This is a genomic window from Streptomyces albiflavescens, from assembly GCF_014645835.1.
GTDB classification, from domain to species: Bacteria; Actinomycetota; Actinomycetes; order Streptomycetales; family Streptomycetaceae; genus Streptomyces; species Streptomyces albiflavescens.
Genome location: NZ_BMMM01000010.1, coordinates 170,362 through 228,032 on the forward strand (window position 1 = coordinate 170,362; position 57,671 = coordinate 228,032).

46 protein-coding genes, 1 tRNA gene and 1 pseudogene (2 of these 48 only partly in view) are annotated in these 57,671 nt (G+C 70.5%); 15 read left to right on the forward strand and 33 right to left on the reverse strand.

Annotated elements, in window-relative coordinates; genetic code table 11:
- Positions 1–256, reverse strand: partial view of a nucleotide disphospho-sugar-binding domain-containing protein gene (locus IEY95_RS26395; protein WP_189188619.1) — the start only. 998 nt of this gene lie to the left of the window's left edge; only the first 256 of its 1,254 coding nucleotides appear in the window; it begins with the start codon at positions 254–256; its stop codon lies off the left edge, out of view.
- A gap of 189 nt (positions 257–445) precedes the next feature.
- Here IEY95_RS26395 and IEY95_RS26400 point away from each other — a divergent pair, with 189 nt between their 5' ends.
- A complete protein-coding gene (locus IEY95_RS26400; protein WP_189188620.1) occupies positions 446–1,207 on the forward strand; it encodes an SDR family NAD(P)-dependent oxidoreductase in 762 nt (253 codons plus the stop codon).
- 24 nt (positions 1,208–1,231) lie between these two features.
- Here the strand turns inward: IEY95_RS26400 and IEY95_RS26405 are convergent, their stop codons facing one another.
- The gene (locus tag IEY95_RS26405) at positions 1,232–2,266 is read right to left on the reverse strand and encodes a ketoacyl-ACP synthase III family protein (RefSeq protein ID WP_189188621.1); all 1,035 of its coding nucleotides are present in this window, start codon (positions 2,264–2,266) and stop codon (positions 1,232–1,234) included.
- Positions 2,267–2,424: 158 nt separating this feature from the next.
- Here IEY95_RS26405 and rfbH point away from each other — a divergent pair, with 158 nt between their 5' ends.
- Positions 2,425–3,732, forward strand: coding sequence for a lipopolysaccharide biosynthesis protein RfbH (rfbH, locus tag IEY95_RS26410; RefSeq protein WP_189188622.1), 1,308 nt, complete (start codon positions 2,425–2,427; stop codon positions 3,730–3,732).
- 81 nt (positions 3,733–3,813) lie between these two features.
- On the opposite strand, the gene asnB is transcribed toward rfbH, so the two are convergent.
- The 6 genes from asnB to IEY95_RS50765 form a co-directional block, all read right to left on the reverse strand.
- Positions 3,814–5,652, reverse strand: coding sequence for an asparagine synthase (glutamine-hydrolyzing) (gene asnB, locus IEY95_RS26415; RefSeq protein ID WP_189188623.1), 1,839 nt, complete (start codon positions 5,650–5,652; stop codon positions 3,814–3,816).
- 36 nt (positions 5,653–5,688) lie between these two features.
- Positions 5,689–5,946, reverse strand: coding sequence for an acyl carrier protein (locus IEY95_RS26420; protein WP_189188624.1), 258 nt, complete (start codon positions 5,944–5,946; stop codon positions 5,689–5,691).
- Positions 5,947–6,023: 77 nt separating this feature from the next.
- Positions 6,024–7,241 carry a ketosynthase chain-length factor gene (locus tag IEY95_RS26425; RefSeq protein WP_189188625.1) on the reverse strand — a complete coding sequence of 406 codons (1,218 nt, stop codon included), beginning with the start codon at positions 7,239–7,241 and terminating at the stop codon, positions 6,024–6,026.
- The gene (locus IEY95_RS26430) at positions 7,238–8,488 is read right to left on the reverse strand and encodes a beta-ketoacyl-[acyl-carrier-protein] synthase family protein (RefSeq protein ID WP_308429340.1); all 1,251 of its coding nucleotides are present in this window, start codon (positions 8,486–8,488) and stop codon (positions 7,238–7,240) included. The genes IEY95_RS26425 and IEY95_RS26430 overlap by 4 nt, the downstream gene beginning before the upstream one ends.
- 478 nt (positions 8,489–8,966) lie before the next feature.
- A complete protein-coding gene (locus IEY95_RS26435) occupies positions 8,967–10,004 on the reverse strand; it encodes a hypothetical protein (RefSeq protein WP_189188627.1) in 1,038 nt (345 codons plus the stop codon).
- 169 nt (positions 10,005–10,173) lie between these two features.
- Positions 10,174–10,602 (reverse strand): hypothetical protein, encoded by a 429-nt coding sequence (locus IEY95_RS50765; protein ID WP_373294557.1) that lies wholly within the window; start codon positions 10,600–10,602, stop codon positions 10,174–10,176.
- Between IEY95_RS50765 and IEY95_RS50770 the strand changes: the two are divergent.
- Positions 10,577–10,816 (forward strand): annotated as a pseudogene (locus tag IEY95_RS50770) (tyrosine-type recombinase/integrase); the annotation flags it as partial. The gene IEY95_RS50765 and the pseudogene IEY95_RS50770 overlap by 26 nt on opposite strands.
- 47 nt (positions 10,817–10,863) lie before the next feature.
- Here IEY95_RS50770 and IEY95_RS26450 read toward each other — a convergent pair.
- The 12 genes from IEY95_RS26450 to bldG form a co-directional block, all read right to left on the reverse strand.
- Positions 10,864–10,937 (reverse strand) — tRNA-Thr (locus IEY95_RS26450).
- A gap of 107 nt (positions 10,938–11,044) precedes the next feature.
- Positions 11,045–12,640 carry an alpha/beta hydrolase gene (locus tag IEY95_RS26455; RefSeq protein WP_189188628.1) on the reverse strand — a complete coding sequence of 532 codons (1,596 nt, stop codon included), beginning with the start codon at positions 12,638–12,640 and terminating at the stop codon, positions 11,045–11,047.
- 231 nt (positions 12,641–12,871) lie between these two features.
- Positions 12,872–14,077 (reverse strand): DNA polymerase III subunit delta', encoded by a 1,206-nt coding sequence (locus tag IEY95_RS26460; protein WP_189188629.1) that lies wholly within the window; start codon positions 14,075–14,077, stop codon positions 12,872–12,874.
- Positions 14,078–14,207: 130 nt separating this feature from the next.
- The gene (gene tmk, locus IEY95_RS26465) at positions 14,208–17,582 is read right to left on the reverse strand and encodes a dTMP kinase (RefSeq protein WP_189188630.1); all 3,375 of its coding nucleotides are present in this window, start codon (positions 17,580–17,582) and stop codon (positions 14,208–14,210) included.
- A 159-nt stretch (positions 17,583–17,741) separates the two neighbouring features.
- Entirely contained in the window at positions 17,742–20,543 is a 2,802-nt protein-coding gene (gene topA, locus IEY95_RS26470) for a type I DNA topoisomerase (RefSeq protein ID WP_189188631.1), read from the reverse strand.
- Positions 20,544–20,780: 237 nt separating this feature from the next.
- Positions 20,781–20,978: a hypothetical protein gene (locus IEY95_RS26475; RefSeq protein WP_189188632.1), complete on the reverse strand. Its 198-nt coding sequence runs from the start codon at positions 20,976–20,978 to the stop codon at positions 20,781–20,783.
- A gap of 107 nt (positions 20,979–21,085) precedes the next feature.
- Positions 21,086–23,545, reverse strand: coding sequence for a serine/threonine-protein kinase (locus IEY95_RS26480; RefSeq protein WP_189188633.1), 2,460 nt, complete (start codon positions 23,543–23,545; stop codon positions 21,086–21,088).
- A gap of 193 nt (positions 23,546–23,738) precedes the next feature.
- Positions 23,739–25,268 (reverse strand): DUF7059 domain-containing protein, encoded by a 1,530-nt coding sequence (locus tag IEY95_RS26485; RefSeq protein WP_373294552.1) that lies wholly within the window; start codon positions 25,266–25,268, stop codon positions 23,739–23,741.
- A gap of 394 nt (positions 25,269–25,662) precedes the next feature.
- Entirely contained in the window at positions 25,663–26,256 is a 594-nt protein-coding gene (locus tag IEY95_RS26490) for a small secreted protein (RefSeq protein ID WP_189188635.1), read from the reverse strand.
- Between the two features lie 216 nt (positions 26,257–26,472).
- Entirely contained in the window at positions 26,473–28,878 is a 2,406-nt protein-coding gene (locus tag IEY95_RS26495; protein WP_189188636.1) for a sodium-translocating pyrophosphatase, read from the reverse strand.
- Positions 28,879–29,212: 334 nt separating this feature from the next.
- Positions 29,213–29,650 carry an ATP-binding protein gene (locus tag IEY95_RS26500; RefSeq protein ID WP_189188637.1) on the reverse strand — a complete coding sequence of 146 codons (438 nt, stop codon included), beginning with the start codon at positions 29,648–29,650 and terminating at the stop codon, positions 29,213–29,215.
- Between the two features lie 102 nt (positions 29,651–29,752).
- A complete protein-coding gene (bldG, locus tag IEY95_RS26505; protein WP_099504946.1) occupies positions 29,753–30,106 on the reverse strand; it encodes an anti-sigma factor antagonist BldG in 354 nt (117 codons plus the stop codon).
- An 80-nt stretch (positions 30,107–30,186) separates the two neighbouring features.
- Between bldG and sftH the strand changes: the two genes are divergently transcribed.
- Entirely contained in the window at positions 30,187–32,640 is a 2,454-nt protein-coding gene (sftH, locus tag IEY95_RS26510) for a DEAD/DEAH box helicase (RefSeq protein WP_189188638.1), read from the forward strand.
- On the opposite strand, the gene IEY95_RS26515 is transcribed toward sftH, so the two are convergent.
- A complete protein-coding gene (locus tag IEY95_RS26515; protein ID WP_229703416.1) occupies positions 32,606–33,055 on the reverse strand; it encodes an Rv3654c family TadE-like protein in 450 nt (149 codons plus the stop codon). The genes sftH and IEY95_RS26515 overlap by 35 nt on opposite strands.
- Here IEY95_RS26515 and IEY95_RS50190 point away from each other — a divergent pair.
- Positions 33,015–33,140 (forward strand): hypothetical protein, encoded by a 126-nt coding sequence (locus IEY95_RS50190; protein ID WP_268240521.1) that lies wholly within the window; start codon positions 33,015–33,017, stop codon positions 33,138–33,140. The two genes, IEY95_RS26515 and IEY95_RS50190, sit on opposite strands and share 41 nt — an antisense overlap.
- A gap of 28 nt (positions 33,141–33,168) precedes the next feature.
- Here IEY95_RS50190 and IEY95_RS26520 read toward each other — a convergent pair whose 3' ends face one another.
- From IEY95_RS26520 to ssd, 6 genes are all read right to left on the reverse strand, one after another.
- Positions 33,169–33,501, reverse strand: coding sequence for a TadE family type IV pilus minor pilin (locus tag IEY95_RS26520; protein ID WP_229703391.1), 333 nt, complete (start codon positions 33,499–33,501; stop codon positions 33,169–33,171).
- A gap of 277 nt (positions 33,502–33,778) precedes the next feature.
- Positions 33,779–34,003: a DUF4244 domain-containing protein gene (locus IEY95_RS26525; protein WP_189188640.1), complete on the reverse strand. Its 225-nt coding sequence runs from the start codon at positions 34,001–34,003 to the stop codon at positions 33,779–33,781.
- A gap of 67 nt (positions 34,004–34,070) precedes the next feature.
- On the reverse strand, positions 34,071–34,856 hold the full coding sequence (locus tag IEY95_RS26530) for a type II secretion system F family protein (RefSeq protein ID WP_189188641.1): 786 nt from the start codon (positions 34,854–34,856) through the stop codon (positions 34,071–34,073).
- Entirely contained in the window at positions 34,853–35,704 is an 852-nt protein-coding gene (locus IEY95_RS26535; protein WP_189188642.1) for a type II secretion system F family protein, read from the reverse strand. The genes IEY95_RS26530 and IEY95_RS26535 overlap by 4 nt, the downstream gene beginning before the upstream one ends.
- 54 nt (positions 35,705–35,758) lie before the next feature.
- Positions 35,759–37,015 (reverse strand): TadA family conjugal transfer-associated ATPase, encoded by a 1,257-nt coding sequence (locus tag IEY95_RS26540; protein ID WP_229703393.1) that lies wholly within the window; start codon positions 37,013–37,015, stop codon positions 35,759–35,761.
- Positions 37,012–38,106: a septum site-determining protein Ssd gene (ssd, locus tag IEY95_RS26545; RefSeq protein WP_189188643.1), complete on the reverse strand. Its 1,095-nt coding sequence runs from the start codon at positions 38,104–38,106 to the stop codon at positions 37,012–37,014. The genes IEY95_RS26540 and ssd overlap by 4 nt, the downstream gene beginning before the upstream one ends.
- A 596-nt stretch (positions 38,107–38,702) precedes the next feature.
- On the opposite strand from ssd, the gene IEY95_RS26550 reads away from it, so the two are divergent.
- Positions 38,703–39,536 (forward strand): HAD family hydrolase, encoded by an 834-nt coding sequence (locus IEY95_RS26550; protein ID WP_189188644.1) that lies wholly within the window; start codon positions 38,703–38,705, stop codon positions 39,534–39,536.
- Positions 39,537–39,970: 434 nt separating this feature from the next.
- Here IEY95_RS26550 and IEY95_RS26555 read toward each other — a convergent pair whose 3' ends face one another.
- On the reverse strand, positions 39,971–40,795 hold the full coding sequence (locus tag IEY95_RS26555) for a Fic family protein (protein ID WP_189188645.1): 825 nt from the start codon (positions 40,793–40,795) through the stop codon (positions 39,971–39,973).
- A gap of 101 nt (positions 40,796–40,896) precedes the next feature.
- Between IEY95_RS26555 and IEY95_RS26560 the strand changes: the two genes are divergently transcribed.
- Complete coding sequence (locus tag IEY95_RS26560) at positions 40,897–41,877, forward strand: ATP-binding protein (protein WP_189188646.1); 981 nt, start codon at positions 40,897–40,899, stop codon at positions 41,875–41,877.
- Between the two features lie 54 nt (positions 41,878–41,931).
- On the opposite strand, the gene IEY95_RS26565 is transcribed toward IEY95_RS26560, so the two are convergent.
- Positions 41,932–43,203, reverse strand: coding sequence for a polysaccharide deacetylase family protein (locus IEY95_RS26565; protein WP_189188647.1), 1,272 nt, complete (start codon positions 43,201–43,203; stop codon positions 41,932–41,934).
- Between the two features lie 339 nt (positions 43,204–43,542).
- Here IEY95_RS26565 and IEY95_RS26570 point away from each other — a divergent pair, with 339 nt between their 5' ends.
- The 6 genes from IEY95_RS26570 (at position 43,543) to IEY95_RS49235 (ending at position 51,899) form a co-directional block, all read left to right on the forward strand.
- Positions 43,543–45,903: a SulP family inorganic anion transporter gene (locus IEY95_RS26570; RefSeq protein ID WP_189188648.1), complete on the forward strand. Its 2,361-nt coding sequence runs from the start codon at positions 43,543–43,545 to the stop codon at positions 45,901–45,903.
- A 270-nt stretch (positions 45,904–46,173) separates the two neighbouring features.
- Positions 46,174–48,174 carry an acetate--CoA ligase gene (acs, locus tag IEY95_RS26575; RefSeq protein ID WP_189188649.1) on the forward strand — a complete coding sequence of 667 codons (2,001 nt, stop codon included), beginning with the start codon at positions 46,174–46,176 and terminating at the stop codon, positions 48,172–48,174.
- A 312-nt stretch (positions 48,175–48,486) separates the two neighbouring features.
- The gene (nhaA, locus tag IEY95_RS26580) at positions 48,487–49,884 is read left to right on the forward strand and encodes a Na+/H+ antiporter NhaA (RefSeq protein ID WP_189188650.1); all 1,398 of its coding nucleotides are present in this window, start codon (positions 48,487–48,489) and stop codon (positions 49,882–49,884) included.
- A 189-nt stretch (positions 49,885–50,073) separates the two neighbouring features.
- The gene (locus tag IEY95_RS26585; RefSeq protein WP_189188651.1) at positions 50,074–50,550 is read left to right on the forward strand and encodes a phage holin family protein; all 477 of its coding nucleotides are present in this window, start codon (positions 50,074–50,076) and stop codon (positions 50,548–50,550) included.
- Positions 50,547–51,485, forward strand: coding sequence for an alpha/beta fold hydrolase (locus tag IEY95_RS26590; protein WP_189188652.1), 939 nt, complete (start codon positions 50,547–50,549; stop codon positions 51,483–51,485). Before IEY95_RS26585 ends, IEY95_RS26590 begins: the two co-directional genes overlap by 4 nt.
- A gap of 234 nt (positions 51,486–51,719) precedes the next feature.
- Positions 51,720–51,899 (forward strand): hypothetical protein, encoded by a 180-nt coding sequence (locus IEY95_RS49235; protein WP_229703394.1) that lies wholly within the window; start codon positions 51,720–51,722, stop codon positions 51,897–51,899.
- Positions 51,900–51,929: 30 nt separating this feature from the next.
- Here IEY95_RS49235 and IEY95_RS26595 read toward each other — a convergent pair whose 3' ends face one another.
- The 3 genes from IEY95_RS26595 to nth form a co-directional block, all read right to left on the reverse strand.
- Positions 51,930–53,129: a MarP family serine protease gene (locus IEY95_RS26595; RefSeq protein WP_189188653.1), complete on the reverse strand. Its 1,200-nt coding sequence runs from the start codon at positions 53,127–53,129 to the stop codon at positions 51,930–51,932.
- Between the two features lie 96 nt (positions 53,130–53,225).
- Positions 53,226–53,921, reverse strand: coding sequence for an NUDIX hydrolase (locus tag IEY95_RS26600; RefSeq protein WP_189188654.1), 696 nt, complete (start codon positions 53,919–53,921; stop codon positions 53,226–53,228).
- A 52-nt stretch (positions 53,922–53,973) separates the two neighbouring features.
- Positions 53,974–55,065, reverse strand: coding sequence for an endonuclease III (nth, locus tag IEY95_RS26605; RefSeq protein WP_189188797.1), 1,092 nt, complete (start codon positions 55,063–55,065; stop codon positions 53,974–53,976).
- 374 nt (positions 55,066–55,439) lie between these two features.
- Here nth and IEY95_RS26610 point away from each other — a divergent pair, with 374 nt between their 5' ends.
- Both IEY95_RS26610 and IEY95_RS26615 read left to right on the forward strand, forming a co-directional pair.
- Positions 55,440–56,114, forward strand: coding sequence for a Crp/Fnr family transcriptional regulator (locus IEY95_RS26610; RefSeq protein ID WP_006382668.1), 675 nt, complete (start codon positions 55,440–55,442; stop codon positions 56,112–56,114).
- 158 nt (positions 56,115–56,272) lie between these two features.
- Entirely contained in the window at positions 56,273–57,091 is an 819-nt protein-coding gene (locus IEY95_RS26615) for a nucleotidyltransferase domain-containing protein (protein WP_189188655.1), read from the forward strand.
- A 53-nt stretch (positions 57,092–57,144) separates the two neighbouring features.
- Here IEY95_RS26615 and IEY95_RS26620 read toward each other — a convergent pair whose 3' ends face one another.
- Positions 57,145–57,671, reverse strand: partial view of an MBL fold metallo-hydrolase gene (locus IEY95_RS26620; RefSeq protein WP_189188656.1) — the 3' portion only. 304 nt of this gene lie beyond the right edge of the window; 527 of the gene's 831 nt are visible here — the last part of the coding sequence; the start codon falls outside the window, past its right edge; it ends in the stop codon at positions 57,145–57,147.

Sequence of the window (57,671 nt, forward strand, 5' to 3'; positions counted from 1 at the left end):
CGGGCCTGTCGTACCAGTCGGACGTCCAGCGCCGCTGGTGATGCCAGGAGTTCAGAGCGGGTGCGGTGGACATTCCCACGAGATCGGCGTCGTCGCGGACGGTCACCGGGCACAGACCCGCCCGGCTCACGGCGTCGGTCAGACCGGGGCCGACGGCGACTCGGACCTCGTGACCTGCGGCCTGCAGGGCCCAGCCGAGCGGCACCATGGGGAACAGATGTGACGGCCATGCCCACGTGGTGAGCAGTACGCGCAAGATCATCACCTCGGAGTGAGGGGTCGGAGTCGGCTGTCGCGATGTTCCCCGCAGGGCCTCGACGTCCGGCCGAGGAACGGTCGAGGGCCCCGTTCCTCTTCGAACCAGGTTCGAGACGCGGTCGGCATGCTGCGGACGCCGCCGTGCCTGTGTGGCCGGCAGGGCGTGACGACTCAGGAGGGTCTACGGATGGACATGGGACTGCGCGACCGGACCGTGCTGGTGACCGGTGGGAGCAAGGGGATCGGGCTTGCGGTGGCTCGGGCGTACTCGGCCGAGGGCGCGCGGGTCGCGCTCACCTACCGGTCGGACGAGAAGGCGGGGGCACTCGCCGCGGCCGAGCTGGGCGCGGCCGACGACCGCGCCTGCCATCTGCGCTACGCGCTGGACGAGCCGGGCTCGCCGGAGGCCGTCGTGGACGACGTGTGTGCCCGGTGGGGCGGAATCGACGTCCTGGTGGCCAACGCCCTGGTACGCCCGCGACGCCGGACCCCGGACGAGCGGTTCGAGGACCTGCCGCCGGCCGAGTGGGAGCCGCTGCTGCGCGGAAACGTCGCTGGGACCGTGCGCACGACCCAGCTGGCCCTCGCCCACATGCGCAAGCGGGGTTGGGGGCGCATCGTCTTCGTGTCCTCCCATGTCGCGGTGGACGGCAAACCGCGCCAGGAGATCTACGGCGCCGCGAAGATGGCGCTGCACGGGCTGATGCGCAGCATGGCGTGGGACGCGGGCCGCGACGGCGTACTGGTCAACGTGGTGAGCCCCGGGCTGACCCTGACGGAGGGCGTCCGTACCGTGCTGCCCGGCGAGGTACGGGAGGAGGAGCGCGGAATGACGCCGACGGGCCGACTGAGCCGTCCCGAGGAGATCGCGGCCGCGGTGACATTCCTGGGCTCCGCCGCCAACGGCAACATCTCGGGCGAGGTGCTCACCGTGGCGGGCGGCCGCTGACCCACGGCCCGTCGGCGCCCTGGTTCAGCGTGCGGGCAACCGGAGGATCTCCACGACCGCGGCCGTGCAGGTGTAGCCCGCTCCACCGCCGAACAACAGGACCCGGTCGCCGGGCGAGACGAGTGCGTTCTCGACGAGATGGGCGAGCCCCGCGTACTGGTCGCCCGCGCCGACATGGCCGGTGGTACGCCCGTACGCCCAGGACGTACGCTCGTCCGGCAGACCGAGCAGGTCGTGCAGTTCATGGCCTGTGCCGCGCCGGGAGACCGGGATGATCGCATGGGCGATGTCGTCCATGGCCGTGTCGGCGTCCTGAAGAGCCTGCGTCTTCGCCGCCACCAGCAGGTCGATGTAGCGGTGGGTGAGGTCGGGCATGGCCGCCAGTGCCGCGCCGCGGACCGTCCGCGCGCCCAGGTCGACCACCGGTGACGGCTCGACCGGGTGTGGGGCGAACGGCTCGTCACCCCGGGCGAGTATCTCCAGCGAGTTGTCCACGCCGGTGGCCGTGGACAGCACCCGGGCGAAGCCGTCACGGGTGGACAGCACGAGCGCGGCGGCGCCGTCGCCGTACATCGTCACATCGACGCTGTTCCAGCGATCGATCCGCGGGCCGGCGAAGCGGTCACCGGTGGTGAGGAGGGCGGCGTGTCCACCACCGATGCCCGCCCCGAGGTACGCCGCGGCCAACTCGATGGCCCCCATGCCACCGTTGCAGCGCTGGGCCAGGCCGAAGGCGGGCACCTGGCGACCGACGGCCTCGTGGGCGATGTAACTGGCCGCCGGCCAGAGATCGATGCCCTGGAACCACAGCGAACTGTGCAGCACCAGAGAGACATCGGCGGGGTCGACGTTCCCGCGGCCGAGCGCCTCCCGGGCCGCGCGCACCGCCATGCGCGGCGGGGCGTCCTCCTCGGCGTCGGACGCCACCGTGACCGACTCGATCCCGCGCAGCTTGCTCCGCTCCGGATCCAGCAGACCGGCGGAGACCGCGTCCTCCGCGGCCACGAGGGGCGGCAGCCAGGCTGCCACGCCGGACACGAACAGGTTTTCCCAACGCATGGAGACCTCTCCCGGTTCTGGTGGGGTGACGTGCCGGCCACCCTGACACCGTCGCCTTGAGCACCCGTCGAGAAAGAGCCGTCCCCTTCCACCGCGGCTTGAACCGGTGTCGAAGCGCATCGGTGAGGCTGGCCCCAACCGCGACGTGGAGGTGGACGATGGCCCGCGAGGCCAAACGGCTCATTCTTGAATCGGTGGCGAAATACCACCAGGAGACCGCCGGGGACACGGAGTTCATACCGGGAGTGACTCCGGTGCTGCCGTCCGGAGCGGTCCTCACCGCCGAGGACCGGGTGGCGCTGGTCGAGGCAGCGCTGGACATGCGTATCGCCGCGGGTGTCAGCTCCCGCAGGTTCGAGCGGCAGTTCGCCAAAGCTCTGGGCCTGCGCAAGGCGCATCTGACCAACTCCGGCTCCTCGGCGAACCTGTTGGCTCTGTCGTCCCTCACCTCGCCCCAGCTCGGGGACCGCAGGATGAAGCCGGGCGACGAGGTGATCACCGTCGCTGCGGGCTTCCCCACCACGGTCAACCCGATCTTCCAGAACGGGATGACACCGGTCTTCGTCGATGTCGAGCTCGGCACCTACAACGCCACGGCGGAGCGCGTCGCGGCCGCGATCGGTCCCAAGACCAGGGCCATCATGATCGCCCACGCTCTCGGCAACCCGTACGAGGTGGACGAGATCGCCCGGCTCGCCGACGAGCACGACCTGTTCCTCATCGAGGACAACTGCGATGCGGTGGGGTCCCTGCACCGGGGCAGATTCACCGGCACGTTCGGCGACCTCGCCACGACGAGCTTCTATCCGGCGCACCACATCACCACGGGTGAGGGCGGCTGTGTGCTCACCGACAACCTGGTGCTGGCCAGGATCGTCGAGTCGATGCGCGACTGGGGCCGGGACTGCTGGTGCGAACCCGGCGAGGACGACACCTGCCACAAGCGGTTCCGGTACCAGCTCGGCGACCTGCCACCGCAGTACGACCACAAGTACACGTTCTCCCACGTCGGTTACAACCTGAAGGGCACCGACATCCAGGCGGCTCTGGGCGTCACCCAGCTCACCCGGCTCGAGGAGTTCGGTGCCGCCCGTCGGCGCAACTGGCAGCGGCTGCGCGACGGTCTCGAGGGCACGCCGGGCTTCCTGCTGCCCCTCGCCACGCCGGGCAGCGACCCCAGCTGGTTCGGGTTCGCGATCACACTGACCGACGACGCCGGGTACGACCGCTACGAGCTGCTGCGTTTCCTCGGCGACCGCAAGATCGGCACACGGCTGCTGTTCGCGGGCAACCTGACGCGCCACCCCGGCTATCTCGACCGGGAGTTCCGGGTGGTCGGCGACCTCACCAACAGCGACGTCATTCTCGAACGGACCTTCTGGGTGGGTGTCTATCCCGGGCTGACGAGCGAGATGATCGACTATGTGGCCGCGTCGCTGAGGGAGTTCGCCCGCGGCGCACGCTGACCGCGCACCTCCCACGTGCGGACGCCGTGTGGGGCCGCCCCCTCGGAAGGGGCGGCCCCACACGGCGTAGTGGCACGAAGCTCAGATGTCGAGGGTGACGCCGTACGCGCCGAGCCAGGCGTTGAGCCACAGGGCCATCTCGATCCCTCCACGGGCGTAGGGCCGGCTGACGTCGCCCGGCGCCCGGTCCAGGGTCCTGCGCACCCGGTCGAGGTCCAGCAACGGGCGTACCGGTGCGCCCGGATCGCTCATCACCTCGGCCAATCGGCCGCGCAGAGCCCGCTCGTAGTGGGGGTCCTGGGTCGCGGGATACGGCGTCTTCTCCCGCCGGAGGATCGACGCCGGCAGGAGGTCGGCGGTCGCGGCCCGCAGCAGGCTCTTCTCCCTGCCGTCGAAGGTCTTCATCGCCCAGGGAACGTTGAAGACGTACTCCACCAGCCGGTGATCGCAGAACGGCACCCGGACCTCGAGTCCGACGGCCATGCTCATCCTGTCCTTGCGGTCGAGGAGCGTCTGCACGAACCGGGTGAGGTTGAGATACGTGATCTCCCGCATCCGGCGCTCGGTGGCGTCCTCGCCGGGCAAGACCGGTACCTCCGCCAGGCCCTCCCGGTAGCGGGCCGCACGGTAGCCGGGGATGTCCAGCTTCTCCAACAGGCCGGGGTCGAGCAGACCGAGACCGCCGAAGTAGCGGGCCGATCCCGAGGTGAGCCAGGGAAAGGTGTCGGCGGCTATCGCACGCGGGTTGCGGAACCAGAGGTAGCCGCCGAACAGTTCGTCCGCGGACTCGCCGGACAGCGCCACCATCGACCGCTGTCGGACGGCGCGGAACAACAGATACATGGAGGGCCACATGTCGCCCCAGAACGCCGGGGGCAGGTCGGTGGCCCTGAGGACCGCGGCCCGGACCTCCGGGGCGACCAGATCCGCGCTGTCCAGCAGCACCTCGGTGTGCTCGGCGCCGACGTACGCGGCCAGCTCGTGGGCGAACGGCGCGTCGGGGGAAGATCGCACCGCGTCCGGCGCGAACTCCCGCCCGGTCGGGGCGAAGTCGACGGAGAACGACCGCACCGCGGACTCGCTGTGCGCCGCCGCCAGCGCGGTCACCGCGGAGGAGTCGAGCCCTCCCGACAGCAGGGTGCACAGCGGGACGTCGGAGATGAGCTGGCGCGAGACGATGTCCTCGAGCAGACCGCGGACGGTACCGATGGTGGTCTGCAGGTCGTCCGTGTGCTCCGTCGCCTCCAGAGTCCAGTAGCGGCGCCGCAGCGTGCCCTGTCTGCGCACTCGCAGCAATTGGCCGGGCCGTACCTCCCGCAGCGCGGAGAAGACCGCGTGCTCCGGGGTCTTCACCATGTCCAGGGCCTCGCACAGTCCTTCGGCGTCCACGGTGCGCGGGACGGCCGGGTTGGCGAAGAGGGCCTTGGGCTCGGAGCCGAAGAGGATGCCGTGTTCGGTCTCGTGGTAGTAGAGCGGCTTGACGCCCATGCGGTCGCGCACGAGGAGCAGTTCCTCGGTTCTGGCGTCCCAGATACCGAAGGCGTACATGCCGTTGAGTCGGTCGGCCAGTGACTCGCCCCACTCAAGATAGGCGTGCAGGACGACTTCGGTGTCGCTCCGGGTTCGGAAGACGTGCCCCTTGGCGGCGAGTTCCGCGCGCAGCTCCCGGAAGTTGTAGACCTCCCCGCAGAAGCTCAGCGCGACCACCGTGCTGCCGTCCGCGTCGTACGTCATGGGCTGGGCTCCGCCCGCCCGGTCGATGATGGACAGCCTGCGGTGGCCGAGCATGACCCGACGGGCCGAGAAGATCCCCTCGTCGTCGGGGCCCCGGCACGCCAGGACGTCCGTCATGGCCCGTGCGACGGACGGGTCTGTGGAGGGATCACGCTCGTAGTCGACCCACCCGACGATGCCACACATCTGCTGTGCCCTTTCCCCAGTTCTCCGGCATGGGTGTCAAACCGACTGCGTGGACGCCTTGTTGATCTCGTCCAGCAGCGCGCGCGGCGTTCCCTCGACATCGATGGCCTCGTCCGACAGGGTGATGCCGAGATCACGCTCGATCCACCGGACCGTGTTGAAGAGAGCGAGCGAGTCGTAGCCGAGCGACTCGAAGTCGACATCGAGGATGTCTCCTTCGAGGCTCACGTCCTCGTCCTCACCGGCGCTCTCGCGCAGCACGTCCACCAGTTCCTTGACGCCGAAGGCAGCCATGTTCCGTATTCCTCTCATCAGTTGTTCCGGTACGTGTGCACCGGTTGCGGCGGCACCCGTGCGGCGGGCTGCCGGGGTCAGGCCTCGCGCCGGACGACCATGGCCGAGTTGAAGCCGCCGTAACCTCGCGCAAGAACAAGAGCGTTGGTGAGCCGGGCCTCCCGCGGCTCTCCCGCGACCAGGTCGATGAGCTCGCCGTGGGCCGGCCGGCTGATGTTCACCGTGGGCGGGACCACCTGGTCGCGCAGGGACAGCAGAGCGGTCGCGAGGTCGAGCGACGCCCCTCCGGCCAGCAGCCGTCCCGTCATCGTCTTGGGTGCGGTCACGGGCACGCCCCGGGGGCCGAACACGCCGGCCAGCACCTCGGCCTCCAGCCGGTCCAGTTCGGGGACACCGCAGGCATCGGCGTACACCACGTCGACGTCCGCCGCCGTGATCCGCGCCTCTTCCAGGGCCATCTCGAGGGCGCGCCTCAAGCCGGGCTCCTGCCCGGTTCCGGGGCGGGGGTCGAAGGTCGACGCATAGCCGGCCACGGCTCCGTACGGCTTGTCCACACCGCGCCGAACGGCCGCCTCCACGTCCTCCAGGACCAGCAGCGCGCCACCCTCACCCGGAACGTAGCCCGACGCCTCGATGTCGAACGGCACGTACGCCCGGGAGGGATTCTCGACCGCGGACACCCGCCCGGAGCGGGACATGCACAGCCACCCCCAGGGGCACAAGGCGCTGTCCACGCCGCCCGCGAGCATCTGCGGGGTGCCCTGCCGGATGTGCCGCCGGGCCTTGGCGACGGCATCGAGTCCGCCCGCCTGTTCGGTGACGACCGCCGAGCTCGCGCCACGCAAGCCGTGCCGGATCGAGATCTGGCCGGTGTTCACCGGGTAGAACCAGGCGAACGCCTGGTAGGAGCTCACGTAGGCGCCCCCCTTGCTCCAGAGCGCTTCCATCTCCCGCTGGCCGAACTCCATTCCGCCGGCGGACGCGGCGGTCACCACACCCATCGCGAAGTCCGGAAGCTCTTCTGGGTCGATGCCCGCGTCGGCCAGGGCTTCCTCGGCGGCGACGAGCGCAAGACGGGTCATGTGGTCCGTCTGCGGAAGCAGTCGGCTGGGCAGATGCTCCTTCGGGTTGAAGTCCTTGACCTCGCCACCCGTTCGGCCCGGATACCCGTCCGGTTCGAACCGGGTGATCGGGCCGATGCCGCTCTCGCCGCGCAGGGCCGCCGCCCAGTAGGCCTCCGTGCCCAGCCCGTTCGGCGAGACCGTGCCCAATCCGGTGATCAGGGGGGTCTTCATCTGGCGGTCCAATCCGGTGTGGTCAGCACGATCGCGCTCTGGAAGCCGCCGAATCCGCTGGCCACGCTGAGCACCACGTCGGACGCCTGCTCGCGGGCCGCCAACGGGACGTAGTCGAGGTCGCATTCGGGGTCGCGCTCGTGCAAGTTGGCCGTCGGCGGGATCACCGCGTGCTCTATGGCGAGAACGGAGGCGGCCACCTCCAGCGCACAGATCGCTCCGAGGGAGTGGCCGATCATGGACTTGATCGAACTGATGGGGGTGCGGTAGGCGTGCTCGCCGAGACTGCGCTTGTACGCCATGGTCTCGTGCAGGTCGTTCTGCTTCGTCGACGAGCCGTGCGCGTTGACGTATCCGACATCGGCCGGATTCGCCTCGGCGCGGTCGAGGGCCACGGTGATGGCTTCGGCCAGTTCCCTGCCGTCCGGGCGCAGTCCGGTCATGCTGAAGGCGTTCGCGCGGGTCGCGTGCCCCGCGATCTCGGCGTAGACGCGGGCGCCCCGGCGACGTGCGTGCTGGTACTCCTCCAGTACGAGGATCGCGGAGCCCTCGCCGAGCGCGAACCCGTTGCGGGTCCTGTCGAAGGGGCGCGACGCGGTCGCCGGATCGTCGTTGCGCGGTGTGGTCGCCCGGATCGCGTCGAAGCACGCCACAGTGATCGGCGAAATGGCCGCGTCGGAGGCGCCGCTGATCATGACGTCCGCCGCGCCGTCGATGATCAGGTCGGCGGCGTGGCCGAGCACATCGATGCCCGAAGTGCAGCCGGTCGAGATGACACCGACGGGGCCCTGCGCCTCCGCGAGCCAGGCGAGCTCGGCGGCCATGGACGACGGCGCGAAGTAGTCGTACAGGTAAGGCGATCCGTGCGCCTCGTCCACGTGCCACTTCTTGCCGTTGTCACTGACGATCGCGTACTCACGGTCCAGGCTCTGCGTCATCCCACAGGCTGTGCCGACCATGACGCCCGTGCGGTACGGGTCCATCTCGCCGAGCACACCGCTGTCCTCCAGCGCCTCCTTGGCCGCGACCACGGCGAACTGCGTGGTGCGGTCCCATCTGCGGATCTCCCGCTGACTCAGCCCCGAGGCCCCGGGATCGAAGTCACATTCCGCGGCCACCCTCGAACGGAACTCGCTCGCGTCGAACAGGGAAATGGTCCGTGTTGCCGTGCGCCCCTCGCAGAGCAGTTCCCAGAACTGCTTCGTACCGATTCCCCCGGGCGCGATCACGCCGATCCCTGTCACCACGACGCGCCGAGCATCGTGTCGTCCTGACACTGCCTCTCCCCACTCCGCGCCGGCCGGCCTCTTACGTTCGGACCGGGAGATCACAGTCTCGTTCGGGGCGTTCGAGCTTGTCTGGAGGAACAGCCGAAGGATTCCGCCGCCCACGAAACGGGCATTTCGGCAGCTCACTGCGCTCGCGAGTCCCACCGCGGGGGCATCGATGCGCTCACCCGGATGCTTGGGTCGACACGACCAGGACCAGGACCAGAACTCACGATTCCATGGTCAAGAAAAGAGAAGAACCGCAGATCAAAAGCTTGATCTGCGGCTTCCCACTGAGCCGCCCTCGGGATTCGAACCCGCAAGCTCACACCGCCAGTAGGCAACTGATCTCCGACCGGCAGCCCTGGAAGGCGGCGCTCCCTGCGACGGGGGTGTCGCCTTCGTCGTGTCATCCATGAGTGAGCACACAGGTGCCGGTCAACAGAACGTGTGCGGGTCAAAGGCACTCGTTGGGGTCCTCGGGCGGCACGGCCTCCTCGAACCACTTGCCGTACGGGGCGGCACCGTGCGGGGCGCCGTCCTCATGGCCGACGAACTCCCACCCGGGCGCCAGCCGGTCGCCCTTGGCGGGGCAGGATTGGTCCACGAGGATCAGCCGTACGGATCGCACGGTCACGTGGCGGGTCTCCCACCCGGGCATTTCCGGGGGGACTCCGGGGCCGGCGATCTGCGCCCCGTTCCGTGTCAGCGCCGTCAAGGCACTCGTCACCGGCAGCTCGCCGATGCGGCGGGGCAGCCCCACGTGGCCGGAGCCGGTCACCCTGCCGTCGCCATCGACGGAGAGTGTGGTGGTCCAGCCGAAGGTGGGCAGCCCGTCGATCACCGGGTCGGCGGTGACCCTCTGCCTTTTGTCCGGTGTCGGGGCTGTGGTCAGGATGGCGCCGGTCTGCCCCAGCGCCGCCAGGACGGGGAGCGCGGTGGCTTTCGCGCGGCTCTCGTCGATCAGCCGCGTGCTCTTGCTCGGGCCGATGCCGACGGCCCAGGCGCCCCACTGGTCCTTCTGTACGGTGAGCTGATCCCGCGCGGGGTTGGACCAGAAGTCCCCCTGATCCCGCATCCCCGTCACGCCGAGCGCGCGGGCGAGGCGGGCCATCTGCGCCTCGGTGACCTTGCGGTCGGCGCGGTACACCGGGGCGGTCTGCGGGCCTTGCGGCAACGGCTTCTTCACGTGATAGACGACCCGGACGGAGGGTGGTGTGGGCGGCGAGGGCGTACCCGGACCCGGCTCCCCGGCGCCCGCCTTGCGCGTGTCCCGCGTGGCGGACGCGCTGGCTCCGGACCCACCGGCCGTGCTCGTGCCACCGCCGTCGGACGTCCGGACCAGCTCGTAGGCAGCGCCGGTCAGGAGCAGCAGTCCCGCCACGGCGGCGGAGACGGCCACCCGCGGGGAGCGCCGCCCGACTCGCTTGTCCAGCCCGCCGGTTCCCGCTCCTGGAGCCTCGTCCACCGGAACCGTCTCGTCGTCCGCGCCCATCGTGTCGCTCCCCGCCCCTGAGATCCCGCCCCTTGAGCGCGACATCCCACAGACCCCGTGAAGCGGGCGTCAAGTCAACGGACAAAGCACCCTGTTGGGCGCGACCGACCGACCGGGCCGTGCCGCAACTGCAACTGCGACTGCGACTGCGGCTGCGGCTGCGACGACTTCACCTCGGCGCCGGGCTCCCTCCCCTCCGGGATCTCCTTCCCTCCGGGATCTCCTTGCCGTCCGAGCCCACGACCTTGCGGTCGCCGAGCGGCTCGTCCAGGGACACGGTCTTGCGGAAGGCCTCGGTGATCATGATGCAGACCTTGCCCTTCCAGGGCTTCTCGGTCACCTTGACGGTCACCTGGTCGGCGCTCTCCCCGCCGTCGCCTCGTAGTCGGCGCACACCCCGCCCGTGAAGCTCACGGCCGGGCACGCGCCTTCCCGCGTGGTGAAGGTGCACCGCATCCTGTCGCGCGCGTTGAAGATCGCTCACCGCCGCCGCATCGTCGGTGAGAACGCCGCCACGCTCGTTGACCCGCCGAGCATCGACGAGACCGAAGCCAACCCCTTCGCCAAGCATCATCCTGAACGAGCTGGGCGTGGACATGCCCACCATCATGGAGATCCTGCGGCACACCCAGATCAGCCACACCCGGCGGTACGTGAAGGGCAGATCACACCTGTCGAAGGACGCGATGCGGCGCATGGGCGAGTTCTTCGTGCCCGCTCCCCCGGCGCCCGATCCAGGCCCCGCTGAGACCAAAACTGAGACCCTCGACAGCCGCGCGGCCCGCTCCCGCCGCCGTCGCCGCGTCCGCTGAACGAGAAAGCCCCAGGTCAGAGTGGATCCGACCTGGGGTTTTAGGTGAGCCGCCTTCGGGATTCGAACCCGAGACCTACGCATTACGAGTGCGTTGCTCTGGCCATCTGAGCTAAGGCGGCGCGCTGTCCGCACTATGGTGCGATCAGCAACGTCGGTAAGTCTACACAGTTTCCGGGGGTGCTCCGCACACGCCCCGGGGCGTCCGGTGCCGGGGTGTGCGGACGGGCTATGAGCAGCGCTTTCCCTTGGGGGGCGGGGTGCCCTGGAGGAGGTAGCGGTCGATCGCGGAGTCGATGCAGGCGTTGCCGCGGCCGTACGCGGTGTGGCCGTCGCCGACGTAAGTGAGGAGCGTGCCGGAGGAGAGCTGGGAGGCGAGGGACTGGGCCCAGGGGTACGGGGTCGCCGGGTCGCGGGTGGTGCCGACCACGAGGATCGGGGCGGCGCCCTTCGCCGGGATGTGATGCGGCTCACCCGTCGGCTTCACCGGCCAGTACGCGCAGTTCAGGGACGCCCAGGCCAGGCCTTCGCCGAAGACGGGGGACGCTTTCTCGAAGGCGGGAAGGGCCTTCTCCACCTGGTCGGGGGTGGCGAAGGCGGCCGGGAGGTCGAGGCAGTTCACCGCCGCGTTGGCGAACATCAGGTTCGCGTACTTTCCGTCGGCGTCGCGCTCGTAGTAGCTGTCGGACAGGGCGAGCAGCCCCGCGCCGTCCTTCTCCTTCATCGCCGCGGTGAGGGCCTCGCGCAACTGTGGCCAGGCCGCCTCGTCGTACATCGCCGCGATCACACCCGTCGTCGCGAGCGCCTCGCCGAGCTTGCGGCCGTCCGCGTCGCCGGCCGGGATGGGCGCCTTGTCCAGCTGCTGGAAGAACGCCTTCAGGTTCTTGCCCACCTGCTCCGGGCTCGTGCCCGCGCCGCCCAGCGGGCAGCCGCTGTGGCGCACACAGTCCTTCGCGAACGACTGGAAGGCCGTCTCGAAGCCCGCCGTCTGGTCCTCATTGAGTTTGCGCGCGGTGAGCTGCGGGTCCATCGCACCGTCCAGGACCATCCGACCCACCCGCTGCGGGAAGAGGCCCGCATACGTCGCCCCGAGGAACGTTCCGTACGACGCTCCGACATACGTCAGCTTCTGGTCGCCCAGCACGGCGCGCAGGATGTCCATGTCACGGGCCGCCTCCACCGTGGAGACGTGCCGGAGCAGAACGGGCGAGTGCCGACCGCAGCCGTCGGCGAACTTCTTGTACGCGTCGACCAGTTGCCCCGTCTCCTTCTTGTCGTCCGGCGTCGTGTCCGTCTGCGTAAACGTGTCCATCTGACGACCGGTGAGGCATTCGACCGGCTCGCTGCGGGCCACGCCGCGCGGGTCGACCGCGACCATGTCGTAGCGGGCGCGGACCTCCGCCGGGTAGCCGATCCCGGCGTACTGCTGCAGATAGCCGACCGCCGAGCCGCCCGGCCCTCCCGGGTTGACCATGAGCGAGCCGAGGCGCTTGCCCGGTCCCGTGGCCTTCTTGCGCGCGACCGCCAGCCTGACGTCACCCGTGGCCGGTTTCGCGTAGTCCAGGGGCGCCTTCATCGTGGCGCACTCGAAGCCGGAAACCCCGCAGGGGCGCCAGTTCAGCTTCTGCCCGTAGTACCGCGCCAGTGTCGACGGCGTGGAGCTCGGCAGGGCGGCCAGCACCGCGTCCGCCGTCGACGTCGATGTCGCCGTCGCCGTCGTCGAACTCCCGGAGGAGCAGCCCGAGATGAGCAGCGCCGCGGCGGCCAGCAGCACGCCACTCGTACGGAGGGGCCTGGACGGCCGATGGGTGCGCCTGATGTACATCCAGCGAGCGTAACCTTGCGCGATCAATTGATCACCTTCAGTTGCGGATGCGCCTCGTACGAGTGACTTGGTCAACTCGTCGTGCGTCCCGTCATGCATCCCATCGTGCTCCCAGTGGCGCACTTGCACGACCTGACGCAGGACGTCGCGTGCACGTCAGTGCGCTACGGCGTGCCGGTGCGGCCCGAACGTTCCGAGCACTGCGGGCGGTTCGCAGCGCTCCGGATGCACTCAGCCCGCCCGCAGCGCCATCGTCATCGCCTCCACCGCGAGCAGCGGGGCAACATTGCGGTCGAGGGCCTCGCGACACGCGGCGATCGCGTCGATGCGGCGCAGGGTCGCCTCCGGCGAGCTGCCGCGGGCCAGGCGTTCCAGGGTGTCCTCGGCCTCCGCATTGGCGATGGCCACACGGGAACCGAGCTGGAGGGCGAGGACATCGCGGTAGAACCCGGTGAGGTCGATCAGGGCCAGGTCCAGGCTGTCGCGCTGCGTACGCGTTCTTCGGCGCTTCTGCCGGTCCTCCAGCTCCTTCATGACGCCCGCGGTGCCGCGCGGCATACGGCCGCCCTGGGCCGCGCCGAGGGCCGCCTTCAGGTCCTCGGTCTCCTTCACGTCGACTTCCTCGGCGAGCTGCTTGGCGTCCTCGGATGCCGTGTCGATCAGCTCCTGGGCCGCCTTGAGGCAGCCGCCGATGTCGTCGACCCGGAGTGGGAGCTTGAGGACGGCGGCCCTGCGCGCGCGGGCGTTCGGGTCCGTGGCGAGGCGGCGGGCCCGTCCGATGTGACCCTGCGTCGCGCGCGCGGCGGCCGCCGCGACGTCGGGCTCGATGCCGTCACGGCGTACGAGGATGTCGGCGACCGCGTGCACCGGCGGGGTGCGGAGGGTGAGCAGGCGGCAGCGGGAGCGGATGGTGGGCAGGACGTCCTCGATCGACGGGGCGCACAGCAGCCAGACCGTGCGAGGGGCGGGCTCCTCGACGGCCTTCAGGAGCACATTGCCCGCGCCCTCCGTGAGGCGGTCCGCGTCCTCCAGGACGATGACCTGCCAGCGGCCGGTCGCCGGGGACATCTGGGCGCGGCGGACCAGGTCGCGGGTCTCCTTCACGCCGATGGAGAGGAGGTCGGTGCGGACGATCTCCACATCGGCGTGGGTGCCCACCAGGCTCGTATGGCAGCCGTCGCAGAAGCCGCAGCCGGGGACTCCGCCGAGCGCGCGGTCGGGGCTCACGCACTGGAGCGCCGCCGCGAACGCCCGCGCCGCGGTGGAGCGGCCCGAACCGGGCGGACCCGTGAACAGCCACGCGTGCGTCATCTTGGACGCCTCGGGGAGCGGGGTGTCCGCGGCGATCGCCGTGACAAGGGCGTCGGCGTCCCGGGCAGCGGCGGCGAGCTGCTCGCTCACCTTCTCCTGGCCCACCAGGTCGTCCCACACGGGCATGGGGCACCGCCCTTTCGTCGCACTTTGCCTTGCCGCGTCCATTGTGCGGGTCGCCACTGACAATCGGCCCCGGCCGCCGTGAGCCGGGCCCACCCCTTACCGGTGCGCCCGCAGCGCCGACCGCCAGGACTCAGCGGCGGCGCCCGCCCCGCCCCTCGTCCCAGTCGTCGTCGCCCTCGTCCTCGTGCGGACCCAGGAGTTCGTCGGCCAGGGTCGGAAGGTCGTCCAGCGGGGTCTCCTCGGCCCAGTCGGCGCGAGGACGGCTGCGCGGGGCGCCCGCGTCGTCGACCTGAGGCAGCTCGCGCGTACGGTCACCTGAACCGTCGTGCTGCGGCGCCGGCCGCTCGTCCCGGAAGAAGCCGGGCGGCACCCGGTCCGACGGATCACCGGCCGCGGTACTGGCCGCGGTACCGGGCGTGGAAGAACCCGTGGAGGCACCCGCGCGCCCGTCCCGTACCGGAGGAAGCACCGCCGTCTCATCGGCCGCACCCGAAGCCACGGGCGGCAGCACGGCGGTCTCGTCCGCCGCGCCCGAAGCCACCGGCGGCAGCACCGCCGTCTCGTCCGCCGCGCCCTCGGGCACCGGCGGCTTCGGCAGCTTCGCCGTCTCCTCCCCGTCGGGGCGGGAGCCGGACCGAGAACCGGCGGTGTCCTTACCGGCGCGCGACCGAGAACTGGCATATCCCTCACCCGTGCCGGGCCGGGATTCAGCAGGGCTCTCGCCCGCCCGCACCGGCCGCAGCACCGCCGTCTCGTCCACCGGCCCACCCGACGCGTGCGACGGGGCCACAACGGGCGTGGGCACCGTCGTCTCGTTGTCAGGCACGGGAGCTGCGGCGGGAGAACCGGCGGGAGCCCCGGTCACGTGCGATACCGCTGTCGACGCCGCGGCCTCGGCCGAAGCCGCCGCAGCCGCCGACGCGGCCGCGGCCTCCGCCGCCACCCGCCGGGCCTCCTCGGCGCGCAGCAAGGCCTCCTCGGCCTTGCGCTGCTTCTCCAGGCGGCGCTCCTCGGCCTCGGCCCGCAGCCGCGCCTCCTCCTCGGCCTGCTTGCGCCGACGCTCCTCCTCGGCAGCCCGCGCCTGCTCCTCGGCGAGTCGCCTGACCCGCTCCTCCTCGGCACGGCGGCGGGCCTCCTCGGCACGCTGCCGGGCCTCCTCCGCCTGGCGCTCGGCCTCGCGCCGCTGGGCCTCCTCCAGCTCGCGCTGCTTGCGCTCCTCCTCCTCGGCACGGAGCCTGGCGAGCTGCTCCTGGCGCTCACGCTCCAGCCGTTCCTCCTCGGCCTTGCGCGCCGCTTCTTCCTCCGCCTTGCGCCGGGCTTCCTCCTCGGCCGCTTTACGCGCCTCCTCCTGGGCCTTCACCTCGGCCTCGGAGAGGGGCAGCATCACGTCGAGCCGGTGCCGGATGACCGTGGTGACCGCCTCGGGCTCCTGCCCCGCGTCGACGACCAGGTACCGGCCCGGGTCGGCGGCGGAGAGGGTCAGGAAACCGGACCGCACGCGCGTGTGGAACTCGACGGGCTCGGACTCCAGCCGGTCCGGCGCCTCCGTGAACCGCTCGCGGGCCGCCTCCGGCGAGACATCCAGCAGGACCGTCAGATGCGGTACGAGTCCATTCGTCGCCCACCGGTTGATGCGGGCGATCTCCGTCGGCGACAGGTCACGGCCCGCACCCTGGTAGGCCACGGACGAGTCGATGTACCGGTCGGAGATGACGACGGCACCCCGCTCCAGCGCGGGCCGCACCACCGTGTCGACGTGCTCCGCGCGGTCGGCGGCGTACAGCAGCGCCTCCGCGCGGTGCGAAAGCCCCGCCGAGGACACGTCCAGCAGGATCGACCGCAGCCGCTTGCCGACCGGCGTGGCGCCCGGTTCCCGGGTCAGCACGACCTCGTGGCCCTTGGCGCGGATCCACTCGGCGAGCGCCGTCGCCTGGGTGGACTTGCCGGCCCCGTCGCCGCCCTCCAGGGCGATGAAGAAGCCGTTCGTGGCGGGCACCTGCGCCGGGTCGTCGCCGCCGCGCAGCGCGTCCAGCAGGTCGTGCCGCAGCGGCACTCCGGAGCGGTCGTCGACCTTGGCGAGCACCAGCGCCGCGACGGGCAGCAGCAGCGCGCCCACCAGCATGAGCGTGAAGGCGGCGCCCCCGTGCGCGAACACGAACTTGCCGTTCTCCAGCCGGTGCGGGCCGATCGCGGCGGCCACCAGGGGTGCCACCAGCGCGCCGAGCGCCACGAAGACCCGTACGACCGCGTGCAGATGTTCGGTCGTCCGGGCCCGCCGGTACTCCTCGGCCTCCTGGTCGAGGAGCGCGTGCCCGGTGTTCGCGGCGACGCCGGCGCCGATGCCCGCGAAGGCGACGATCAGCACCACGGTGGCGACGTCCGGGACCAGCCCGGCGGCCAGCAGCGCGACCCCGGTGAAGGCGATCGCCAGGGAAAGCAGCCTGCGCCGCGACAGCGACGGCAGCACCGAAGGGGCCGTACGGATGCCGATGACGACACCCCCGGTCAGGGCCAGCACCAGCAGCCCGTACGTCACCGGTCCGCCGCCCAGATCCTTGGCGTGCAGCACGGAGACGGAGACGGCGGCCGAGATGGCCCCGGCGACCGCGGCGCAGGCCAGGACCAGCAGCGGAATCGCGCCGGTACGGCCCTTGTCGACGCCGGTGCCCGTCTTGGGACGGCGCAGTCCCTCGAGGGGCGACCGCGCGCGGGGGGTGCGTGCGTCGGGCAGTTCGAGGAACGTGAGCACCGAGAGCGAGGCGGCGAACAGTCCGGCCGCCACATACGAGGCGAGCGCCACCTGGTGCTGGTCGAACCAGGCGATCCCGGCGCCCAGCAGGTTGTTGACGAGCGACACCACGACGAGCGCGGCGGCCGCGAGCGGCACCGCCATGAACGCCGTACGCAGCGACAGGCGCCGCAGCGCGTCCATGTGGTCCGGCAGCGGGCGCACCGTGGCACCCTCCAGCGGGGGCGCGGGCAGCAGCGCGGGCGCCGCGCTCTCCCGGCACACCGTCCAGAACCGCTCGGCGACACCGGTCACGAACGCGGTGACCAGGAGGACGGCGAGCGCGTCGTCCGGGGTCCAGTCGATCCACAGGGGCGCGACGATGAGGAGCGCGGCCCGCAGGCCGTCGGCTCCGACCATGGTCCAGCGCCGGTCGAGGGGCCCCTCCGGTGATGTCAGAGAGGTGAGCGGCCCAAGAAGCACGGCTCCGAAGAGCAGCGTCGCGAGCACGCGTGCCCCGAAGACGGCCGCCACGGCGAGGGCCACTCCGCGGTAGCCACCGCCGAACGATCCCTCGAAGATCGCCGCCTGGAGGGCCAGGACGACCAGCACAAGCAGGGCCAGGGCGTCGGCGACACCTCCTACGAGCTGTGCGCTCCACAGCCGCTTCAACTGCGGCTGGCGCAGCAGCGCGCGAACGGCGCGCTCGCGGGAATCTGCGACCAGGGCGTCGTCGGGGGCCGGGTTGTGGGCCGTTGGCTGCTCGGCTCGCGTCATCCTGCAAGCCTATCCGGACCCACTGACTCCCCGAAGGGGTGGCCGAACATACGGACGCCCCCACACCAGAAGGTGTAGGGGCGTATACGTGCCAAGCACCTCAGGCACACGGAAACCGACGCTCGGAAGCGGTCGTCATCCCCGTGGGCCCCTGGTGCCTCAGCCCTCCGAAGCCGCCGTCTTCTTGGCGGCGGTCTTCTTGGCAGGCGCCTTCTTGGCGGCCGTCTTCGAAGTCGTCGTCTTCTTCGCGGCCGTCTTCTTGGCAGGGGCCTTCTTGGCGGGTGCCTTCTTCGCGGCCGTCTTCTTCGCCGGGCCCTTGGCGCGCTTCTCGGCGAGCAGCTCGTAGCCGCGCTCCGGGGTGATGTCCTCGACGCTGTCGCCGGACCGCAGGGTCGCGTTGGTCTCGCCGTCGGTCACGTACGGCCCGAAACGGCCGTCCTTGACGACGACGGGCTTCCCGCTGACCGGGTCCTCGCCCAGCTCCTTCAGCGGCGGCTTGGCGGCCGCACGGCCACGCTGCTTGGGCTGCGAGTAGATCTCCAGCGCCTCTTCGAGCGTGATGGTGAAGAGCTGGTCCTCGGACTGCAGCGAGCGCGAGTCCGTGCCCTTCTTCAGGTACGGCCCGTAGCGCCCGTTCTGCGCGGTGATCTCCACGCCCTCGGCGTCCTTGCCGACGACGCGCGGCAGGGACATCAGCTTGAGGGCGTCCTCGAGCGTCACCGTGTCGAGCGACATCGACTTGAACAGCGAGGCCGTACGCGGCTTGACCGCGTTCTTGCCCGTCTTCGGGGTGCCCTCGGGCAGCACCTCGGTGACGTACGGGCCGTAGCGGCCGTCCCTGGCGATGATCTGGTGGCCGGTCTCCGGGTCGGCGCCCAGCTCGAAGTCACCGCTCGGCTTGGCGAGCAGCTCCTCCGCGAGCTCGACCGTCAGCTCGTCGGGGGCCAGGTCCTCGGGCACATCGGCACGCTGGTGGTTCTCGGAGTCCTTCTCGCCGCGCTCGATGTACGGGCCGTAGCGCCCGACGCGCAGCACGATGTCGTTGCCGACCGGGAAGGACGACACCTCGCGGGCGTCGATGGCACCCAGGTCGGTGACGAGCTCCTTGAGGCCCCCGAGGTGGTCACCGTCGCCGTTGCCCGCCTCGGCGGCACCGGTCGCCTCGCCCTCGCCGAAGTAGAACCGCTTCAGCCACGGCACGGCCTGCGCCTCGCCGCGTGCGATGCGGTCGAGGTCGTCCTCCATCTTGGCGGTGAAGTCGTAGTCGACGAGCCGCCCGAAGTGCTTCTCCAGGAGGTTGACCACGGCGAACGACAGGAAGGACGGCACGAGCGCCGTGCCCTTCTTGAACACGTATCCGCGATCGAGGATGGTTCCGATGATCGACGCGTACGTCGACGGGCGGCCGATCTCGCGCTCTTCGAGCTCCTTGACCAGGCTGGCCTCGGTGTACCGGGCCGGGGGCTTGGTGGCGTGCCCGTCGACCGTGATCTCCTCGGCGGACAGCGGGTCGCCCTGGCTGACCTGCGGGAGGCGGCGCTCGCGGTCGTCGAGTTCGGCGTTCGGGTCGTCCGCGCCCTCGACGTACGCCTTCAGGAAGCCGTGGAAGGTGATCGTCTTGCCGGACGCGCTGAACTCGGCGTCGCGGCCGTCGGAAGCGGTGCCCGCGATCTTCACGGTGACGGAGTTTCCGACCGCGTCCTTCATCTGGGAGGCGACGGTCCGCTTCCAGATCAGCTCGTACAGCTTGAACTGGTCGCCGGTCAGACCCGTCTCGGCCGGGGTGCGGAAACGATCACCCGAGGGCCGGATCGCCTCGTGCGCCTCCTGCGCGTTCTTGACCTTTCCGGCGTACGTCCGCGGCTGGGGCGGCAGGTAGTCGGCGCCGTAAAGGTGCGTGACCTGGGCGCGGGCGGCGGCGACCGCCGTGTCCGACAGGGTCGTGGAGTCCGTACGCATGTAGGTGATGAAGCCGTTCTCGTACAGCTTCTGCGCCACCTGCATGGTCGCCTTCGCGCCGAAGCCGAGCTTGCGCGAGGCCTCCTGCTGGAGCGTCGTCGTGCGGAACGGCGCGTACGGCGAGCGGCGGTACGGCTTGGACTCGACCGAGCGGACCGAGAAGTTCGTGTTCTCCAGGGCGGCGGCGAGCGCGCGGGCGTTCGCCTCGTCCAGGTGGAGCGTGTTCGCGCTCTTCAGCCGGCCGAGCGAGTCGAAGTCGCGGCCCTGGGCGACGCGCTTCCCGTCGACCGTCGTCAGGCGGGCGACCAGGGACGACGGGTCGCTGGGGTCGCCGGCGCGGCCGGTGCCGAAGGTGCCGGTCAGGTCCCAGTACTCGGCGGAACGGAAGGCGATGCGCTCGCGCTCCCGCTCGACGACGAGGCGGGTCGCCACGGACTGGACACGGCCCGCCGACAGGCGCGGCATGACCTTCTTCCACAGGACCGGCGAGACCTCGTAGCCGTAGAGACGGTCGAGGATGCGGCGGGTCTCCTGGGCGTCGACCATGCGCTGGTTGAGGTCGCGCGGGTTGGCGACGGCTTCGCGGATCGCGTCCTTGGTGATCTCGTGGAAGACCATCCGCTTGACCGGGACCTTGGGCTTCAGGACCTCCAGGAGGTGCCACGCGATGGCTTCGCCCTCGCGGTCCTCATCGGTGGCGAGGAAGAGTTCGTCGGAGTCCTTCAGCAGGTCCTTGAGCTTCTTGACCTGGGCCCTCTTGTCAGCGTTGACCACGTAGATCGGCTGGAAGTCGTGCTCGACGTCCACGCCGAGGCGGCGCACCTCGCCGGTGTACTTCTCCGGCACCTCCGCGGCGCCGTTCGGGAGGTCGCGGATGTGCCCGACGCTCGCTTCGACGACATAGCCGGGGCCGAGATAGCCCTTGATCGTCTTCGCCTTGGCAGGCGACTCGACGATGACGAGTCGGCGGCCGCTGTGTGCGGTGTCGCTGGTCGGGGACAACTTCGCTCTTCTCTCCGGTCGACGCGGGGGGTCCTCCCCAGGTCTTGCTCCCGGGGGTCGGGTCGTGCTGACGCTGCGGAGTGTGACGGTACATCCCGCCCCCGTGTCAAACGGGAAAAGCCCGCAACGGCCACTCGAACGGTAACCCGACTACCGCCATTCCTGCCGCCCGGAGTGTCCACCAGCACTTTCGGGCCTATCCGGAGCGTGACCTCCCAGTTACCGGAGCCCCTGTCCTCACGCGCGCGTGAAACACCACATCCCGAGTGCCAGCGCAACGGTTCCGGCGACGCTTGCGAGCGTCGCCGATGCGACGCGGTTCACACCGTGGGCGACGGGCTCGCCCTGCCGCAGCCGAACCGCGGTCCAGGCCAGCAGTCCCCCTCCGAACAGGGCGAACATCACCCCCACGAAGATCGCCGGTCCGCTTTCCATGGTGTGTCCTTTCGCCCCGAGTCCTCAGGCTCGGGAGGCTGACACGCCCCGGAAGCGGATGCGCGAACCTGCGGTGAACGCCGGGCGACCAGAACCCCATGGGGCGCTCAGACCGTGCCGGGCGTGGGTATCTTCCCGGTCGTCTTCGTGTTGTCGGCGTGGCCCACCGTGCACACGACTGTGGTGAATCCGTCGTTCCAGTCCTCCTTGTCGCCCAGCCAGCCGTAGGTCTTCAGCTCCGATCCGGGCGCCCAACTCGACTCGAACTTGTTGCTGCAGAGCTTTCCTCCGTTGTCGACTCCCTTCTTGTAGTCCATGTCCTTCGGCGCGGCGGCGAACCCGACGACCTGGTCGGTGTGCGGCTTGGCACAGTCGGTCAGCAGGGACTGGAACGAGTCGCCACCCTTGTCGACGTACGTCCAGCAGTCCCCGATGGCCATTTGCGCGGCGTACAAGTCCATGTTCTTGTCGCGGAACCGAGCGACTTCGCCCCCGATGGGGACATGCCGTCCGAGTACGAGACATGCCGTAGCCCCGTCGGCCGCCGTGAACCCCGCCTTCGTCGGGACGAGGGCGTAGGCGCCCGCGTCGGGCAGGGCGGTGGCCACCGGCTCGGCCTGCCCCGCGCAGCGTGTCGTGCCCTGGGCGCGGGCGTCGGCGTAGTCGGTCGCCGTGTCGACGGCCACGACCTGGCCGTCCGGCCAGTCGTCGGCGCAGTCCACGACGCCGAGGTTCGGCACCGACTTGAACGGCGTGCCTGACCAGACCGCCTTCACACAGTCGCCCGCCTGCAACGGGTCGGTGAGCCCGGCCTGTTCGCCGTACGGGTAGACCGGCCCCGTCGGCTCCGGCGCCGATGTGCTCGCCGAAGCCGACGGGGCCTTCTTCGCCTCGCTGCCCTTCCTGTCGCCGTCGCCGCCCGTCAGCGAGACGGCTGCCCAGGCGCCGCCTGCGATCACGAGGACGACGCCCACGACGAGGGCGATGAGGGCGGCGGGCTTCTTGTGCCCCGCGTGCGGCGGAGGCGGCCCGGACGGACCGCCCGCATAGGGCCCCGGCCCGGAGCGGCTGCCTACGTACGTGTGGGGGGTCGGCAGGGGCGGGCCGCCCTCGTGGGGCGGGGGTGCGCCGGTCCCCGCGTACGGCGAGTCCGGGCCGCTCGCGTAGGGGTTGTTGCGCAAGTCGTACGCACCCCGCGGGGCCACCGAACTCCAAGGGCCGTACGGCGAGGGGGTGCCGGAGGTCGGTGCGGACGGGCCGCCCGGCGTGGCGGAACCACCGGCTCCGGGGGTGTCACCCACGCCCGGGCCGACCGGACCACCGGGCGTCTGCGGGGTGTTCGGCGTGGGTGGCGCGCCCGGCGTCCGGGGGCTGTGCGGGGTCGATGGGGTGCCCGGCGTCGATCCCCCGGCCCGGTCCCCGTACTGGCCGCTGCCGTACGGCCCCTGCGCCGAAGCTCCCGACTGCCCCGGGGGCGAGCCCACGACATACCCAGGAGGCGCCCCCGCGACATACCCGGGAGGCGCCCCCGCGACATACCCGGGAGGCGCCCCCGCGACCTCGTCCGAGGGCACGCTCGCGGACGGGCTGCCGGGCACGGCCCCGAAGCCGCCGGGCGGTGGCGCGAATCCGCCGGGCGCAGGCTCCGGCAGGGGCGTCGCTCCCCACCCGGGCGGGGGCCCGAACCCCGCGCCCGCCGCTCCCCGCAGCACGCGCTCCAGCCCCCGCGCGACCGCCTCCGGCGACGACCTCCGTACCGGGTCCTTGACGAGCAACCCGTGCAGCACGGGTGTCAGTTCACCGGCGCGGGTCGGCGGCGTGGGCTCCTCGCCGAGCAGGGCCGTCAGTGTCGCGTAGTCGCCGCGGCGGTCGAAGGGGCCGCGGCCTTCGACGGCGGCGTACAGCGTGGCGCCCAGGGAGAAGAGATCGGCGGCGGGGGTGGGCGGCTCGCCGCGGGCGCGCTCGGGGGCGAGGTAGCCGGGCGTGCCCAGAATGCCGGCGGTGGCGGTGAGCCGTGGCTCACGGGACTCCGGCTGAAGCGCGATCCCGTAGTCGGTGAGCAGCACGCGCGCGTAGGGATCGCCCGAAGCGTCCGGCGCCAGAAGGATGTTGGCCGGTTTCACATCCCTGCGGAGGATGCCGATCCGGTGTCCCGCGGTGAGCGCGTCGAGGACGGCGAGCCCGATCCGAGCGGTCACCGCGGGCGACAACGGCCCCGACCGCCGTACCACCGCCTGGAGATCGATCGCGTCCGGCACGTACTCCATGACGATCCACGGCAGCCCCTCGTGCACCACCACGTCGTGCACGGTGGCCACATGGGGATGCCCACGCAACCGCGCCGCATGCCGGGCCTCGCTGCGCGCCCGCGCGATGCGCTGTGCGGGCTCGCTCGCGTCCATCGGCACGTCCGGCAGCGCGACCTCCTTCATGGAGACCTCGCAGGCCAACTCCTCGTCGTACGCGAGCCATACGCGCCCCATGCCGCCCGCGCCGAGCGTCCGCAGCAGCCGATACCGGCCACTGATGACCCTGCCCTCGCCCTGATCCGGCGTCTCCCCCGCCATCACGCCTCCCCCGAGACAGCGCGCCTCCCCCGAGGACGCGCGGAACTTGTCTCTCGAAGGTAGCTTCGCACGCACCACTGACAGGAGCCCTTTTGCGGGCCAATACCATCCAATCCCGCCAGAACGGGCACATGTGACTCAGCGGTGCGGGCACGCCTCAGGGGCTACGCACCCGGCACGTCCGCGCCCCTCTTCACACGGCGGGTTCGAGGAACCCCTGCTCCACCAGCAGCCGAATCTGCGCGGGTGTCCGGTCGCGCAGCAACACCGGGTCCTCGCCGACCAATTGCGCGATGGCGTCAAGAATCCGGCCCGCGCTGAGCGTGCCGTCGCACACGCCCGCGAAGCCGGCGCCGACCGTGTCCACCTTGGTGGCGCGGCACATTCCGCGGTGCTGACGCAGCACCACGTGCTCCGGGTCCTCGGCACCGGGCAGCCCCACCTGCTCCTGGACGACCTCTTCGACGAGCTTGAAGTGCCCGGCGAGCAGGGCCGCGTCGTCGTGCGCCCGCAGATAGTCGACGCGGTCGAAGTGCGCGCGTACGGTCTCGCCGAGCGGCTGCTCCACCGGATGCGGCCACTCCTCCACCGTGATCGAGGGCTCGGCGGCCGTCGCCCTGCGCAGCGTGATCCATCCGAAGCCGACGGCCTTCACCTTGCGTGCCTCGAACTCGTCCAGCCACGCGTCGTACCGCGCCTGGTACTCGGCCGGGTCGTCGCGGTGGTCGCCCGCGTCCCGCAGCCACAACTCCGCGTACTGCGTGACGTCCTGGACCTCACGCTGCACGATCCACGCGTCGCAGCCGCGCGGCACCCAGGAGCGCAGCCGGTCCTGCCAGTCCTCGCCCTCCACGTGCTGCCAGTTGGCCAGGAACTGTGCATACCCCCCTTCGTTCAGGCGATCGCCTGCCTGTTGAACGAGCGTGCGGCACAGATCGTCCCCGCCCATCCCGCCGTCGCGGTAGGTCAGCCGGGCGCCGGGCGAGATCACGAAGGGCGGGTTCGAGACAATCAGGTCGTACGTCTCGTCGTCCGCGATCGGCTCGAAGAGGGAGCCCTCACGCAGGTCGGCGGCCGGGGCGCCGGAAAGCGCGAGAGTGAGCGCGGTGATGTGCAGCGCACGAGGGTTGAGGTCGGTCGCGGTCACGCGCGTGGCGTGCTGCGCGGCGTGCAGGGCCTGGATCCCGGAGCCGGTGCCGAGGTCGAGCGCCGCGGCGACGGGCGTACGGACGGTGATGCCGGCCAGGGTCGTGGAGGCCCCGCCCACCCCGAGGACGACGCCTTCCTCGCGGCTGCCGATACCGCCCGCGCCGCCGACGGCGCATCCGAGGTCGGACACGATGAACCAGTCCTCGCCGTCGGACCCGCCGTACGGCCGGATGTCCACAGTCGCGGCGACCTCGTCCCCACCCACCCCGGTCAGCCAGCCGCTGTCCAGACAGTCCTCGACCGGCAGCACGTCCGCCACCCGCGCCTGCGGCACCGGCTGCTGCAGCAGGAAGAGCCGTACGAGCGCCTCCAGCGGCGTGTCCCCGCGGGTCGCCCGGAGGGCGGGCACGGTCTCACTGCGCGCCAACGCCGCGTACGCGGGGGCGCCGAGCAGATCGAGCAGTCCGTCGGCGGTGAAGGAGGCGCCTAGCAGGGCGTCCCGCAGCCGAGCGGCGACGTCTACGCGGTCGGACGAGGGCAACGGTGACAGGCTGGAATGACTCACGCCCCCCATTGTGTCCGCTCCCGACGAAAGGGACGTACACCTGTGGACGGCCCCGCGCCGACACCTGTGGACGGCCCCGCGCCGACACCTGTGGACAGCCGCGCGCCTATGCCAGGAGACCGCCGCGCGCCGCTCTCTGCGGGTGGCCCGTGCCGCTCGCGGCGGACAGTCCGTGCCATGGGCCGCGCAGCCCACTCGGACGCCCCGAGACGCGCGCACCCCGCCCGTGGACCGGCACGCCCGCCCGTGGACCGGCAACCCGCCTGTGGAGGCAAGCCCGCCCGTGGACCGGCAACCCGCACCCGGCCCCGAGGCCCGGCACACCCGCGGCGCATGCCGAGGACCCGGCACGCACGCGTACCGGGCCCTCCTTCGGTTGACCGAACGAGCGCTCTCCCAGGGATCAGCCCTTGGTCGCCGAAGGCGCGGCGGACGCGGCCTTGCAGCTCGCCTGCGTGGCCATCGCCTTGCCGACGTCACCCTCTTCGAGCTTCTTCAGGGCGTCGGTCCCGCTCTGGCTCAGCTTGCCGAGCTGCTCGGCAACCCCGCTGAGTCCGTCGGCGAACTTCGCCTGGTCCTTCGTGTCCAGGGCGTCGGACTGCTTCCCCAGGTCGGCGTAGGAGGCGGAGAGGTCGTTGAGCTCCTTGACCGCGTCCTTCTGCTTCTTCTTGCCGTCGTCGACGTCCGGCGGGCCGGCCTTCTCGATGGCGGTCGCCATCACCTTGTAGGCATCCGAGATGTCCTTGAATCCCTTGGTGTCGGCCTTCTGGACGTCCTCCGGCGCACTGTCGTCCGAGGCCTCCTTCTGGATCGCGACGTTGGCGGTCGCGATCTTCTTGATCTGCGGCTGCACCGCGTCACAGACCTGCTTGGCCCAGGAGTTCAGCTTGTCGTTGTTGCCGCTGCTGCTACTGCATCCCGACAGCGCCAGTACCAGTACCGCACCGCCAGACAGTGCGGCCGCGAGCTTCTTGTTCACCGGATTGGTCCCTTCCATGGCTCTCGGCCCCGGAACATACACGCCATGCGGGCGACACTCGTATGCGGAATGTCCGCCTGATCAGCTTTTGCAGCCATTTGCACCAAGGGAGAGAAGGCTCACGAAGAAGGTGTGAACACGCACAAGGCGGGCGGAGGCGCGTGAGTACGCGCCGTCCGCCCGCCCAGTGCGCGGAACCCTGACCAGGTGCGAGGCCAGGAACCGTCCGGTTGCCTACGAAACCACCGCGGGATCGGCCGGCTTCGACACCCGCTCGGCGTTGCCTTCGTCACCCACGGCGATTCCGCGCCGCTTGGAGATGTACACCGCGCCCACGATCACGAGGAGCGCGAGAACGGCGATGAGAACCCGTACGCCGACGTTCTTGTCGTCACCGTACGAGAACTTGATGACCGCCGGCGCGATCAACAGGGACACCAGGTTCATCACCTTGAGCAGCGGGTTGATCGCGGGCCCCGCCGTGTCCTTGAAGGGGTCGCCGACCGTGTCGCCGATCACCGTCGCGGCGTGGGCCTCGCTGCCCTTGCCGCCGTGGTGACCGTCCTCGACGAGCTTCTTCGCGTTGTCCCACGCACCACCGGAGTTGGCGAGGAAGACCGCCATCAGCGTGCCGGTGCCGATCGCGCCCGCGAGGAACGAGCCGAGAGCGCCGACCCCGAGCGTGAACCCGATCGCGATCGGGGTGAGGACGGCGAGCAGCCCGGGCGTGGCGAGTTCGCGCAACGCGTCCTTGGTGCAGATGTCGACGACGCGGCCGTACTCGGGCTTCTCGGTGTAGTCCATGATCCCGGGGTGCTCGCGGAACTGCCGCCGTACCTCGTAGACCACGGCCCCGGCGGACCGCGAGACCGCGTTGATCGCGAGCCCCGAGAAGAGGAAGACGACCGCGGCGCCCGCGACGAGACCCACCAGGTTGTTGGGCTGCGAGATGTCCATCATCAGGTTCATCGGCGCACCCGCACCTGAGACCTTCTCGCCCACCTCGCTCGCGGCCGTGGTGATCGCGTCCCGGTACGAGCCGAACAGCGCGGAGGCCGCGAGGACGGCCGTGGCGATGGCGATGCCCTTGGTGATGGCCTTGGTGGTGTTGCCCACGGCGTCCAGGTCGGTGAGGACCTGGGCGCCCGCGCCCGTGACGTCGCCGGACATCTCGGCGATGCCCTGCGCGTTGTCGGAGACCGGACCGAAGGTGTCCATGGCGACGATGACGCCGACAGTGGTGAGCAGACCGGTACCGGCCAGCGCCACCGCGAAGAGCGCCAGCATGATCGACGTACCGCCGAGCAGGAACGCCCCGTACACGCCGAGGCCGATCAACAGAGCGGTGTAGACGGCCGATTCGAGACCCACGGAGATACCGGCGAGGACGACGGTGGCCGCGCCGGTGAGCGAGGTCTTGCCGATGTCCCGTACGGGACGGCGGGTGGTCTCGGTGAAGTACCCGGTCAGCTGCTGGATCAGCGCGGCCAGCACGATTCCGATCGCCACGGCGACGACCGCGAGGACCCGCGGGTCGCCGTCCTTGGCCTTGATCGCGACGTCCGTGACGCCGTCCAGATCGGCGTACTTCGCCGGGAGGTAGACGTAGACGGCCGTGGCCACCAGCGCCAGTGAGATCACCGCGGAGATGAAGAAGCCGCGGTTGATCGCGGACATGCCACTGCGGTCGGAGCGCCGGGGCGCCACCGCGAAGATGCCGACCATCGCGGTGAGTACGCCGATCGCGGGCACGATCAGCGGGAACGCCAGCCCGAAGTCGCCGAATGCCGCCTTGCCCAGGATGAGCGCGGCGACCAGCGTGACGGCGTACGACTCGAAGAGGTCGGCCGCCATGCCCGCGCAGTCGCCGACGTTGTCGCCCACGTTGTCGGCGATGGTCGCGGCATTGCGCGGATCGTCCTCCGGAATGCCCTGCTCGACCTTGCCGACCAGGTCGGCGCCGACGTCGGCGGCCTTGGTGAAGATGCCGCCGCCGACACGCATGAACATGGCGATCAGCGCGGCGCCGAGACCGAAGCCCTCCAGGACCTTCGGCGCGTCGGCCGCGTACACCAGCACCACACAAGAGGCGCCCAGCAGACCGAGCCCCACCGTGAACATGCCGACGACGCCGCCCGTGCGGAAAGCGATCTTCATGGCTTTGTGCGAGACGGTGGTGAGATCCTTTTCGGGCTCACCCTTCGCCGGGGTCGCTTCCCGTGCCGCGGCGGCCACGCGGACATTGCTCCGTACGGCGAGCCACATACCGATATAACCGGTGGTCGCCGAGAACGCCGCGCCGATCAAGAAGAAGATCGATCGGCCCGCACGCTGATTCCAGTCGTCCGCGGGCAGCAGCATGAGCAGGAAGAACACCACCACGGCGAATGCCGCGAGGGTGCGCAGCTGCCGCCCCAGGTAGGCATTCGCGCCCTCCTGGACCGCTGCCGCGATCTTCTTCATGCTGTCGGTGCCCTCGCCCGCCGCGAGCACCTGGCGCACCAGGACCCCGGCGACCACGAGCGCCGCCAGCGCGACGGCCCCGATGACCATCACGATGAGACGGTTGTCGTCGGTCAGTACTGCGGCTGCGAAGGTTGTGGGTTGGTCAAACTGATGAGGGGTAGAAAGCCCCGCCATTCGTCCTCCTTGACGCCTGTGCTGAGCTCAAGATGTGGACGGATTGTAGGTACCGGAACCTGATCAAAACAGTGCGCGGTAAGCGGAATTAGCCTTCACATGCTCTTCAGCAAATGATCGACGCCTGTCCACGGAACCCGAAAGAGGTAATGCCCTAAAAGCGTTGACCCTTGATCAAATAATCGCGTGATTGATCGTGAAAGAATTCACGAAAAGGCGGGCGGCCGGGCAGGGCATGCAAAAAGGGCCCTGCTGAGCAGGGCCCTTCGGGTGTGCCACGAGGATGTGGCCGTGGCTGCGATCGGGATGCGATCCAGCCGTGGTCGGGATGCGGTCAGGAAGCGAGCGTGGCCGGCGGCGTGGTAGGCCAGCTCATCCTGATCAGCCCGCCGTTCTCCCCGGCGGTGACTTCCACGTCGTCGACGAGGCCGCTGATGACCGCAAGGCCCATCTCGTCCTCCTCGGCGTCCGCGTCCGAGTCACCGGGGGCGGCGCCCGACACCGTCTCACCAGGAGCCGTACGCGGCGCTTCGTCGCCGACCTCGATGGAGAACTGCTTCTCGTCCTCGATCAAGCTCACCCGAACCGGCGCCGAGATACCGCCGCTCTGGTGAAGTCCGACGGCACGACTGCAGGCCTCGCCGACAGCGAGCCTGACCTCGTCGAGTACGGCCTCGTCCACTCCGGCCCTGCGCGCCACCGCTGCCGCCACCAGTCGGGCGGTCCTGACGTGCTCGGGCAGCGCGCTGAAGCGGAGTTCAACGGTGGCCATGCATCCCCCTCAGACTTCGGGCGTGCTGTCGGGGGGACGGGGCTGTGGCCCAGTCCCCCCACTTCTGGCGGGTCCGGGCCGGCGGCCCGGGAAGACCGGTGGTCAGTCGGTGGCGTTGACCGCCTCCTCCACCGAGGTGTGAATCGGGAACACCTTGGTGAGACCGGTAATACGGAAGATCTTGAGAATGCGCTCCTGGTTGCAGACCAGTCGCAGTGAGCCCTCATGGGCCCTTACACGCTTCAGGCCGCCCACCAGCACGCCGAGCCCGGTGGAGTCGAGGAAGTCCACGCCCTCCATGTCGACGACAAGGTGGAAACTGCCGTCGTTCACCAGCTCGACCAGCTGCTCGCGCAGCTTGGGCGCGGTATATACATCGATTTCGCCGCCGACCTCGACGACCGTACGGTCGCCGTTAGGGCCGGGCACATTGCGAGTCGACAGGGACAGGTCCACGGATCCTCCAGCACCTTGCTATCGAGCGGTCGCCCCATGGGACACCTCGGCAGAGCCCCCGGGACGGTTCGCCAGCCGCAATGGCATTCAATCACTTACCGGCAGGCGTGCACGACGCCTTGGCTCCATTGTCCGTCACGCCAGTGACACACTCGATGCCGATGGCCAAGAATCACCGATCCGATCGACCCTCGTCGGACACCGCTTCCCGCCCCTCTCCGGGCACGATCCTGGACCGGCTCGCCTCGGGACCGAGCCGGGCTGCGCGCATCACTCATACGGAGCACTTGCCCCCGCGCGAGGGCCGTCATGCCGTCTGGCCCGACCGGATCCGCTCGGAGGTCATCGCCGCGGTGCAGACCGCGGGCATCGAGCACCCCTGGGCCCACCAGGCACGGGCCGCCGAGCACGCCCTGGACGGCGAGTCGGTGATCGTCGCCACGGGCACGGCCTCCGGCAAGTCCCTGGCGTACCTCGCCCCGGTCCTGACGGCCCTGCTGGACGGCTCCGAGGCGCCGAACGGCCGCGGCGCCACCGCGCTGTACCTGGCCCCGACGAAGGCCCTCGCGGCCGACCAGCGCCGCTCCGTGAAGGAACTTTCACAATCTTTGGGCAATGCCGTACGCCCAGCCGTGTACGACGGCGACACCCCGTTCGAGGAACGCGAATGGGTACGCCAGTACGCCAACTACGTCCTGACCAACCCCGACATGCTGCACCGCGGGATATTGCCCTCCCACCCCCGCTGGTCCTCCTTCCTCCGCTCCCTGCGCTACGTCGTCATCGACGAGTGCCACACCTACCGCGGAGTCTTCGGCTCCCACGTCGCCCAGGTGCTGCGCCGCCTGCGCCGCCTGTGCGCCCGCTACGGCGCCTCTCCCGTCTTCCTGCTGGCCTCCGCGACCGCCGCCGAGCCGTCGGTGGCCGCGCGCCGCCTGACCGGCCTCCCGGTAGTCGAGGTCGCGGACGACGCCTCCCCACGAGGGGAACTGGTGTTCGCCCTGTGGGAGCCCCCGCTCACCGAGCTGCACGGCGAGAAAGGCGCACCCGTTCGGCGTACCGCCACCGCCGAGACGGCCGATCTGCTGACCGACCTCACCGTCCAGGGCATGCGCTCGATCGCCTTCGTACGGTCCCGGCGCGGCGCCGAGCTGATCTCGGTGATCGCCCAGGAACGCCTCGCCGAGGTCGACCGCTCGCTGGCCCGGCGCGTCGCCGCCTACCGCGGCGGCTACCTCCCCGAGGAACGCCGCGCCCTCGAACGCGCCCTGCACTCCGGCGAACTCCTCGGCCTCGCCGCCACCACCGCCCTCGAACTCGGCGTCGACGTCTCCGGCCTGGACGCCGTCGTCATCGCCGGCTACCCGGGCACCCGCGCGTCCTTGTGGCAGCAGGCCGGCCGCGCGGGACGCTCGGGGCAGGGCGCGCTGGCGATCCTGGTCGCCCGCGACGACCCACTGGACACCTTCCTCGTCCACCACCCCGAGGCGCTGTTCGACCAGCCCGTGGAATCCACCGTCCTCGACCCCGACAACCCGTACGTCCTCGCCCCGCATCTGTGCGCCGCCGCCTCCGAGATCCCGCTCACGGAGGACGACCTGGAGCTCTTCGGCCCGGCCACCGCCGGCCTGCTGCCACAGCTGGAGGCCGCGAAGCTGCTGCGCCGACGAACGAAGGCCTGGCACTGGACGCGCCGGGAGCGGGCCGCCGACCTGACCGACATCCGCGGGGAGGGCGGCAGCCCCGTGCAGGTCGTCGAGGCCGGGACCGGGCGGCTGCTCGGCACGGTCGACGCCGGCGCCGCGCACACGACGGTCCACGAGGGCGCGATCCATCTGCACCAGGGCCGTACGTACCTGGTGCACAAGCTGGACCTGGAGGACTCCGTCGCACTCGTCGAGGAGGCCAACCCGCCGTATTCGACGGTCGCCCGCGACACGACGTCCATCTCCGTCCTGGAGACCGACGTCGAAGTCCCCTGGGGCAAGGGCCGGTTGTGCTACGGCTCCGTCGAAGTCACCAACCAAGTCGTCTCCTTCCTGCGTCGACGTGTCATCACCGGCGAAGTGCTGGGTGAGACGAAACTCGACCTCCCTCCTCGTACGCTCCGCACGCGCGCGGTCTGGTGGACGGTCACGGAGGACCAGCTCGACGCCGCCCGGATCAACCCCGAGATCCTCGGCGGCGCCCTGCACGCCGCCGAGCACGCGTCGATCGGCATGCTGCCGCTCTTCGCCACCTGCGACCGCTGGGACATCGGCGGCGTGTCCGTCCCGCTGCATCCGGACACCCTGCTGCCCACCGTCTTCGTGTACGACGGTCACCCCGGCGGCGCGGGCTTCGCGGAGCGCGCCTTCCACACCGCCCGAACCTGGCTCACCGCCACCCGCCAGGCGATCGCCTCCTGCGAGTGCGACGCCGGCTGCCCGTCCTGCATCCAGTCCCCCAAATGCGGCAACGGGAACGATCCCTTGCACAAGCGGGGAGCCGTACGGCTGCTCACCGAGTTGCTGCGGGCGGCGCCGGAGGACTGAGCACGGGACGATTGAGCGCTGCCGGCGGCTCCGGGTCCGCCCCGGGTGGGCCGACGGCCGGGCCAGGGGCGCCCGGTCCTGCAGGTCCCGCCGGATCAGGTTCAGCCGGTCCCACCGGATCAAGTTCAATCGGCCCAGCCGGTCCCGCCCTCGATCTGACCTCCGCGGCGAACGGTCCTCTGCCCGATGCTGCCGTCACGTCCGAGGTCTCGCCCTCGACCCCGCACCGGACGAGTCGCGCCCGCTGCGCCCGTGTCACCCGCTCCGCCCGGGCGCAGGCCGCCGCGCCACCGTCCATCCAGTGGTCAGCCGCGGCGAGTGCCGCCAGGTCGGCCGCCCCCGCCGCACGGTGCCGAACCACGACGACCTGCCCCATGGCCAGGACCGCCCCGAACACGACACACAGCACGGCGATCGCCCCGACGGTCCAGACGGTCGCCGACCCTCGGTCCGAGGAAGTCGCCGCCCCTGTGTCCGAGGAATGGGTACGCGTGTCGTGAAAGGTCCACGTGGCCCAACCGCCTCCCCTCATCCGCCAACCACCCCCACCGTCTCCTCCGCCAGAGCGACGGCCTCGTCGCTCAGCTCCAGGGACAGCGCGTCGGGCCCCGGCGCACTCGCGGTGACCGTCACCCGGACCAGGTCGTTCTCCCGGCTCACGGTGACCTTCGCGCCGCGCGGTGCCGCGCGGCGTGTCGTCGCGAGGACCGTGTCGGGCGGGTCCTGGCGCGCCGCCGCCCGGGCTCCCGCCCTCGCCGCGTCCACGCACTGGATCTGCGCGGACGCGGCGAGCAGGGCCCAGACCAGCGCCATTCCGACGAGCACCAGCGAGGGCAGCACCACGGCGGCCTCGGCGGTCACGAATCCACGGTCCCGACACCGGGCCGGGCCGCTCCCACCCCGTTCGCTCCCCGACGCGACGACCGGACCATCCGCCCACCGATCACGCCCAAACGAAGCGGCCAGACCATCCGCCCACCGATCACGCCCAAACGAAGCGGCCAGACCATCCGCCCACCGATCACGCCCAAACGAAGCGGCCAGACCATCCGCCCACCGATCACGCCCAGACGAAGGGGCCAGACCATGCGTCCACCGTTCGCCCCCGGACGGAGCTGCCGGGCCCCAGGGCACCCGCTCACATCTGGACATTGAGCGCCCGCCCCACGATGCTCTGCAGTTCCTCACTGACCTGCCCGCTCGTCACCACCTTGTAGAGCACGGCCGCGAAAGCCACCGCAGCGATGATTCCCACCGCGTACTCGGAGGTGACCATTCCCGCGTCCCTCCGCGCCGCCAGACCGAGCATCCGTGCCCGCGCCCACGCACGTCCCCGAACAAGCCCTCGTACCGTCCTGCGCATCTCAACCCCCGTAAGGTTCGACCCTGTTGATCACTTGCCGTTCACCGCATGCCGTCGCCGCCGCCCGTCACCCACCACCTCCTCCCAGCAACCCCTCGGCCAGCCCGATCACCACGGGCAGTACGCCGATCGCGATGAAGGCGGGCAGAAAACACAGCCCCACGGGCACGGTGACCATGACGGCCGCCCGGCGTGCCCGGGTCGTCGCGGTGCGCCCCCACTCGGCGCGGGCCTCCGCGGCGAGCCGCCCGACCGGCACGGCGGCCGGTGCGCCCGACTCGCCCGCCCGCTCCAGCAGCCGCGCCAAGGCCCGGGCACCGGGTATCGACGCCAACCTCCGCCAGGCCTCGGCCGGTTCACCGCCGAGCCGCACCTCGGCAGCGCCCCGTGCCAGCCGCTCCCCGACGGGCCCGCCCAGGGCCTCACCCACGGCCTGGGCCGCTACGACGGGGCCCGCCCCGGCCGCGATGCAAGCCGCCACCAGGTCCGCCGCGAGCGGGAGTTGCCGGGCGGCACGCGCCGCGTCGTACTCCTCCGCGGGCACAAGTCGCCGCCGTCGGAGCCATCGCCAGACCCCGAACCCGGCCGCCAGACCCACCAGAACCCCGACAGGACCGCCGACCAGCACCCAGCCCGCGCACACCGCACCCGCCACGGGCAGCCCACGCCGCGCCACCTCCCGGACCTCGAAGCGTGGCCGCTCCGCACGCGCCTTCTCCGACGCCAGCAATTCCGCCAGCCTTCTATGCGCCCGCCGCTCACGCCGCGCCACCCCGAGCCACTGGACCAGCCACCCGAGCGCCAGCACCCCGCACGCAGCCACCCCCAGCCTGTGGACAACCTCCGCGCTCATGCCGCCTCCGCTCCCCGCACGATGCGCAGCGCCCACCACAGCCCCACTCCCTCCAACACCCCGCCGATCAGCAGGCAGCCCAGGCCGGGACCGGTGTGCAGCAGCACGTGGAGCGGATCGGCGCCCAGCGCGGTACCGAGCAGGAGTCCCAGCACCGGCAGCCCCGCGAGCATCACCGCGGTCGACCGCGACCCCGCCAACTGGGCCCGCAGGTCGGCTCGTTGGTCCCGCTCCGCGCGCAGCGCCCCCTCCAGGCGGTCGAGACCCGCCGCCAGGCCCGCGCCCCGGTCCACCGCCACGCGCCAGCACGCGGCGAGTCCCACCAGCCCGTCGGCCCCTGACTGCCGCGCCGCATCGGTGAGCGCGCCGGGCACATCCCCGCCGAACTTCGCCGCTGCCAGCACCACCGCCTGCGCCTCGCCCAGCCCGCCCGAATCGCGCGCGGCCCTGAGCAACGCCTCGCCCGGCTGTCGCCCGGCCCGCACCTCCCCCGCGAGGGCCCCGCACAGGGCGATCACCGCATCGCCCCGGCGCTCCCGCTCGTGTCGCGCCTGAGCGACCCGTCGTACCCGCCGGAGCAGCGGTACTCCCGCTGCTCCGAGAAGCAGCGGCAGCACGGACGCGCCCAGCAGCGCGATCACCAACCCGGCGACCACCGACCACCCTTCGCCCCGCATCCGCCCACGCACCCGCCGCCATCCGACGAGCGCCCTCTCCCACGAAGGCGGACCGGTCGCCACCACCCCGCCGCCCGCGCACAGCAACCGGGCCCTCCGCGCACTGGAATCCCAGCCGCCCGTCAACCAGGCCGCCGCCCCGGCGCACGCCATGGCCGTCCCCACCGACATCTCACCAACTCCCGTCACAACGACCACTCCCCTCACTCCCGTCACTGAACTTCGTCACGACAGCCCACTCCCCTCGCTCCCGTCCCGGAGCAGCCCCCGCAGCCGCTCCCATCCCCGCTCGTACACGAAGGCCTCCGTGCCCCACCGCAGCGCCGGCACCGTCACCACCAGCCCCGACGAGGCGCGCTCCAGCACATGCACCTCGGCGATCCGCCGCCGCCCGGCCCGGTCGCGTACGAGATGCAGGACCACGGACAACGCCGCCGCCAACTGGCTGTGCAGGGCCGCCCGGTCGAGCCCGGCCGCGGTGCCCAGTGCCTCCAGGCGGGCCGGAACCTGCGCCGCCGCGTTCGCGTGCACCGTGCCGCAGCCGCCCTCATGCCCGGTGTTCAGCGCGCCCAGCAGGGAGACCACCTCAGGCCCGCGCACCTCGCCGACGACCAGCCGGTCCGGCCTCATGCGCAGGGCCTGACGGACCAAGTCCTGGAGCGCGACGAGCCCGACGCCCTCCTGGTTGGCCGGCCGCCCCTCCAGGCGCACCACATGGGGGTGGTCCGGGCGCAGCTCCGCCGAGTCCTCGGCGAGCACGATCCGTTCCCCTGGACCGACCAGCCCCAGCAACGCACTCAGCAGCGTCGTCTTGCCGGAGCCCGTGCCTCCGCTGATCAGGAAGGAGAGCCGGGCGTCCAGCAGCGCTCTCAGCACCCGGTCCCCGCCGGGCGGCACCGTGCCCGCCGCCACCAACTCGTCGAGCGTGAACGCGCGCGGCCGTACGACCCGCAGGGACAGACAGGTGGAGCCGACTGCGACCGGCGGTAGCACCGCATGCAGGCGGGTGCCGTCCGGAAGCCGCGCGTCCACCCAGGGACGCGCGTCGTCGAGCCGCCGTCCGGCTACGGCCGCGAGGCGCTGCGCGAGGCGTCGTACCGCCGCCGCGTCCGGGAAGGAGACGCCCGTCAGCTCCAGTCCTGCATCCCGGTCGACCCACACCCGGTCCGGCGCGGACACCAGTACATCGGTCACCGACGGGTCGGCCAGCAGTGGTTCCAACGGGCCGCTTCCGACCAGTTCCGAGCGCAACCGCTCGGCCGCGCCGAGGACTTCGGCATCTCCGAGCACGCGCCCCTGCTCGCGCAGCGCCTGCGCCACGCGCGCGGGCGTCGGCTCGGAGCCGCTCTCTGCGAGCCACTGCCGTACGCCGTCCAGCAGACCCGTACGCCCCTCCAGGGGGCCCACATGCCCGTCCCGCGAGCCCGTACGCCCGTCCAGTCCCACGCCGCAGTCCATTCCCGTGGCGCCATCCCAGCTCATACGCCCCCGCCCTCCACCGGAACCCGCTCCCAGAAGGCGGCGCAGAACCGGGCGAGCGGCCCCCGCGCCGCTCCTCCGGGTGGCGGGCCACCGTCCAACGGCGCGGGTTCGGCAGGTACCTCGCCCACCAGGGGCAGTCCGAGCAGCCGCGCCACCTCTCGGTCGTCCAGGCCCGGCGCGTAGGGGCCGCGCACCGCGACCCTCAGATCGCGCAGAACCATGCCGACCGCGGACGCCACCCGGCCCGCAGCCGCGATCGAGCGCAGGTCGGCGGGGACCACCAGGAGTCCCAGGTCGAGCTGGGCGAGGGCCTCGGCAGCGCCTTCGTCGATGCGGCGGGGCAGGTCGACGACCACCGCGCCACCGCGCCGTCTGGCGGCGGCCAGGACCGCTCGTACGGCTTGCGGCGGAATCGTGACGGTGTCACCGCGATCCCAGCTCAAGACCCGCAGCGCGTGCAGTTCGGGCAAGGACTCCTCCAGGGCGCCACCGCCGACCCGGCCGCGGGACGCGGCGAACGCCGGCCAGCGCAGACCTTCGGCCGCCTCTCCGCCCAGGAGTACGTCGAGTCCGCCGCCCAGCGGATCCGCGTCCACGAGCAGGGTGCGACGTCCCTCACGCGCAGAGGTGACGGCGAGCGCGCACGCCAGCGTGGAGGCTCCGGCGCCGCCTCGGCCGCCGAGCACGCCGACGGTGAGGGCCGGCCTGCCGACCCCTTCGGCCACGTCGGCGATGCGGTCGACCAGCCATTGCTCGCCATCGGGCAGCATCAGGACATGGTCGGCACCGATCTCGACAGCCCGCCGCCAGACGCCGGAGTCGTCCTGATCCCGCCCAACGAGCACCACCCCGCTTCTGCGCGCGGCCCCGCGTACGCGCCGGGCGGCATCGTCGCCGACCAGGACGAGAGGCGCTGCCTCCCAGCCGCCCCTGCGCTCAGGCACTCCGTGGTGGACCTCCGGCCTGGCGCCCGCCGCCGCGCACAGGCGCAGCAGGTCGTCCAGCAGTTCGGCGTCCTCCGTGACGATCAACGGTCCGCCCTGCCGCCCCTCGGCGGCGGCCTGCCGGTCATTCGTGATGGCTCCCGCCACGATCTCCAGCCCCCTTCGCTGCTTCTTGCGCGGGGCCCGCAGGGTCCTCTGCGGACCCGCGATTCCCGCTCGTGTGAAGAACCGGCAACCGGCCTCCATATGAACGGCCGATACGAACCGGCCAAACGCGCCCGACAAACGGAACCGGCCATGAACTCGCCGCGAGGAACTTGCCGCGAGCGGAGCGCGCTGGAATCACGGTGCAGCGATCCCGGAAATCGTGTGGATCTTGGTCGATAACTGTGGACAACTCAGTGGTTGTGAATATCGCCTTCACCCATACCGGTGAGTCGTGTGCGACTTCCCGAGAGCAGTCTCACGACTACGTACAGTGACGGATCACGGGTGCGCCAAGAGGACGGCCAGATCGGTGGCAACAGGGCCCCGAGGCCGCGTAAGAGAGGGGAAAAACGCATCCGGACATGCGACGACCCCCGCCGGGGGGGAGAGCGGGGGTCGTCCCCACGGCCGACTCGGGGGGGGAGGAGTCGGACCGGGTTAGCACGGTCGCGAACGATCCGTGACTTCCATGGTGTACCCGAGAGCCCTCTCAGGCAAACCCACGCGCCTCACCTTACGCCGAATGGTGGGCGCCTATGCTCAGGCTCGTGGAAAACCACTCCTTGCCTCGCACAGCAGCCTTCTTTGACCTGGACAAGACGGTCATTGCGAAGTCGAGCACGCTCACGTTCAGCAAGTCGTTCTACCAAGGCGGGCTGATCAACCGCAGGGCCGCGTTGCGTACCGCATATGCCCAGTTCGTGTTCCTCGCCGGCGGCGCCGACCACGACCAGATGGAGCGGATGCGCAAGTACCTGTCCGCGATGTGCCGCGGCTGGAACGTCCAGCAGGTCAAGGAGATCGTCGCCGAGACGCTGCACGACCTGATCGACCCGATCATCTACGACGAGGCCGCGTCCCTCATCGAGGAGCACCACACCGCGGGGCGCGACGTCGTGATCGTGTCCACGTCCGGAACGGAGGTGGTCGAGCCGATCGGTGAACTGCTGGGCGCGGACCGGGTGGTGGCGACCCGCATGGTTGTGGGCGAGGACGGCTGCTTCACCGGCGAGGTGGAGTACTACGCCTACGGGCCGACGAAGGCCGAGGCGATCAAGGAGCTGGCCGTGTCCGAGGGGTACGACCTCGAGGGCTGCTACGCCTACAGCGACTCGGCGACGGACCTGCCGATGCTGGAGTCCGTCGGCCACCCGCACGCGGTCAATCCGGGCCGCGCGCTTCGCCGCGAGGCACTCGCCCGGTCATGGCCGATTCTGGACTTCCACCGCCCGGTCCGGTTGAAGCAGCGGCTGCCCACCCTGTCCGTACCGCCCCGTCCGGCGCTCGTCGCGGCGGCCGCCATAGGCGCGGCGGCGGCCACGGCAGGGCTCGTCTGGTACGCCAGTCGACGCCGCGCGACCGCGATGTGATCACGTCACCATGGGGCGGACAGCGCATTCAGGTGCGGTTCACACCCGTTTGAACCTAAAAGTAAAGAAGTGCAGTCAGGGCTTCCGCTTCCTCGGGACCTGGAGTACAAAGGGGTTAACGGCCCGCGAGACCAAGGACATCCGAGAGGATCACCTTTAAACGCAACCAAGGCCCCACGGACCGAGCATGAACGCCGAGCACCCACGCGACGTCGACCCGTCGATTACGGGCCAGCCGCACCAGGCCACGGGCCACAGTTCCCGACCTGATGGGCAACATATCGAGGACGCTTGGTAACCCGGTGAGCATGCCAGCGGCGGTACGAGAACTCGTACCGCCGCAACCCTGTTCAGGGAGTCTTCCGCCCTCCAGAGGGAGCTTTCGCCCTCCTAGTGGAGGGCGATTCTCTTGTGGACGGCGATTTTCGAGCTTCTCACGCCGCCCCGCGCTGAAGCGCCTCGCAGACGGCCGTCGACTCCCTCACGCCCAGTTCAACCGCCTTGCCGCAGTGGGCGATCCAGGCCGCCATGCCTTCCGGGGTACCGGAGGCGTAGCCGTCCAGGGCCGCCGCATAGGCCGCGCGGCCGAGTTCGGCGTGACCGACCTCCGCAGGACAGATCGACTTCGGGTCCAGGCCGCTGCCGACCAGGACGATCCGTTCGGCCGCGCGCGCGACGAGGCCGTTGTGGGAGGTGAAGGGACGCAGCGCCAGCAGTTCACCGTGGACGACGGCCGCAGTCACCAGTGCGGGGGCCGAACCACCCGCGATGATCAGCTGCGAGAGGCCTTCGAGACGCCCGGCCACCTCGTGCGCGTCCGGAAGCGGCAGCTCGACGAGGGGCTCGTCCACCGGTTCGCCGTCCTGTCGCGGCCGGCCGACCTCGTCGCCCTTGTCCGCGGCCGCCACCAGATGCAGCCGGGCCAGCACGCGAAGGGGCGACTGCCGCCAGATGGACAGGAGTTGGCCCGCCTCGGCGGTCAGCCTGAGGGCCGCGCCGACCGTCCGGGCCTCGTCCTCCGCGCTGAAGTCGGTGCGGCGGCGTACCTCTTCGAGGGCCCAGTCGGCACCGGACAGCGCCGCGGAGCCACGCGCGCCGCGCAGTGCCGCCTCGGACGTGATCTCGTTGCTGCGGCGCCGCATGATCCGGTGCCCGTAGACCCGGTCCACGGCCTTGCGGACGGACTCCACGGATTCGGCCACTCCGGGAAGCGACCCCAGGGCCGCGAGCGGATCGGCGGTCGCGCCTGTCGTACTCATGAGTACGACACTACGCAACCTGGCGGCCTGCCCCACGAAGGAGTGGTCTTCTTCACGTACCGCAGACACCCTGAGCAATCACCCCACTACTCTTTGTGAACATGAAAATTGCTTTCGTAGGGAAGGGCGGCAGCGGCAAGACAACCCTGTCCTCGCTCTTCGTCCGCCACCTCGCGTCCTCCGGTTCGCCGGTCGTCGCGGTGGACGCCGACATCAACCAGCACCTGGGCGCCGCGCTCGGCCTCGACGAGACGGACGCAGCCGGACTGCCCGCGATGGGCGAGCGGCTGTCCCTGATCAAGGACTACCTGCGCGGCTCCAACCCGCGCATCGAGTCAGTCGAGACGATGATCAAGACGACCCCGCCCGGTGAGGGATCGCGGCTGCTGCGGGTACGCGAGAACAATCCGGTGTACGACGCCCTCGCGCGTCCGGTGGAACTCGACGGCGGCGCCGTCCGTTTGATGGTCACCGGCCCGTTCACCGAGGCCGATTTGGGAGTGGCGTGCTACCACTCCAAGACCGGTGCAGTGGAGCTCTGCCTGAACCATCTCGTCGACGGCCGGAGCGAGTACGTCGTCGTCGACATGACGGCGGGCTCCGACTCCTTCGCGTCCGGCCTGTTCACCCGCTTCGACATCACGTTCCTGGTCGCCGAGCCGACGCGGAAGGGGGTCTCCGTCTATCGCCAGTACAAGGAGTACGCCCGCGACTTCGGCGTCATCCTGAAGGTCGTCGGCAACAAGGTGCAGGGCCAGGACGACATCGACTTCCTCCGCGCCGAAGTCGGTGACGACCTCCTGGTCACCGTCGGGCACTCGGACTGGGTGCGCGCCATGGAGAAAGGCCGCCCGCCCCGGTTCGAGTTCCTGGAAGAGGCCAACCGCCGCTCCCTGCGCGCCTTGCACACCGCAGCGGACGCCACATACGAACTGCGCGACTGGGAGCGTTACACGCACCAGATGGTGCACTTCCACTTGAAGAACGCGCGCAGTTGGGGCAACACGAAAACCGGGGCGGACCTGGCCGCGCAGATCGACCCCGGTTTCGTACTCGGCGAGGGCCTGGTGGCCACGGCTTGAGCCGCCGACCCGCGGGGGACCGCTGCGGCTCGGGCCGGGGGCCTGGGGCCGCCGTTACGGCTTGACCGCCGGTGCCCCGGGGACGCCCTTCGGGGCAGGGGCGGGGCGGCCCGAGAGGAAGGACGCCCAGCCCTGCCTCGGGGCCTCGCCGACCTTGAGGCCGCGGAGTCTGTCGAGGGTGGCCGGGTCCTGGGCGTCGAGCCAGTCGGCCAGTTGCCGGAAGGAGACGCAGCGCACCTCGGACCTGGTGCAGACACTCTCGACGACTTCGTCGACGGCACGCATGTAATTGCCGCCGTTCCAGGACTCGAAGTGGTTGCCGATGACCAGCGGTGCGCGGTTGCCGTTGTAGGCGCGGTCGAAGCCCTTGAGCAGACCGTCACGCATCTGGTCGCCCCAGAACTCCTGCTTGTCGGGGTCACCCTGGGTCTTGGTGCCCGACTGGTTGATCATGAAGTTGTAGTCCATGGTGAGCTGCTCGTAGGAATGCCCGGGGAAGGGCACGAGCTGCATCGACAGGTCCCACAGCCCCTGCTTCTTCTTGGGCCAGACCTGGTTGTTGACACCACTGGTGTCGTAGCGGAAGCCCAGCTGACGGGCCGCCTTCATGAAGTTCTTCTGGCCCTCCAGGCACGGCGTGCGGGCGCCGATGAGCTCCTTGTCGTAGTCGAAGGGCAGTGAGGACGCCTTTTTCAACCCCGCGTTGGTCTTCCAGGACTTCACGAACGACTTCGCCTGGGCGATCTCGCTCTTCCACTCCGCGACCGACCACTCGCCGACCCCACCTCCGCTGCCGCAGAAGTGGCCGTTGAAGTGCGTGCCGATCTCGTTGCCCTCCAGCCACGCTCCGCGCAGCTGCGTCACGGTGTCCTTGATGCCCTGCTCGTCGTTGAAGCCGATCTCGGAAGTGCCGGGCGAGTGCTCCGGCGGCCGGTACAGGTCGCGCTTGTCCTCCGGCAGCAGGTACACGCCACTCAGGAAGTACGTCATCGTCGCCTTGTTGGCCTTGGCGACCTTTCGGAAGTGCGAGAAGAGCTTCTGGCTGTCCTCGCCGGCGCCGTCCCACGAGAAGACCACGAACTGCGGGGGCTTCTGACCGGGCTTCAGCCGCACGGGCCTGGGCAGATGCGGCTGTGCACCGGTGAACGCGGTGGAGCCGTCGCCGATCAGGCGGACCGCGCTCTTGGGCGCGGGGGCCCCGGCCGCCTCCTTCCCGCCGTGCGCGCCTTCCTTGGAACCGGTGGTATCGCTCGAGCAACCGGCGAGCGCCGTGGCGCAGGCCGCGGCGAGCGCTGCGCCCGCGGCGATCCTCTGAGTGGCGGCCATCTTCCGCCCTCCTTCTTCCTTCGGTCGGAGCAACGCCGACTAGGGCGTTCTGTAGTGATGTGCAGTGATTTGCCGACAGCGCGGCCAACGTCGCACGGGACCGAGGAGGAATAAATACGACAAGCCGATAAAACGAGCAGTTCACCCTAGTGAGTGATTTGCTGCCCCATTTGATGCGAAATTTCGCACGAAGCCTTTACTCTGCATTACGATCCGTTTACTGAGTGTTGAAAATCCCGCCGCTGTACGCCGTGACCCACGGCCGCGACCCGCCCCCCGCCGTCCTGGACGGGGGATCACCTGTTCCGCGACCGCGCTGCCCCGGAGGAGACGGGAACCATGTCCGCCTGCGTCCCCACCCGCACCGCCGACTCGACTCGGCCGAATCGCATGCACCAGCCCCACAGCCCCCCGCCGACGCCGCCCCGCCGATTCCGTATCGCGGGCGCCGATCTGTCGGCCTCGATCGCGGTCTTTCTGATCGCCCTGCCCCTGTCCCTCGGCATCGCCCTCGCCACCGGCGCGCCGCTTCAGGCCGGCCTCGTCGCCGCCGCCGTGGGCGGGCTCGTCGCCGGACGGCTCGGCGGCTCATCGCTCCAGGTGAGCGGGCCCGCCGCCGGGCTCACCGTTGTCACCGCCGAGCTCATCCACCGCTACGGATGGCGTACGACCTGCGCCCTCACGGTCCTCGCCGGAATCGCCCAACTGGGTCTGGGCTGCCTGCGCGTGGCCCGTACGGCACTCGCCGTCAGCCCCGCGATCGTGCACGGCATGCTCGCCGGTATCGGCGTGACCATCGCCGTCGCCCAGCTGCACATCGTGCTGGGCGGCACCCCGCAGAGTTCCGTCCTCGACAACCTCCGTGCGCTGCCGAACCAGTTGGCGCACGTCCACCCCGCCGCGGTGACGACGAGCGTGCTGACTCTGGCGCTCCTGTTCGCCTGGCCGCGGATTCCCGGGCGGGTCGGGCGTGTACTGCGCAAGGCCCCCGCCGCGCTCATCGCCGTCGCCGGAGCCACCGCGACCGCCTCGCTCGCGGGGCTGACCCTGCCCAAGGTCGATCTGCCCTCCTGGAGCAGCCATGCGCTGGCCGGGCTGCCCGAGGGGCCCGTGCTCGGTATCGCCGCCGCCGTCCTCACCGTGACGCTGGTGTGCAGCGTGCAGTCGCTGCTCGGCGCGGTCGCGGTGGACAAGATGGTGGCCGGGCGGCCCGCGCTGCAGCCCCGGGTGAGCCGCTCCGACCTCGACCGGGAGCTGCTCGGGCAGGGCGCCGCCAACATCGTCTCCGGAGCGCTCGGCGGACTGCCCGTCGCCGGGGTCGCAGTGCGAAGTTCCGCGAATGTGCAAGCCGGTGCCGTGAGCCGGAACTCCACAATGCTGCACGGCGTTTTCGTAGTAGTTGCCGCGCTGCTGATGGTCCCGATCCTGGAGCTGATCCCCCTCGCATCGCTCGCCGCCCTGGTGATGGCCGTCGGCATCCAGATGGTGTCCCTGCACCACATCCGCACGGTCACCCGCCACCGCGAGGTTCTGGTGTATGCCGTCACCACGCTCGGCGTCGTGTTCCTCGGGGTTCTCGAAGGCGTGGCGCTGGGCGTCTCCGTGGCCGTCGGCGTCGCCATGCAGCGCCTCGCCCGCACCCGTATCACGCACGAAGAAGAGGAGGGAGTCCATTACGTACGCGTACGAGGGCAGTTGACGTTCCTCGCGGTGCCAAGGCTCAGCCGTGCTCTGCATCTGGTACCCCAAGGGACCGACGCCGTCGTGGAGTTGGACGGCTCGTTCATGGACCACGCGGCGTACGAATCACTGCAGGACTGGCAGAGCGCGCACTTCGCGGGAGGCGGCGCGGTCGAGTTCACGGGGCGGGCCGGAACCCGGATCGCCGAGCCCGCGAGTTCCGCCCACTGCCGGTGCCGGCCCTGGACGCCCTGGCGCAATCACCAGTGCGAGACCTCCGCAGGCACCCAGCCCGTACTCCCCGGCGGCCATCCGGGCGGGTCGGTCGAGCCCGATACGCGAAGCGGGCATCAACTGGCGCGTGGCATCAGCGCGTTCCAGCGCAACACCGCCCCCCTGGTGCGGGGTGAGCTCGCGCGGCTGGCGCGGGAGGGGCAGCGGCCGTCCCAGCTGTTTCTGACCTGTGCCGACTCACGGCTCGTCACGTCGATGATCACCTCCAGTGGTCCGGGTGACCTCTTCGTCGTACGGAATGTGGGCAACCTCGTGCCGTTGCCAGGGGAGGAGAGCGGGGACGACTCGGTGGCCGCTGCCATCGAGTACGCGGTGGACGTGCTGAAGGTGCGGTCCATCACGGTGTGCGGGCACTCCGGGTGCGGGGCGATGCAGGCCCTGATGACCTCGGAGCCCGGTGGGGCGCTCACGCCGCTCAAGCGGTGGCTGCGGCACGGGGTGCCGAGCCTGGAGCGGATGGCCGCCAAGGACCGGCCGTCGGCGCGGCTTGCCGGACGGGCGCCGGCCGACGCGGTGGAGCAGCTCTGTCTGACCAACGTGGTGCAGCAGTTGGAGCATCTGCGGGCGCATGAGTCCGTGGCACGGGCCCTGCGGGAGGGCGTGCTCGAACTGCACGGGATGTACTTCCACGTCGGGGAGGCTCAGGCGTACCTGCTGGTCGACGGGGACGGGGGCGAGCTGTTCGATCACGTGGGGGCGGCGGAGGATCTGCGCCGTCCCGCGTGATCCGGGCGTGGTGCGCGGCCCCGGCCGGCGGGGTCGCGCACCATGGACCGGTCACCCGCGCACGAGCGGATGGCCGGTCTGCAGAGGATGGGGTTTCCGTGTTCCCGCCCCCTCCGGGAAGGGGGGCGAGGCGCATCGGGGGGTCGCGGGGCGCCGAGTGAACCCGACGGCCGGATGGTACGTGCCCCCTGAGGGGTGCCACCGCACATCAATAGGTCTAAACCAATTTCGGGTCGGCCCTTGTCACCGGGCCCCCCGGTCTGATGAGCTGTGGCCTGGGACACAACGGACACCCTGGGAAAGGGAGATGTCGTGAGCAACGAAAGCCTGGCCAACCTGCTGAAGGAAGAGCGCAGGTTCGCGCCGCCCGCCGACCTGGCCGCGAACGCCAACGTCACCGCGGAGGCGTATGAGCAGGCCAAGGCTGACAGGCTCGGCTTCTGGGCCGAGCAGGCCCGTCGGCTGACCTGGGCCACCGAGCCGACCGAGACGCTGGACTGGTCGAACCCGCCGTTCGCGAAGTGGTTCGCCGACGGGAAGCTGAATGTCGCGTACAACTGCGTGGACCGCCATGTCGAGGCCGGGAACGGCGACCGGATCGCCATCCACTTCGAGGGCGAGCCGGGCGACAGCCGGGCCATCACCTACGCCGAGCTCAAGGACGAGGTGTCGAAGGCCGCCAACGCCTTGATCGAGCTGGGGGTCGGAAAGGGCGACCGGGTCGCGGTCTATCTGCCGATGATTCCCGAGGCCGTCGTCGCGATGCTGGCTTGCGCCCGTATCGGCGCCGCGCACTCGGTCGTCTTCGGCGGCTTCTCCGCGGACGCGATCGCCACGCGGATCCAGGACGCCGACGCCAAGCTGGTCATCACCTCAGACGGTGGTTACCGGCGCGGCAAGCCGTCCGCGCTCAAGCCGGCCGTCGACGACGCGATCGACCGGGTGGACCAGGTCGAGCACGTCCTCGTCGTACGGCGTACGGGGCAGGAGGTCGCCTGGACCGATGGCCGCGACGTGTGGTGGCACGAGATCGTCGAGCGGCAGTCCGCCGAGCACACGCCGGAGGCGTTCGACGCCGAGCAGCCGCTGTTCATCCTCTACACGTCCGGGACGACGGGGAAGCCGAAGGGCATCCTGCACACCTCGGGCGGCTACCTCACGCAGGCGTCGTACACCCACCACGCCGTCTTCGACCTCAAGCCGGAGACCGACGTGTACTGGTGCACGGCCGACATCGGCTGGGTCACCGGGCACTCGTACATCACGTACGGGCCGCTTTCGAACGGCGCGACGCAGGTGATGTACGAGGGCACGCCGGACACGCCGCACCAGGGGCGGTTCTGGGAGATCGTGCAGAAGTACGGGGTGACGATCCTGTACACGGCGCCCACGGCGATCCGTACGTTCATGAAGTGGGGCGACGACATCCCCGCGAAGTTCGATCTGTCGTCGCTGCGGGTGCTCGGGTCGGTCGGTGAGCCGATCAACCCCGAGGCGTGGATCTGGTACCGGAAGCACATCGGCGGCGACCGTACGCCGATCGTGGACACCTGGTGGCAGACCGAGACCGGCGCGATGATGATCTCGCCGCTGCCGGGGGCCACCGAGACGAAGCCGGGGTCGGCGCAGCGGCCGCTGCCGGGCATCTCGGCGACGGTCGTCGACGACGAGGCTCTTGAAGTGCCGAATGGTGGTGGTGGGTATCTGGTGCTCACCGAGCCCTGGCCCTCGATGCTGCGGACCATCTGGGGGGACGACCAGCGGTTCATCGACACCTACTGGTCGCGGTTCGAGGGGAAGTACTTCGCCGGGGACGGCGCCAAGAAGGACGAGGACGGGGACATCTGGCTCCTCGGGCGCGTGGATGACGTGATGCTGGTCTCCGGGCACAACATCTCGACGACCGAGGTCGAGTCGGCGCTCGTCTCGCACCCCTCGGTCGCCGAGGCGGCGGTCGTGGGCGCGGCCGACGAGACGACCGGGCAGGCGATCGTGGCGTTCGTGATCCTGCGGGGGTCGGCTTCCGCCGAGGATGACGGGCTGGTGGCGGACCTGCGCAATCACGTAGGGACCACGCTCGGGCCGATCGCCAAGCCGAAGCGGGTGCTGCCGGTGGCGGAGCTGCCGAAGACGCGTTCCGGGAAGATCATGCGGCGGCTGTTGCGGGACGTCGCCGAGAACCGGGAGCTCGGTGACGTCACCACGCTCACGGACTCCACGGTGATGGATCTGATCCAGGCGAAGCTGCCCACGGCGGCGAGCGAGGACTGAGGGTTCCCCCGTCCACCCGCCCGTTTCAGGTGTGGGGGCACGCAGTGCCCCCACACCTGCGCCCCCGCGCCCCCGCGGAGGACTGCCTCGTCCTCAAACGCCGGACGGGCTGAAGCGCGCTCCCCGAACCAGATCTCCACAGCGCGCCCGGAGGCCCTTTTTCCACTTAATGTGAAGATCGCCGTGAAAACCCGGCCACATCTTAGGTAAGCTAAAGAACGCGTCAACAGCGCGACAAGAAGAACCCAAGGTGTGCCGGGAAGTCTGGTCGGCAAGTGCTCAGTCCTGCCTACCCGACCGGAGGTCTCCCTCGTGGCCGCGCCCCGCATCCCGACCCGCAAGCTGCTCGGACGGCTGTCCCTGCCCGAGCGGAACTTCGTCGCGGATGCGCTCCGTACCGAGACGGTGGGTGGCGTGCTGCTGCTGGTCGCCGCGATCGCCGCGCTGATCTGGGCGAACACTCCGCTGCGGGACAGCTACGAGAGCGTCAGCCACTTCCACTTCGGGCCAGGGGTCCTCGGGCTCGATCTGTCCGTGCAGCACTGGGCGGCCGACGGGCTGCTCGCCGTGTTCTTCTTCGTCGCCGGGATCGAGCTCAAGCGCGAGCTGGTGGCCGGAGACCTCAAGGATCCGAAAGCCGCGCTGCTTCCCGTGGTCGCCGCGGTGTGCGGTATGGCCGTGCCCGCGCTCGTCTACACCCTCACCAACATCTCCGGTGGGGGCGCCCTCGACGGGTGGGCCGTGCCCACCGCCACCGACATCGCCTTCGCGCTCGCCGTGCTGGCCGTGATCGGGACGTCGCTGCCGTCCGCCCTTCGTGCCTTCCTGCTGACGCTCGCCGTCGTCGACGATCTGTTCGCGATCCTCATCATCGCGGTGTTCTTCACCAACACCATCGACTTCACGGCTCTCGGTGGGGCCGTCGTCGGACTCGCCGTCTTCTGGCTGCTGCTACGGAAGGGCGTACGCGGGTGGTACGTCTACGTCCCGCTCGCCCTGGTCATCTGGGGGCTGATGTACAACAGCGGCGTCCACGCCACCATCGCCGGTGTGGCGATGGGCCTGATGCTGCGCTGCCACCGGCACGAGGGCGAGGAGCACTCCCCCGGTGAACACATCGAGCATCTGGTGCGGCCGCTGTCCGCCGGGCTCGCCGTGCCGCTGTTCGCGCTGTTCAGCGCCGGGGTCACGGTCTCCGGCGGGGCGCTCGGGGATGTGTTCACCAAGCCCGAGACCCTCGGTGTCGTACTCGGACTCGTCGTCGGCAAGGCGGTGGGCATCTTCGGCGGAACCTGGCTGACCGCACGGTTCACGAGGGCCTCGCTCAGCGAGGATCTGGCCTGGCCGGACGTGTTCGCCGTCGCCGGCCTCTCCGGGATCGGCTTCACCGTCTCCCTGCTCATCGGCGAGCTCGCCTTCGAGGACAACACGGTGCTGACCAACGAGGTCAAGGCCGCCGTCCTGATCGGCTCGCTGATCGCGGCGGTATTCGCCACGACGCTGCTGAAGATACGCAACGCCAAGTACCGCGCGCTCTGCGAGGCGGAGGAGCGCGACGAGGACCTCGACGGCATCCCCGACATCTATGAGCAGGACAACCCGGCGTACCACCTACGCATGGCCGAGATCTACGAGCGGAAGGCCGCCGAGCACCGAAGGCTTGCCGAAGTGGCGGGCGGGGCAAGCGAGGGGGACGACCGTCCGGCATGATCTGACCAGACGGTACAAACAGAGGCAGATGCCAGACCGCACAAACGGGGAGAACTGCGGCAGACGCCGGACCGTACCGACACGGAACACACCGCACCGACACACGGAACAAGCGGACGCGGAAGCCGGACCGTACCGACACCGGCGGAAGCCGGACCGCACACACATATGCAGAAGAGGGAGATCGCGATGAGCGCACCCGACGGCAGCCCGGTCGGCGCCGAACGCAGCATCGGCCAGCTGTTCGCCTCGGCGACGACCGAGATGTCCGCACTGGTGCACGACGAGATCGCGCTGGCGAAGGCGCAGCTCAAGCAGGACGTCAAGCGCGGTGCGACCAGTGGTGGCGCGTTCTCGGCGGCCGGCATGCTGCTGCTCTTCTCCCTGCCGATGTTGAACTTCGCCCTGGCGTACGGCATCCGGACCTGGAGCCACTGGAACCTCGCGATCTGCTTCGTGCTGTCGTTCGCGGCGAATGTGCTGGTCGCCGGCGTCCTCGCGCTCATCGGCGTGGTGTTCGCGAAGAAGGCCAAGAAGAGCCAGGGCCCGCAGAAGGTCGCCGCCTCGATGAAGGAGACGGCGGGTGTTCTGCAGAAAGCCAAGCCGCATCCCCGCCCGGAGCGGGTCGAGGACACCGGCGCGGCTGTGGCACGCTCGTCCTCATGACGGACCCCGCCACACCTTCGGCGCAACCTGCCTCGGCTGTACGGCTCGACGGCCCCTGGACGCACAGGGACGTCGCCGCCAACGGCGCGCGCTTCCACATCGCCGAGATGGGCGACGGGCCGCTCGTCCTGCTGCTCCACGGCTTTCCGCAGTTCTGGTGGGCGTGGCGGCATCAGCTGGTCGCGCTCGCGGACGCCGGGTTCCGGGCCGTGGCGATGGACCTGCGCGGCGTCGGCGGCAGCGACCGCACCCCGCGCGGTTACGACCCCGCCAACCTCGCGCTCGACATCACCGGGGTCGTCCGGTCTCTCGGCGAGCCGGACGCCGCGCTGGTCGGGCACGACCTGGGCGGCTACCTGGCGTGGACGGCGGCCGTGATGCGGCCCAAGCTCGTACGCCGGCTCGCGGTGTCGTCCATGCCTCATCCCCGGCGCTGGCGTTCCGCCATGCTCTCCGACGTCAAGCAGACCGCCGCGGGCTCCTACATCTGGGGGTTCCAGCGGCCCTGGATCCCGGAGCGTCAACTCATCGCGGACGACGGTGCCCTGGTGGGCCGTCTGGTACGGGACTGGTCGGGGCCGCGGCTGCCGGACGACGAGGCCGTCGAGACGTACCGCCGCGCCATGTGCATCCCGTCGACGGCGCATTGCTCGATCGAGCCGTACCGGTGGATGGTGCGGTCCATGGCCCGCCCGGACGGCATCCAGTTCAACCGGCGCATGAAGCGGCCGGTTCGGGTGCCGACGCTGCATCTGCACGGATCACTCGACCCGGTGATGCGGACGCGAAGCGCGGCCGGATCCGGGGAGTACGTCGAAGCACCGTACCGCTGGAGGCTGTTCGACGGTCTCGGGCACTTTCCCCACGAGGAGGATCCGGTGGCTTTCTCCTCGGAGCTCGTCAACTGGCTGAAGGATCCCGAGCCCGACCGCTGAAAAGGACCCCGAGCCCGACCGCTGAACCCGACCGCTGAACCCGATCGGTGACCCACAGGCACCTCATCGGGCTGTCATCGATGACCCGTCGGTGACCGTCCGAACGCGCCGGGTGTCCCGCCCGGTATCCGAACGAGAACGCCTGTCCTACGAACAGCCAATTGCCCGGCGCATAGGCCAATTGGGGGGCCGGGGCGCGGTTATCGACCTTGGGGCAGGGGCAGACGTCGGGGTATGGGCTGGACGCACGACTACAGTGACGCAGCACGAAACCGCCGCTCGGCCACGGGCCTGAGCTCCCATCAGAGGGGCGCCCCGCAGTTGGCGGGCACGGACCCACGAGTGGGGATTCCGCACATTCTGCGCCGCCGGGCCCGCTGGGTCTCGGTGCGGCTGCGCCACCCACGCGGCTGAGCCCGCGGCGACACCTTTCACCCGCCGGAGCTACAGCGCGCAGCTGTCGCTGTCCACCTGCTGGTTTGCGGTACGCCCCTTGTTGATGTCCTCCTGGACCTCGTCCGCGGTGAGCGCGTACCCGGTGTTGGCGTCGTCGAGCGACTTCGCGAACACCACGCCGTACACCTTGCCTTCGGGTGTGAGCAGCGGGCCGCCGGAGTTGCCCTGGCGGACGGTCGCGTAGAGCGAGTAGACATCGCGGCGCACCGTCTTGCGGTGGTAGATGTCCGGTCCGTTGGCCGTGATGCGGCCGCGCACGCGCGCGGGTTGGACGTTGTACGACCCGTTCTGCGGGAACCCGGCGACGATCGCGCTCTTGCCGCTGGTGGCGTCCTGGGCCGAGAACTTGAGCGCGGGCGCGTTCAGGTTCGGCACGTCGAGTACGGCGATGTCGCGCTCCCAGTCGTACAGGACGACCGTGGCGTCGTACTTCTTGCCCTCGCCACCTATCTGGACGGTGGGCTCGTCGACTCCGCCGACCACGTGCGCGTTGGTCATCACGCGGCGGTTACCGAAGACGAAGCCGGTGCCTTCGAGGACCTTGCCGCAGCTCTGCGCGGTGCCCATGACCTTGACGATGGACTTCTGGGCGCGAGTGGCGACGGCGCTGTTGGCGAGCGCCGGGTCGGGGGGCTGGACCTCGGTGATGGGCTCGTTGGCGAACGGGCTGAAGACCTGCGGGAAGCCGTTCTGCGCGAGGACCGAGGAGAAGTCGGCGAACCAGGTGTTGGCCTGCGAGGGCAGGGCGCGGGACACGCCGAGCAGCACCTTGGAGTTGCGGACCTCCTTGCCGAGCGTCGGCAGCGTCGTACCGGCGAGAGCCGAGCCGATCAGCCAGGCGACGAGCAGCATCGCCACGACGTTGACCAGGGCGCCGCCCGTCGCATCCAGGGCGCGGGCCGGGGACCAGGTGATGTACCGGCGCAGTTTGTTGCCGAGGTGGGTGGTGAGGGCCTGGCCCACGGAGGCGCAGACGATCACGACGACCACCGCGACGACGGCGGCGGTCGTACTCACCTTGGTGTCGTCGGTCGCCCAGCCCCAGATGACCGGGAGCAGGTATACGGCGACGAGGCCACCGCCCAGGAAGCCGATCACCGACAGGATGCCGACGACGAAACCCTGGCGGTAGCCCACGATCGCGAACCACACGGCGGCGACCAGCAACAGGATGTCCAGCACGTTCACCGCTTCAAGCCTCGCCTCATCACTTTCCGGTCGCGATCGCCCGGCCGGGGGTCTGGGGGTTGTCCCCCAGGCAGACACAGCACGAAGGTCACCTTGTCATGCGCGCCAGTCCAGCGGGACATGCTTGTCCCGGTCCCAGGGGCGCTCCCAGCCCGCGTAATGCAGGATCTTGTCGATCACTCCGGCCGTAAAACCCCAGACCAGGGCCGATTCGACCAGAAATGCCGGACCTCGGTGACCGCTGGGATGCACGGTGGTGACGCGGTTGGCGGGGTCCGTGAGATCCGCCACGGGGACCGTGAAGACCCGGGCCGTCTCCGCGGGATCGACGACACCGACCGGGGTCGGACGGCGCCACCAGCCCAGAACGGGGCTGACCACGAAGCTGCTCACCGGGATGTACAGCTTGGGGAGCACGCCGAAGAGCTGGACGCCGCTCGGATCGAGTCCGGTCTCCTCCTCGGCCTCGCGCAGCGCGGCCCGCAGCGGCCCGTCGGCCTTCGGGTCGCCGTCCTCGGGGTCGAGGGCGCCGCCGGGGAAGGAGGGTTGCCCGGCGTGCGATCTCAGGGAGCCGGCGCGCTCCATGAGCAGCAACTCGGGGCCGCGGTCGCCCTCGCCGAACAGGATGAGGACGGCGGACTGGCGCCCCGCGCCGTTCTCCGGCGGCAGGAAGCGGCTCAGCTGGAGCGGCTCGACCGTCTCGGCAGCGTGCACGACCGGGGCCAGCCAGTCGGGCAGGCCGTCCTTGCTGAGTGCCACCGGCCCGCCCTGCGTGTTGCTCGTGTGCGTCATCGCCACCCCCGTTCTGCTGTTCCCAACGCCTGCCGGTGCCGTGTTCGTTCCGTCATCCGGCGCCCAGTGGGGGTGCGGGGATACCGCCGGCGTCCAGGTACGCCTGCGGGGGCTTGAGGCGCTGGCCGGGGAAGCCGCCCTTCTCGTACTTCAGGAGCTTCTTCGCCTTCTCGGGATCGGTCTCGCCCTCCCCGTAGGCCGGGCAGAGCGGGGCGATGGGGCAGGCGCCGCAGGCGGGCTTGCGGGCGTGGCAGATGCGGCGGCCGTGGAAGATCACGTGATGGGAGAGCATGGTCCACTCGCTCTTCGGGAAGAGCGCGCCGACAGCCGCCTCGATCTTGTCCGGGTCGGTCTCGTCCGTCCACTCCCATCGGCGGACAAGCCGCTGGAAGTGGGTGTCCACGGTGATTCCGGGCCGCCCGAAGGCGTTCCCCAGGACGACGAAGGCGGTCTTGCGGCCTACGCCGGGGAGCTTGACGAGGTCTTCGAGGCGGCCGGGGACCTCGCCCCCGAAGTCGTCCCGCAACGCCTTGGAGAGCCCTATCACCGACTTCGTCTTGGCCCGGAAGAACCCGGTCGGACGGAGGATCTCCTCGACCTCCTCCGGGTTGGCCTCGGCCAGGTCCTCGGGGGTCGGGTACTTCGCGAAGAGCGCCGGAGTCGTCTGGTTGACCCGCAGGTCGGTCGTCTGGGCGGACAGGACCGTGGCGATGATCAGCTGGAAGGGGTTCTCGAAGTCCAGCTCCGGGTGGGCGTACGGGTACACCTCGGCGAGCTCGCGGTTGATCCGACGGGCTCGGCGGACGAGGGCGGTGTCCGGCGGGGGCGCCTTCTGCGGGGGCTTCTTGGCCGGGGGTGCCTTCCGGGCCGAGGGCGACTTCTTGGCGGAGGCCTTCTTGGCGGAGGCCTTCTTGGCGGAGGCCTTCTTGGCGGAGGCCTTCTTGGCGGAGGTCGGTGTCTTGCCTGCGGCAGCTTCGGTGACGGTCGTACCGGCGGCCGTGGCCTTCTTCGCAGCCGTGGCCTTCTTCGCAGCCGTGGCCTTCTTCGCAGCCGCGGTCTTCTTCGCAGCCGTGGCCTTCTTGGCGACTGCCGACTTCGTGGCGGCTGTCGACTTCGCAGCCGACTTTTTCTTGGCAGCCGTCACTTCCGTCGCCGTCCCCTTTTCGGCGGCCGCCGTCTTAGCGGCCGTCAACTTTGTCCCTTTTGTCGGTTTCTTGGTCCCGTCGGGGGCCTGTTCGCCCACAGCGGAATCGCGACGTACAACCACCCGCCCAGCCCCCTAGGCCTGTCTCTCACCGGCGATTTGGACACCCGGCCAGCCTAAAGCCCGGCACCGACATTCGCCTCGGACCCAGGAGATCGGCGCCCAATTGGCCCCCTGCCGCACTCACTGGGACGCCAGTGCGGCAGACTTGTGACTGATCACACTGTTTGGACCGTCCGGCAAGATGGGGAACACGGTCCCCTGGTACCAAGGGGGAGCAAGATCCCCTGAGCAGGTCGACAAGGAGAGAACTCGTGGACGACGTTCTGCGGCGCGCCCCGCTCTTCGCGGCGCTCGATGACGAGCAGGCCGCGGAGCTCCGCGCCTCCATGAGTGAGGTGACCCTCGCACGCGGTGACGCTCTCTTCCATGAGGGCGACCCCGGGGACCGCCTCTATGTGGTCACCGAGGGCAAGGTGAAGCTCCACCGCACCTCCCCCGATGGCCGCGAGAACATGCTCGCTGTTCTCGGCCCCGGTGAGCTGATCGGCGAGCTGTCGCTGTTCGACCCGGGCCCGCGCACGGCGACCGCCACCGCGCTGACCGAGGTCAAGCTGCTGGGCCTCGGCCACGGCGACCTGCAGCCGTGGCTGAACGCACGGCCCGAGGTGGCCGCCGCACTGCTGCGCGCCGTCGCCCGACGCCTGCGCAAGACCAACGACCAGATGTCCGACCTGGTGTTCTCGGACGTGCCCGGCCGCGTGGCCCGCGCGCTCCTGGACCTCTCGCGCCGCTTCGGTGTGCAGTCCGAAGAGGGCATCCACGTCGTCCACGACCTCACGCAGGAGGAGCTGGCCCAGCTGGTCGGCGCGTCTCGCGAGACGGTCAACAAGGCGCTCGCGGACTTCGCCGGCCGCGGCTGGCTCCGTCTGGAGGCGCGGGCCGTGATTCTGCTGGACGTGGAGCGACTGGCCAAGCGTTCGCGCTGAGTTCTGGCTGTACGTCGACGGGGTCCCGCCTTCTTGGAAGGCGGGACCCCGTCGGCCTTGACCGCCGCGTCCTCGAACGCCTGACGGGCTGCTCGAACGCCTGACGGGCTGAAAGGAAATGACGTGCCCTGCCACGTCCAGCAGGGCACAGTGGCCGCATGGCTGGACATGGGCGGCGCAGAGGGCTCGACGCCCTGGGGTACATCGAGCCCGAGGGATCCCTCGAGCAGATTCCGCACGTGTTCCGGCCCGTCGTCGCCGCGGCCCGCGATCGCTTGTCGGACGTCTTCGGGGCGCGGATGACGAGCGCGTACCTCTACGGGTCGATTCCGCGTGGCACCGCGCGCGTGGGGCGCAGCGACCTGGATCTGCTACTGGCGCTGCGCGAGGAGCCCACCGAGGCGGACCACAAGGACGCGCGAGCGCTCGACGAGGGACTCGACAAGGAGTTCCCGCAGATCGACGGCGCCGGGACGCTGCTGTCCAGCCGTGAGCGGCTGCTGAGCGACCTGGAGACGTACGACCTCGGGTGGTTCGTCTCCTGTCTCTGTACGCCGCTCCTGGGCGAGGATCTGGCCCAGTTCCTGCCGCGCTATCGCCCCGACTCCCGCCTCGCCCGGGAGACCAACGGCGACATCGCCCTGCTCCTGCCGCGCTGGCGGGAGCGGATCGACGGCGCCGCCGACACGGACGAGGCCCGGCGCCCGCTGGTCCGCTTCATGTCACGCCATCTCGTCCGCACCGGCTTCACGCTCGTCATGCCCCGCTGGAACGGCTGGACCAGCGACCTGAAGGAGATGGCCGAGGCGTTCGGCGCGTACTACCCGGAGCGGGCCGCGCAGCTGCGCGAGGCGGCCGTCCTCGGATACGAGCCGACGGGCGACCCCGCCGTCCTGCGCTCGTACGTCGACGACCTCGGGCCCTGGCTGAGCGAGGAGTACGCGCGCGTGCACGGCATCAAGGCCCCGCGCCCGTAAGTGCCTCCCCAGGGGCCTCACATACGCCTGGAGGCCCCCGTTGCCCGAGTGCCCTAGATGAGGCCGTGCTCGCGCAGGTAGTCCATCTGCGCGCGTACGGACAGCTCCGCCGCGGGCCACAGGGAACGGTCCACGTCCGCGTACACATGCGCGACGACCTCGTCCGGCGACCGGTAGCCGCTCTCGACCGCCGTCTCGACCTGGGCGAGGCGGTGGGCGCGATGGGCGAGATAGAACTCGACGGCGCCCTGGGCGTCCTCGAGGACGGGCCCGTGGCCGGGCAGGACGGTGTGGACGCCGTCGTCGACCGTCAATGACCGGAGCCGGCGCAGGGAGTCGAGATAGTCGCCCAGACGGCCGTCAGGATGGGCCACCACGGTCGTGCCGCGGCCCAGGATGGTGTCACCTGTCAGGACGGCCCGGTCGGCCGGGAGATGGAAGCACAGCGAGTCGGCGGTGTGTCCGGGCGTCGGTACGACGCGCAGCTCGAGCCCGCCGACGGTGACCACGTCCCCCGCGGCCAGCCCTTCGTCCCCGAGCCGCAGCGCCGGGTCCAGGGCCCGCACCTTCGTGCCCGTCA

What these genes read in the sequence shown, in the direction of transcription:
- IEY95_RS49235 (WP_229703394.1), top strand. Translation starts at nt 51,720, where the DNA reads ATGGGCTGGACGCACGACTACAGTGACGCAGCACGAAACCGCCGCTCG.
- IEY95_RS26490 (WP_189188635.1), bottom strand. Translation starts at nt 26,256, where the DNA reads ATGGAAGGGACCAATCCGGTGAACAAGAAGCTCGCGGCCGCACTGTCT.
- IEY95_RS26405 (WP_189188621.1), bottom strand. Translation starts at nt 2,266, where the DNA reads ATGCGTTGGGAAAACCTGTTCGTGTCCGGCGTGGCAGCCTGGCTGCCG.
- IEY95_RS26560 (WP_189188646.1), top strand. Translation starts at nt 40,897, where the DNA reads ATGAAAATTGCTTTCGTAGGGAAGGGCGGCAGCGGCAAGACAACCCTG.
- tmk (WP_189188630.1), bottom strand. Translation starts at nt 17,582, where the DNA reads ATGACGCGAGCCGAGCAGCCAACGGCCCACAACCCGGCCCCCGACGAC.
- IEY95_RS26485 (WP_373294552.1), bottom strand. Translation starts at nt 25,268, where the DNA reads ATGGGGGGCGTGAGTCATTCCAGCCTGTCACCGTTGCCCTCGTCCGAC.
- IEY95_RS26590 (WP_189188652.1), top strand. Translation starts at nt 50,547, where the DNA reads ATGACGGACCCCGCCACACCTTCGGCGCAACCTGCCTCGGCTGTACGG.
- IEY95_RS26570 (WP_189188648.1), top strand. Translation starts at nt 43,543, where the DNA reads ATGTCCGCCTGCGTCCCCACCCGCACCGCCGACTCGACTCGGCCGAAT.
- IEY95_RS50765 (WP_373294557.1), bottom strand. Translation starts at nt 10,602, where the DNA reads ATGTCCACGCCCAGCTCGTTCAGGATGATGCTTGGCGAAGGGGTTGGC.
- IEY95_RS26435 (WP_189188627.1), bottom strand. Translation starts at nt 10,004, where the DNA reads ATGGGCGCGGACGACGAGACGGTTCCGGTGGACGAGGCTCCAGGAGCG.
- asnB (WP_189188623.1), bottom strand. Translation starts at nt 5,652, where the DNA reads ATGTGTGGCATCGTCGGGTGGGTCGACTACGAGCGTGATCCCTCCACA.
- IEY95_RS26460 (WP_189188629.1), bottom strand. Translation starts at nt 14,077, where the DNA reads ATGCCCGTGTGGGACGACCTGGTGGGCCAGGAGAAGGTGAGCGAGCAG.
- rfbH (WP_189188622.1), top strand. Translation starts at nt 2,425, where the DNA reads ATGGCCCGCGAGGCCAAACGGCTCATTCTTGAATCGGTGGCGAAATAC.
- IEY95_RS26480 (WP_189188633.1), bottom strand. Translation starts at nt 23,545, where the DNA reads ATGGCGGGGGAGACGCCGGATCAGGGCGAGGGCAGGGTCATCAGTGGC.
- IEY95_RS26565 (WP_189188647.1), bottom strand. Translation starts at nt 43,203, where the DNA reads ATGGCCGCCACTCAGAGGATCGCCGCGGGCGCAGCGCTCGCCGCGGCC.
- IEY95_RS26420 (WP_189188624.1), bottom strand. Translation starts at nt 5,946, where the DNA reads ATGGCTGCCTTCGGCGTCAAGGAACTGGTGGACGTGCTGCGCGAGAGC.
- IEY95_RS26615 (WP_189188655.1), top strand. Translation starts at nt 56,273, where the DNA reads ATGGCTGGACATGGGCGGCGCAGAGGGCTCGACGCCCTGGGGTACATC.
- IEY95_RS26500 (WP_189188637.1), bottom strand. Translation starts at nt 29,650, where the DNA reads ATGGCCACCGTTGAACTCCGCTTCAGCGCGCTGCCCGAGCACGTCAGG.
- IEY95_RS26455 (WP_189188628.1), bottom strand. Translation starts at nt 12,640, where the DNA reads ATGTACATCAGGCGCACCCATCGGCCGTCCAGGCCCCTCCGTACGAGT.
- IEY95_RS26525 (WP_189188640.1), bottom strand. Translation starts at nt 34,003, where the DNA reads ATGCGCAGGACGGTACGAGGGCTTGTTCGGGGACGTGCGTGGGCGCGG.
- IEY95_RS26530 (WP_189188641.1), bottom strand. Translation starts at nt 34,856, where the DNA reads ATGAGCGCGGAGGTTGTCCACAGGCTGGGGGTGGCTGCGTGCGGGGTG.
- IEY95_RS26600 (WP_189188654.1), bottom strand. Translation starts at nt 53,921, where the DNA reads ATGACGCACACGAGCAACACGCAGGGCGGGCCGGTGGCACTCAGCAAG.
- IEY95_RS50190 (WP_268240521.1), top strand. Translation starts at nt 33,015, where the DNA reads ATGGCCAGGACCGCCCCGAACACGACACACAGCACGGCGATCGCCCCG.
- IEY95_RS26400 (WP_189188620.1), top strand. Translation starts at nt 446, where the DNA reads ATGGACATGGGACTGCGCGACCGGACCGTGCTGGTGACCGGTGGGAGC.
- IEY95_RS26495 (WP_189188636.1), bottom strand. Translation starts at nt 28,878, where the DNA reads ATGGCGGGGCTTTCTACCCCTCATCAGTTTGACCAACCCACAACCTTC.
- IEY95_RS26555 (WP_189188645.1), bottom strand. Translation starts at nt 40,795, where the DNA reads ATGAGTACGACAGGCGCGACCGCCGATCCGCTCGCGGCCCTGGGGTCG.
- IEY95_RS26585 (WP_189188651.1), top strand. Translation starts at nt 50,074, where the DNA reads ATGAGCGCACCCGACGGCAGCCCGGTCGGCGCCGAACGCAGCATCGGC.
- IEY95_RS26540 (WP_229703393.1), bottom strand. Translation starts at nt 37,015, where the DNA reads ATGAGCTGGGATGGCGCCACGGGAATGGACTGCGGCGTGGGACTGGAC.
- IEY95_RS26550 (WP_189188644.1), top strand. Translation starts at nt 38,703, where the DNA reads ATGCTCAGGCTCGTGGAAAACCACTCCTTGCCTCGCACAGCAGCCTTC.
- IEY95_RS26475 (WP_189188632.1), bottom strand. Translation starts at nt 20,978, where the DNA reads ATGGAAAGCGGACCGGCGATCTTCGTGGGGGTGATGTTCGCCCTGTTC.
- IEY95_RS26535 (WP_189188642.1), bottom strand. Translation starts at nt 35,704, where the DNA reads ATGTCGGTGGGGACGGCCATGGCGTGCGCCGGGGCGGCGGCCTGGTTG.
- sftH (WP_189188638.1), top strand. Translation starts at nt 30,187, where the DNA reads ATGGCATTCAATCACTTACCGGCAGGCGTGCACGACGCCTTGGCTCCA.
- IEY95_RS26425 (WP_189188625.1), bottom strand. Translation starts at nt 7,241, where the DNA reads ATGAAGACCCCCCTGATCACCGGATTGGGCACGGTCTCGCCGAACGGG.